General features: G+C 67.2%; 42 protein-coding genes and 1 pseudogene (2 of these 43 only partly in view). 20 read left to right on the top strand and 23 right to left on the bottom strand.

Going from position 1 to position 57,671, the window contains the following annotated elements:
• The 5 genes in view from RM530_RS03415 to RM530_RS03395 are tightly spaced (at most 22 nt apart) and all read left to right on the top strand, a layout consistent with a single transcriptional unit that may run on beyond the window.
• Positions 1-265, top strand: the final stretch of a protein-coding gene (locus RM530_RS03415; RefSeq protein ID WP_311363804.1) for an acyclic terpene utilization AtuA family protein. The gene continues 1,520 nt to the left of window position 1, outside the view; only the last 265 of its 1,785 coding nucleotides appear in the window; the start codon falls outside the window, past its left edge; it ends in the stop codon at positions 263-265.
• A complete protein-coding gene (locus RM530_RS03410; RefSeq protein WP_349256158.1) occupies positions 262-1,755 on the top strand; it encodes an acetyl-CoA carboxylase biotin carboxylase subunit in 1,494 nt (497 codons plus the stop codon). The genes RM530_RS03415 and RM530_RS03410 overlap by 4 nt, the downstream gene beginning before the upstream one ends.
• Before the next feature lie 22 nt (positions 1,756-1,777).
• Positions 1,778-2,281: an acyl-CoA carboxylase biotin carboxyl carrier protein subunit gene (locus RM530_RS03405; protein ID WP_311363802.1), complete on the top strand. Its 504-nt coding sequence runs from the start codon at positions 1,778-1,780 to the stop codon at positions 2,279-2,281.
• The gene (locus tag RM530_RS03400; RefSeq protein ID WP_349256166.1) at positions 2,281-3,876 is read left to right on the top strand and encodes an acyl-CoA carboxylase subunit beta; all 1,596 of its coding nucleotides are present in this window, start codon (positions 2,281-2,283) and stop codon (positions 3,874-3,876) included. Before RM530_RS03405 ends, RM530_RS03400 begins: the two co-directional genes overlap by 1 nt.
• Positions 3,877-3,885: 9 nt before the next feature.
• Positions 3,886-5,040 (top strand): acyl-CoA dehydrogenase family protein, encoded by a 1,155-nt coding sequence (locus RM530_RS03395; RefSeq protein WP_311363800.1) that lies wholly within the window; start codon positions 3,886-3,888, stop codon positions 5,038-5,040.
• 28 nt (positions 5,041-5,068) lie between these two features.
• On the opposite strand, the gene RM530_RS03390 is transcribed toward RM530_RS03395, so the two are convergent.
• From RM530_RS03390 to RM530_RS03375, 4 genes are all read right to left on the bottom strand, one after another.
• Complete coding sequence (locus RM530_RS03390; RefSeq protein WP_311363799.1) at positions 5,069-6,580, bottom strand: flavin-containing monooxygenase; 1,512 nt, start codon at positions 6,578-6,580, stop codon at positions 5,069-5,071.
• Between the two features lie 60 nt (positions 6,581-6,640).
• A complete protein-coding gene (locus RM530_RS18925; protein WP_432276074.1) occupies positions 6,641-7,003 on the bottom strand; it encodes a TetR family transcriptional regulator C-terminal domain-containing protein in 363 nt (120 codons plus the stop codon).
• Positions 7,004-7,348: 345 nt separating this feature from the next.
• Positions 7,349-8,968 carry an acyl-CoA carboxylase subunit beta gene (locus tag RM530_RS03380; RefSeq protein ID WP_311363797.1) on the bottom strand — a complete coding sequence of 540 codons (1,620 nt, stop codon included), beginning with the start codon at positions 8,966-8,968 and terminating at the stop codon, positions 7,349-7,351.
• 10 nt (positions 8,969-8,978) lie between these two features.
• Complete coding sequence (locus RM530_RS03375) at positions 8,979-10,166, bottom strand: acyl-CoA dehydrogenase family protein (protein WP_311363796.1); 1,188 nt, start codon at positions 10,164-10,166, stop codon at positions 8,979-8,981.
• Between the two features lie 143 nt (positions 10,167-10,309).
• Between RM530_RS03375 and RM530_RS03370 the strand changes: the two genes are divergently transcribed.
• Together RM530_RS03370 and RM530_RS03365 are read left to right on the top strand one after the other, a co-directional pair.
• A complete protein-coding gene (locus RM530_RS03370) occupies positions 10,310-11,473 on the top strand; it encodes an acyl-CoA dehydrogenase family protein (protein ID WP_311363795.1) in 1,164 nt (387 codons plus the stop codon).
• Between the two features lie 160 nt (positions 11,474-11,633).
• Complete coding sequence (locus RM530_RS03365; protein WP_311363794.1) at positions 11,634-13,790, top strand: PQQ-dependent dehydrogenase, methanol/ethanol family; 2,157 nt, start codon at positions 11,634-11,636, stop codon at positions 13,788-13,790.
• A gap of 16 nt (positions 13,791-13,806) precedes the next feature.
• Here RM530_RS03365 and RM530_RS03360 read toward each other — a convergent pair whose 3' ends face one another.
• From RM530_RS03360 to RM530_RS03345, 4 genes are all read right to left on the bottom strand, one after another.
• Positions 13,807-17,094, bottom strand: coding sequence for an efflux RND transporter permease subunit (locus RM530_RS03360; RefSeq protein ID WP_311363793.1), 3,288 nt, complete (start codon positions 17,092-17,094; stop codon positions 13,807-13,809).
• Position 17,095: 1 nt separating this feature from the next.
• Positions 17,096-18,115, bottom strand: a complete 1,020-nt coding sequence (locus tag RM530_RS03355) for an efflux RND transporter periplasmic adaptor subunit (protein ID WP_311363792.1) — start codon at positions 18,113-18,115, stop codon at positions 17,096-17,098.
• A gap of 416 nt (positions 18,116-18,531) precedes the next feature.
• Positions 18,532-19,668 carry an acyl-CoA dehydrogenase family protein gene (locus tag RM530_RS03350; RefSeq protein WP_311363791.1) on the bottom strand — a complete coding sequence of 379 codons (1,137 nt, stop codon included), beginning with the start codon at positions 19,666-19,668 and terminating at the stop codon, positions 18,532-18,534.
• A 39-nt stretch (positions 19,669-19,707) separates the two neighbouring features.
• A complete protein-coding gene (locus RM530_RS03345; RefSeq protein WP_311363790.1) occupies positions 19,708-20,574 on the bottom strand; it encodes an SDR family oxidoreductase in 867 nt (288 codons plus the stop codon).
• 48 nt (positions 20,575-20,622) lie between these two features.
• Here RM530_RS03345 and RM530_RS03340 point away from each other — a divergent pair, with 48 nt between their 5' ends.
• Positions 20,623-20,964 (top strand): DUF6122 family protein, encoded by a 342-nt coding sequence (locus RM530_RS03340; RefSeq protein ID WP_311363789.1) that lies wholly within the window; start codon positions 20,623-20,625, stop codon positions 20,962-20,964.
• A gap of 6 nt (positions 20,965-20,970) precedes the next feature.
• Here the strand turns inward: RM530_RS03340 and RM530_RS03335 are convergent, their stop codons facing one another.
• From RM530_RS03335 to RM530_RS03285, 11 genes are read right to left on the bottom strand one after another with little or no spacing between them, the layout of a single operon-like run.
• A complete protein-coding gene (locus RM530_RS03335) occupies positions 20,971-23,283 on the bottom strand; it encodes a molybdopterin-dependent oxidoreductase (protein WP_311363788.1) in 2,313 nt (770 codons plus the stop codon).
• Positions 23,284-23,294: 11 nt separating this feature from the next.
• Entirely contained in the window at positions 23,295-24,212 is a 918-nt protein-coding gene (locus RM530_RS03330) for an alpha/beta fold hydrolase (RefSeq protein WP_311363787.1), read from the bottom strand.
• Between the two features lie 28 nt (positions 24,213-24,240).
• Positions 24,241-25,839, bottom strand: coding sequence for an AMP-binding protein (locus tag RM530_RS03325; protein WP_311363786.1), 1,599 nt, complete (start codon positions 25,837-25,839; stop codon positions 24,241-24,243).
• Positions 25,839-27,659, bottom strand: coding sequence for an acyclic terpene utilization AtuA family protein (locus RM530_RS03320; protein ID WP_311363785.1), 1,821 nt, complete (start codon positions 27,657-27,659; stop codon positions 25,839-25,841). The genes RM530_RS03325 and RM530_RS03320 overlap by 1 nt, the downstream gene beginning before the upstream one ends.
• Positions 27,656-29,614 (bottom strand): acetyl/propionyl/methylcrotonyl-CoA carboxylase subunit alpha, encoded by a 1,959-nt coding sequence (locus RM530_RS03315; protein WP_311363784.1) that lies wholly within the window; start codon positions 29,612-29,614, stop codon positions 27,656-27,658. The genes RM530_RS03320 and RM530_RS03315 overlap by 4 nt, the downstream gene beginning before the upstream one ends.
• Positions 29,615-29,618: 4 nt before the next feature.
• Positions 29,619-30,437 carry an enoyl-CoA hydratase/isomerase family protein gene (locus RM530_RS03310; RefSeq protein ID WP_311363783.1) on the bottom strand — a complete coding sequence of 273 codons (819 nt, stop codon included), beginning with the start codon at positions 30,435-30,437 and terminating at the stop codon, positions 29,619-29,621.
• A 19-nt stretch (positions 30,438-30,456) separates the two neighbouring features.
• A complete protein-coding gene (locus RM530_RS03305; protein WP_311363782.1) occupies positions 30,457-32,418 on the bottom strand; it encodes an AMP-binding protein in 1,962 nt (653 codons plus the stop codon).
• A gap of 9 nt (positions 32,419-32,427) precedes the next feature.
• Positions 32,428-33,234, bottom strand: a complete 807-nt coding sequence (locus tag RM530_RS03300) for an enoyl-CoA hydratase-related protein (RefSeq protein WP_311363781.1) — start codon at positions 33,232-33,234, stop codon at positions 32,428-32,430.
• Between the two features lie 45 nt (positions 33,235-33,279).
• Complete coding sequence (locus tag RM530_RS03295; RefSeq protein WP_311363780.1) at positions 33,280-35,271, bottom strand: ATP-binding protein; 1,992 nt, start codon at positions 35,269-35,271, stop codon at positions 33,280-33,282.
• A 60-nt stretch (positions 35,272-35,331) separates the two neighbouring features.
• Complete coding sequence (locus RM530_RS03290) at positions 35,332-36,939, bottom strand: acyl-CoA carboxylase subunit beta (RefSeq protein WP_311363779.1); 1,608 nt, start codon at positions 36,937-36,939, stop codon at positions 35,332-35,334.
• A 10-nt stretch (positions 36,940-36,949) separates the two neighbouring features.
• The gene (locus RM530_RS03285; protein WP_311363778.1) at positions 36,950-38,557 is read right to left on the bottom strand and encodes an acyl-CoA carboxylase subunit beta; all 1,608 of its coding nucleotides are present in this window, start codon (positions 38,555-38,557) and stop codon (positions 36,950-36,952) included.
• Between the two features lie 277 nt (positions 38,558-38,834).
• Here RM530_RS03285 and RM530_RS03280 point away from each other — a divergent pair, with 277 nt between their 5' ends.
• From RM530_RS03280 to RM530_RS03230, 11 genes and pseudogenes are all read left to right on the top strand, one after another.
• Positions 38,835-40,481, top strand: coding sequence for an AMP-binding protein (locus RM530_RS03280; RefSeq protein WP_311363777.1), 1,647 nt, complete (start codon positions 38,835-38,837; stop codon positions 40,479-40,481).
• Positions 40,478-41,665, top strand: coding sequence for a CaiB/BaiF CoA transferase family protein (locus RM530_RS03275; protein WP_311363776.1), 1,188 nt, complete (start codon positions 40,478-40,480; stop codon positions 41,663-41,665). Before RM530_RS03280 ends, RM530_RS03275 begins: the two co-directional genes overlap by 4 nt.
• Positions 41,665-42,150 (top strand): FAS1-like dehydratase domain-containing protein, encoded by a 486-nt coding sequence (locus RM530_RS03270; RefSeq protein ID WP_311363775.1) that lies wholly within the window; start codon positions 41,665-41,667, stop codon positions 42,148-42,150. The genes RM530_RS03275 and RM530_RS03270 overlap by 1 nt, the downstream gene beginning before the upstream one ends.
• Complete coding sequence (locus RM530_RS03265) at positions 42,147-42,539, top strand: Rieske (2Fe-2S) protein (RefSeq protein WP_311363774.1); 393 nt, start codon at positions 42,147-42,149, stop codon at positions 42,537-42,539. Before RM530_RS03270 ends, RM530_RS03265 begins: the two co-directional genes overlap by 4 nt.
• An 82-nt stretch (positions 42,540-42,621) precedes the next feature.
• The gene (locus RM530_RS03260; RefSeq protein ID WP_311363773.1) at positions 42,622-43,779 is read left to right on the top strand and encodes an acyl-CoA dehydrogenase family protein; all 1,158 of its coding nucleotides are present in this window, start codon (positions 42,622-42,624) and stop codon (positions 43,777-43,779) included.
• Positions 43,779-44,978, top strand: coding sequence for a CaiB/BaiF CoA transferase family protein (locus tag RM530_RS03255; protein WP_311363772.1), 1,200 nt, complete (start codon positions 43,779-43,781; stop codon positions 44,976-44,978). Before RM530_RS03260 ends, RM530_RS03255 begins: the two co-directional genes overlap by 1 nt.
• A gap of 43 nt (positions 44,979-45,021) precedes the next feature.
• Entirely contained in the window at positions 45,022-46,386 is a 1,365-nt protein-coding gene (locus RM530_RS03250) for an MmgE/PrpD family protein (protein ID WP_349256157.1), read from the top strand.
• The gene (locus RM530_RS03245; protein ID WP_311363770.1) at positions 46,383-47,210 is read left to right on the top strand and encodes an HpcH/HpaI aldolase/citrate lyase family protein; all 828 of its coding nucleotides are present in this window, start codon (positions 46,383-46,385) and stop codon (positions 47,208-47,210) included. The genes RM530_RS03250 and RM530_RS03245 overlap by 4 nt, the downstream gene beginning before the upstream one ends.
• Positions 47,207-47,992: an enoyl-CoA hydratase/isomerase family protein gene (locus RM530_RS03240; RefSeq protein ID WP_311363769.1), complete on the top strand. Its 786-nt coding sequence runs from the start codon at positions 47,207-47,209 to the stop codon at positions 47,990-47,992. Before RM530_RS03245 ends, RM530_RS03240 begins: the two co-directional genes overlap by 4 nt.
• Positions 47,993-48,084: 92 nt before the next feature.
• Positions 48,085-49,239: an OmpA family protein gene (locus RM530_RS03235; protein WP_311363768.1), complete on the top strand. Its 1,155-nt coding sequence runs from the start codon at positions 48,085-48,087 to the stop codon at positions 49,237-49,239.
• A gap of 358 nt (positions 49,240-49,597) precedes the next feature.
• Positions 49,598-50,532: pseudogene (locus RM530_RS03230) on the top strand (IS110 family RNA-guided transposase).
• Between the two features lie 148 nt (positions 50,533-50,680).
• On the opposite strand, the gene RM530_RS03225 reads toward RM530_RS03230, so the two are convergent.
• From RM530_RS03225 to RM530_RS03215, 3 genes are all read right to left on the bottom strand, one after another.
• Positions 50,681-52,942 (bottom strand): polysaccharide biosynthesis tyrosine autokinase, encoded by a 2,262-nt coding sequence (locus tag RM530_RS03225; RefSeq protein ID WP_311363767.1) that lies wholly within the window; start codon positions 52,940-52,942, stop codon positions 50,681-50,683.
• Between the two features lie 122 nt (positions 52,943-53,064).
• Positions 53,065-54,192 carry a polysaccharide biosynthesis/export family protein gene (locus tag RM530_RS03220; protein ID WP_311363851.1) on the bottom strand — a complete coding sequence of 376 codons (1,128 nt, stop codon included), beginning with the start codon at positions 54,190-54,192 and terminating at the stop codon, positions 53,065-53,067.
• 343 nt (positions 54,193-54,535) lie between these two features.
• Positions 54,536-56,701 (bottom strand): YjbH domain-containing protein, encoded by a 2,166-nt coding sequence (locus RM530_RS03215; protein ID WP_311363766.1) that lies wholly within the window; start codon positions 56,699-56,701, stop codon positions 54,536-54,538.
• 279 nt (positions 56,702-56,980) lie between these two features.
• Between RM530_RS03215 and RM530_RS03210 the strand changes: the two genes are divergently transcribed.
• Complete coding sequence (locus RM530_RS03210; RefSeq protein ID WP_311363765.1) at positions 56,981-57,238, top strand: hypothetical protein; 258 nt, start codon at positions 56,981-56,983, stop codon at positions 57,236-57,238.
• Positions 57,239-57,328: 90 nt separating this feature from the next.
• Here the strand turns inward: RM530_RS03210 and RM530_RS03205 are convergent, their stop codons facing one another.
• Positions 57,329-57,671, bottom strand: the 3' portion of a protein-coding gene (locus RM530_RS03205; RefSeq protein ID WP_311363764.1) for a YjbF family lipoprotein. It continues 329 nt past the right edge of the window; 343 of the gene's 672 nt are visible here — the last part of the coding sequence; its start codon lies off the right edge, out of view — the gene reads right to left on this strand; its stop codon occupies positions 57,329-57,331.

Below are 57,671 nucleotides of genomic sequence, written 5' to 3'. Positions count from 1 at the left end.
TGTGCTCGCGCGCCGTCCTGAATACCTGCCCTACATCCGTGCCGCGCTCACGCCCGAGGCCGTGGCCGGCTGGTTCGCCCACCTCTGCGAAGGCCCGGTGCACCGCTGGGACATGCCCGGCGTGCACGGCCTGAACTTCCTGCTGGAGCGCGCGCTCGGCGGCGGCGGCATCGCCTCCATCCGCATCGACCCGCAGGGCAAGGCCTTTGCTCAGATGCTGCTCGACCATCCCGTCATGGTACCCGCTTCGCTGAGCTTCGAATGAGTACGACTTCTGCCTTGAAGCCCATCCGGCGCCTGCTCGTCGCCAACCGCGGCGAGATTGCAGCACGCATCCTGCGCACCGCGCGGGCCCGCGGCATCACCACTGCCATCGTCCGGCACCCGGCCGAGGAAGGCGGCACCGCGCCGCGTCTGGCCGACGACTGCCTGCCGATCGAGGGGCCAACGCCTGTCGTCGCCTATCTGAATGTCGCGGAGATCGTCCGTGCCGCACGCGAGTGGGGCGCGGACGCGGTGCATCCGGGCTACGGCTTTCTTTCCGAGAACGCCGCGCTGGCACGCGGGCTGGCCGAGGCCGGCATCCGCTTCGTCGGCCCCACGGCCGAGGCCATCGAACTGATGGGCGACAAGATCCGCGCGCGCAACTTCGTGGTCGAGCGCGGCTTTCCGGTCGCGCCCAGCGCAGTGGAGGCCGATGACCCGGCGACGTTTGCCAAGCGCGCGCTGGCGGTGGATCTGCCCATCCTGATCAAGCCCGCAGCGGGCGGCGGCGGCAAGGGTATGCGCATCGTGCGCGAGGCGGCGACGCTGGAGGCCGAGTTGGCCACGGCGCGGCGCGAGGGCGAGCGCTACTTCGGCGACGGGCGGCTGTTTGTGGAACGCTACGTCGAGCGGCCGCGCCACATCGAGGTGCAGGTGTTCGGCGACATTCACGGCAACGTCGTGCACTTCGGCGAACGCGAGTGCTCGGTGCAGCGCCGCTTCCAGAAGATCGTGGAGGAAACCCCCTCGCCGGTGCTGAACCCGGAGAAGCGCAAGAGCATCTGCGAAGCCGCCGTCGGTATCGCCAAGGCCGCCGGCTACGTCGGCGCGGGGACGGTCGAGTTCATCTACGGCGCCGACGGCGAGTTCTATTTCCTGGAGATGAACACGCGCCTGCAAGTCGAGCACCCGGTCACCGAGATGGTGACGGGCTTCGACCTGGTGGCCGAGCAGCTGCGCGTGGCCGAGGGCGCAGCCTTGGGCTACGCGCAGGCCGACATCGTCCACCGCGGCCATTCCATCGAGCTGCGCATCTGCGCCGAGGATCCGGCGGCGGGATTCGTGCCGGCCACCGGCCGCATCCACCTTCTGCGCGAGGCCACCGGCCCCGGCGTGCGCGTGGACAGCGGCGTGCACGAGGGCCAGACCGTGGGTACGGATTTCGACCCGCTGCTGTCCAAGCTGATCGTGCACGGCCGCGACCGTGCCGAGGCCATTGCCCGCGCGCGCCAGGCGCTGCGCGACACCGTGCTGCTGGGCCTGACCACCAACATCGCCTACCTCGACCGCATCCTCGCGCATCCGCGCTTTGCCTCGGGCGACTACACCACCGCGTTTCTGGAGCAGGAAGCCGCCGCGCTGTCGGGCAAGGACGAGACCGTGCCCACCGACATCCTGCTCGCCGCCGCCGCGCTGAGTGATCGCCAGATGTTGGACGCCGCCGCGTCCGTGCCGGCGATCTACGCCGCCATGGGCCCCTGGCGCAATTGAAGCAGGAGGAGATCCGAAGACCATGAAAAAGATCATCGCGCTAGAAGACCGCGAGCATCCCTGCGCACTGCTGCGCACTGCGGACGGCTACGAACTCCAGACTGGCGAGCGCCGCTTTGCCTGCGCCATTGAGGCACTCGGCGACGGCCGCCACCGCGTGCGTGCCGGCGAAGAACGCCGCGAGGTGCACATCGCGCAGCACGGCGACCACATCTGGATTCACGTTGACGGCCGCGCCTACGCCCTGCACCGCATCAACCCGCTCGACGCCCTGGCCGCGCGCGGCGCCGGCGGCGGCGACAGCACCCTCTCACCGATGCCTGGCACCATCCTCACCGTGCAGGTCCAGCCCGGAGACGCCGTCGAGGCCGGCCAGGTTCTGCTGACCATGGAAAGCATGAAACTCGAAGTCACTATCACCGCGCCGCACGACGGCGAGATCGCCGAGGTGCTGTGTGCGCCGGGGCAGACCGTTCCCGTCAAGGCCGCGCTGTTGCGCTTCGCCGACAAGGAGACGCAGGCATGATGCGGCGTCTCGAAACCCGTGTGTCGCCGGCCTCGCCGACATTTCGCGCCAACAGCGTCGCCATGCAGCGCATCTGCGGCGACTTCAAGGCCCTGCAGGACCGCGTGCGCCACGAGCGACCGGCGCGCGACATCGAGCGCCTGCGCAAGCAGAACAAGCTGCTGCTGCGCGAGCGCCTGGACCTGCTGCTCGATCCCGGCACGCCATTCCTGGAGCTGTCCAGCATCGCTGCCTACGATCAGTTCAACGGCGAGGCGCCGGGTGCCAACGTGGTTTCCGGCGTCGGTATCGTCAGCGGACGCGAGGTGATGATCCACGCCGACGATTCCAGTAACAAGGGCGGCGCCTGGTACCCGATGTCCGCGCCCAAGATCATCCGTGCGATGGAGATCGCCATCGAGAACCGCCTGCCGATGGTGCACCTGTGCGACAGTGCGGGCGGCTACCTGGAAGACCTCTCGGGCGTCTACGTCATGGGCGGCCGCGTGTTCCGCCAGCAGTGCATGCTGTCCAAGCTCGGCATCCCGCAGGTGGCGGTGGTGCTCGGCCACTGCACCGCGGGTGGCGCCTACGTGCCGGCGCTGTGCGAGCACACGATCATGGTGCGCGGCACCGGCGCGATCTTCCTCGGCGGCCCGCCGCTGGTGAAGGCGGCCACCGGCGAGGAAGTGACGGTGGACGCGCTCGGCGGCGCAGACATGCACACCTCCGTCTCCGGCACCGCCGACTACCCGGTGGACAGCGAGGAGGAAGGCATCGCGCTGGCCCGCGCCCTCGTCGCCAACTTCTCGCAGCCGACAAAGCACTTCGACTGGGTCGCGCCGGAAGCGCCTTACTACGACCCGCGCGAGCTGTACGGCATCGTGCCGGTGGACTACAAGACGCAGTTCGACATGCGCGAGGTGATCGCGCGCATGGTCGACGGCAGCCTGTTCCAGGAATACCAGCCGGCCTACGGCCCGACGCTGGTCTGCGGCTGGGCGCGGCTGTGGGGCTGCAAGGTCGGCATCCTCGGCAACAACGGCGTGCTGTTCTCCGACAGCTCGCTCAAGGCCGCGCACTTCATCCAGATCTGCAACCAAATCGGCACGCCGCTGATCTTCCTGCAGAACACCACCGGCTACATGATCGGCCGCCAGTACGAGGAGCGCGGCATCACCAAGGACGGCGCCAAGATGCTCATGGCCCAGGCCGGCTCGGAAGTGCCCAAATTCACCGTGATCACCAGCGGTGCCTTCGGTGCCGGCTACTACGGCATGTGCGGACGCTCCTGGGATCCGCGCATGATCTTCTCGTGGCCGCAGGCCAAGATGGGCGTGATGGGACCGGAGCAGGCCGGCAACACGCTGGCCGACGTCAAGCTGCGCCAGCTGCGCCGCGAGCGCCCGGACGCCGGCGACGAGGAAGTGGCCGAGCTGCGCCGCCGTACGCGCGAAAAGTGCGAACGCGAGACATCCACGCTGTGGTACTCCGCGCGCTGCCTGGACGACGGCGTGCTCGACCCCACCGACACCCGCAACGCGCTTGGCATCGCGCTGTCCTGCGCGGCCAACGTGGCGCCTGCTGAACAGCGCTACGGCATCTTCCGCATGTGAGGCCCGGATATGAATGCCTCGGAAGCACCCTATGAAGACGATGCTCTGATTACGGCTGTCGAGCGATTTCTCACCCGCGAGGTACGTCCGGTCGCCATCCGCCTTGAGCAGGCCGACGAGTACCCGGAAGCGATCGTCGAACAGATGCGCGAAATGGGCCTGTTCGGCGCCATCATCCCGGAGTCCTACGGTGGCCTCGGCCTCAAGGTGCGGACTTATGCGCGGCTGATCGAGGCCATTGCCGCCGAGTGGATGTCGCTGTCCGGCGTAATCAACTCGCATCTGATCATGGCCGCCGCCGTGCTGCGCTACGGCACCGACGCGCAGAGGGACGAGTTCCTGCCCCGCTTGGCCTGCGGCGAACTGCGTGGCGGCATCGCGCTCACCGAGCCGGATTGCGGCAGCGATCTGCAGGCCATCCGCACCGTGGCACGGCGCGATGGTGAGGATTACCTCGTCAACGGCGCCAAGACCTGGATCACCAACGGCCTGCACGGCAACTGCTTCGCGCTGCTGGTCAAGACCGATCCGCAGGCCGACCCGCGTCACCGCGGCATGAGCCTGTTCCTTGCTGAAAAAGGCCCGGGATTCTCGGTGCCGCGCAAGCTGCCCAAGCTCGGCTATCGCGGTGTCGACACGGTGGAGATGCGATTCGAGGACTACCGCATCCCCGCCTCCCGGCTCATCGGCGGCGTCGAGGGGCGCGGTCTGCAGCAGATCCTCGGCGGCCTCGAGCTGGGCCGCATCAACGTCGCCGCGCGCGGCGTGGGCGTGGCGCGGTCAGCACTCGAGGAGGCGCTCTCCTACGCCGGCCAGCGCAAGACCTTCGGCAAGCCCATCGGCGAGCACCAGGCGATCCAGATCAAGCTCGCCGACATGGCCACGCGCGTGGAGGCCGCGCGCCTGCTGGTGGAGTCCGCCGCCCGCGCCTATGACGAGGGCCGGCGCTGCGACCTGGAATCGGGCATGGCCAAGCTGTTCGCCACCGAAGCGGCCATGGAAAACTCTGCAGAGTGCCTGCGCATCCACGGGGCCTATGGCTATTCGCGCGAAGCGCGCATCGAACGCCTCTACCGTGACGCGCCGCTGCTGGCGATCGGCGAAGGCACCAACGAGCTACAGCGCATCATCATCGCGCGGCGCCTGTTCGAGGCGCGACCCTGAAAACCCGAGGGGCGCGCCAGCGAGCTAGCTAGGCTGCCAGCAGGCTCGTCACCCGCTGCACAGGCGACTGCGAGACCCGGCGACCGTCCCGGTAGAACCTGAGCACGCCATCGTCCAGACTGCCGAAGCGCAGGGCTGGCACGTCGAGCAGATAGTTCTGCAGGTTCTGCCACGGTTGCTTGGTGCCCTGTCGCGGCAAGCGGTCATTGGCGCGCTGGATGTAGCCCGAACGCAGGTTCAGGAAGTTCTCCTCGGAGGCGCAGCCTTCCTCGTCCTCCGGCACCACCGTGTCTGCGCCCAGCTGGCGCATCTGACGGATCACGCGGACAACAAAGGCATTGGCGATGTTCGCCTTCAGCGTCCACGACGCATTGGTATAACCGAACACCAAGGCGAAATTCGGTACGCCCTCCAGCAGGATGCCCTTGTACATCAGGGTCTCGTGCAGATCGAGCTTGCGCTCGTCGACGTAGTATTCGGCGCCGCCCAGCAGCTGCATATCCAGGCCGGTGGCGGTGACGATGATGTCGGCTTCGAGTTCGCGGCCCGACTTCAGCCGGATACCGGTCTGAGTGATGGACTCGATTCCGTCGGTTACCACCGAAGCCTTGCCGTCGCGCAGGGCCTTGAACAGATCGCCCTTGGGTACCGCGCACATCCTCTCGTCCCAGGGGTTGTAACGAGGCTCGAAATGGCTGAAGTCGACGTTCGGACCGAGCTGCTTGCGCACCGATGCCAGCAGCACCCGCCGCATGGTCTTGGGCGCACGCCGGCAGACGTCGAAGACCGCGCGCTGCAGCACCACGTTGCGCACGCGCGCCATGCGATACGTAAGCGAGTCGGGGAGGACTTTGCGAAGCTTCTCGGTGATCAGGTCGCGCTCCGGTACCGACACCACGTAGCTGGGGGACCGCTGCAGCATGGTGACGTGCGCAGCCTTGTCGGTCATCGACGGCACCAGCGTAACGGCCGTCGCACCGCTGCCGATGACGACGACGCGCTTGCCGCTGTAGTCATAGTTCTCCGGCCAGTGCTGGGGATGGATGACGTCGCCCTTGAACTGTTCGACTCCGGGAAATTCCGGTGTATAGCCCTTGTCGTACTTATAGTAGCCCGTGCAGCCGTACACGAAGCTGGCCGTGAACGAGGCTTCCTCGTCCTGAGAGTTTTCCTTGACTGCGGTCACTGTCCACAGCTTGTCGCTGCCAGACCAGCTGACCCGGGTAATCTTGTGCCCGAAACGAATGTCGCGGCGTATGCCGTATTCCTCGGCCGCATCTTCGATGTACTGCCGGATCGCAGGTCCATCGGCGAGCAGCTTGGTATCCGTCCACGGGCGGAAGTCATAGCCGAGAGTGAACATGTCCGAGTCGGAGCGGATGCCGGGATACTTGAACAGATCCCAGGTGCCGCCCATGCGCTCGCGGCGCTCCAGGATGGCCAGCCTGATGCCGGGAATCTTGGACTTCAGGTGGCAGGCAGCGCCGATTCCGGACAGTCCGGCACCGAGGATGATGACATCGAACTGGGCACGAGGCATTTACTGATCTCCATTTCCTATACAAACATACAAGCACCATTTGATCGAAAGGATCATATGTCATTCAGAGTGCGGAGTCCAACAACGCACTGATCTGGACTTTCGCCTGCTTGCGGGCGCGCTGCCTGCAGCGACCGGTCCGCTACGATGTTGAAGGCCGCACGAGAACTGGCAATCCGCTTCGTGCGACCGCGAACCTGCACTGCGGCGCAGCGGCCCGTTGAAGAACACGCCCAGCAGGCTCGCGGCCTGATCCCCCAGGGAATACGACGTCGGCGCACGCAGCCAGCTGCAATAGACGCCCAGCATGTAGGCATGCAGCGCCAGCGCCGCAGTCCCCGGTTGGAGGCTTTCGTCGAGTTTGCCTTTCGCGCGTGCGCGGTCGAAGAGCTGTTCCAGCTGGACCTCGGCCCGTTCCTGCACCTGATGCACATAAGCCTGCGCGTCCGGCAAGTTCGAGCCTTCTTCGAGGCGCAGCAGGTGATCTGGCAGATCAGGGCCAGGTGATCACCCAGGGCCTGCGGGGCGGCGAGCGGCCGGTGTTCGCGAGCGTGCTGTCGATCGTCATCACGTTCGCGGGTATGGGCCACCAAGCGCCACCCCGCAGAATGAGACTGCTGCGGCATGGCCGTTGCCCTCACCCACCGCTCGCAGTCGCGAGCGGTCCCCACTCCCGCAAGCGGACGAGGGTAGCTCGGCATCATGCGGCGCGTGATTCACGCTAAGTTTCCCGGCATCACACGCTGAAGTCCGCCGCCCGCCGGCTACTCAGGGGCGCGCCACCCCGAAGGTGTTGGGACATAGTCGCGTACCCTCGTTGCGCACGCAGATATCGACGAGTTCCACCAGCAGACTGCGGGTACGCCGCGGATCGATGATGCCCTCGTCCCAGACATTTGACGTGCACTGTAGCGCTCCGGACACCTCGTCGTAGAGTGCCCGCAGCTCAAGGCTCTGGCGTTCCAGCTTGTCGCGGTCCAGCGGCTGGCCGCGCGCGCGCTGCTTGTTCTCCTCAACGATATGCATCACAGTCGCCGCCTGCTCGCCACCCATCACCGCGAGGCGGGCATTGGGCCAGGCGAACAGGAAGCGCGGCTCGAAGGAGCGCCCGCACATCGCGTAGTTGCCGGCACCGTAGGACGCGCCGACGATGATCGTGATCTGCGGCACCGTGGCGTTGGACACGGCCTGGATGAGCTTGGCGCCGTTCTTGATCATCCCGCCGGCTTCGGGCTCCTTGCCGACGATGAATCCCGTCGTGTTTTGGAGGTAGATGATCGGCTTGCCGGCCTGGCAGCACAGCTGGATGAACTGCGCCGCCTTCTGCGCGCCGTGGTTGTCGATGGGACCGTTGTTGCCGATTAGCCCCACCGGCCAGCCGCCAATCTCCGCAAAGCAGCAGATCGTGTAGGGGTCATACAACGGCTTGAATTCGGTGAGGTCCGAGCCGTCCACCAGCCGCGCCATGATCTCGCGGCAGTCGAAGGCCTCGCGGTAGTCCGTGGGTACCAGGCCGCAGAGCTCGTCGATGTTCAGACTCGGCTGCGCGAACGCGCGGCCGTGATGCGGCGGCACGCGCTCGTTCCAGCGCAGCTGGCGCACCAGGTCGCGCGCGATTTCGATGGCCTGGGCGTCGTCGTCCGCCACGAATTCGGCCAGGCCCGATTGCATCGCGTGCATGTCGGCGCCGCCCAGCGTCTCCTCGTCGGCGATTTCGCCCGTGGCGGCCTTGAGCAGCGGCGGACCGGCAAGGAAGGCGCGCGCCCTTCCGCGCACCATCACCACGTAGTCCGACATGCCGGGAATATAGGCACCGCCGGCGGTCGAGTTGCCGTGCACCACGGTGATCTGCGGCACGCCCGCCGCCGACGAGCGCGCCTGGGTCATGAAGCGGTGGCCGGCACGGTTGAAGCCCAGATGCTGCTTGAACAGATTGCCGCCGCCGCTCTGCACCAGCGAGACAAAGGGCAGCCGCGCGCGCAGCGCGATCTCCTGCGCGCGCTTGAGCTTGTCGTAGGCCTGCGGCATGTTGGTGCCGCCCTTGATGGCCGCGTCGTTGACGTAGACCATGCAGCGCGTGCCGGCGATCAGGCCGATGCCGGTGATGATGCCGGCACCGTAGACCTCCTCCACGCCATCGTCGTCGTGCTGCCCCAGGCCCGCGAGCGTCGACAGCTCGATGAAGTTGGCCCCCGGATCGAGCAGGCGCGCGAGGCGTTCGCGCGGCAGGAGTTGCCCGCGCTGGTCGAACTGGGGACGCGCTCGCTCCGAACAGCGGTGAACCTGCTGCTCCAGCCGCTGCACCTGCCCGATCAGTTCCTGCATAGCCGCGCGGCGACGCGCGAAGACTTCCGACTGCGGCCGCACCTGCGATTCGAACACGCTCATGCCGGCGAACTCAGTGCTGCGACTTGGCGCGCGCGGCCTTGCGCGCGGCCGGATGAAAGCCCAGGTCCTTGGCGATGATCTGCAGCATCACCTCGTTGGCGCCGCCACCGATCGAGCACAGCCGCGTGTCGCGGAAGATGCGCGAGATCAGGTTGTCCCACATGAAGCCCTGGCCGCCCCAGAACTGCAGGCAGGCGGACGGCACCGCCTGGCCGAGTTGCCCGACCTTGAACTTGGCCATGGAGACGAGCATCGCCGCGTCCGCATCGCCGGCGATGTAATGCTCGGCAGCCTCGCGCAGCAGCGCGCGCGCCGCGCAGCACTCGGCTTTCAGTTCCGCGAGCTTGCAATGAATGATTTGCTGATCCAGCAGCGGCTTGCCGAACACCATGCGCGTGGCAGTGTACTCGGCGGTGATGTCGATGGCGTCCTCGATCTGGCTCAGGTACTTGCTGCCGGCGAACAGGCGCTCCTCCTGGAATTGCTGCATCTGGTAAATGAAGCCCTGCCCCTCCTCGCCGATCAGGAAGCGCCGGGGCACGCGCACCTCGTCGAGAAAGATCGGCGCGGTATCAGAGCTGCGCGCGCCGAGCTTGTTCAGCCGTTTGCCGCGGGTGACGCCCTGGGTGTCGGTGGGCACCACGATGAGGCTCTTGTTGTGGTGCGGCGCGTTGTCGGTACCGGTGTTGCACAGCAAGCACAGCCAGTCGGACTGCGTGCCGTTGGTGATCCACATCTTGGAGCCGTTGATGACATAGTCGCCGCCGTCGCGACGGGCGTGAGTGTTGATCGAGGCCACGTCCGAGCCCGCGCCGACCTCGCTCACGGCGATGCTGGCGACGCGCTCGCCGCAGATGGCGGGCACCAGGAATTCCTGCTTGAGCGCCTCCGAGCCGTAGCGCGCCAGGGCCGGCGTGGCCATGTCGGTCTGAACGCCGATGGCGGTGGACAGGCCCGAGCAGCGGATGCGGCCGATCTCCTCGGCGTAAACCAGCGAGAAGCTGTAATCCAGGCCCTGCCCGCCGTACTCCACCGGCTTGGTAATGCCCAGGATGCCGGCGCGTCCGAGCTTGGGAAACAGCTCGTGAGCCGGGAAGATGCCCGCTTCCTCCCAGGTATCGACATGGGGCGCGATTTCCGTTTCTATCAAACGCTTGATAGATTGTCGAAGCAGTTCGTGCTCTTGGGTGAATCGCATCGGACGGTTCTCCTGGGGCCGCATGAGTCTTGCGGCGCGGTTGCGGATGTGGGTAGCGGGCGTTTGGATCCGGCCCTGGATCATTCATGGCCTGAGCCGGCGGACGCAAGAGGCGACACACAATACGAGGAGGATAACACTCGATGAAAACCCAGTGGATGCTTGACGAGGAGCAGGACCTGATCCGCCAGACCGCAGAGCGTTTCGCTCGTGATCGGCTGCGCGAAGGCTACCAGGCGCGCGAATCCATCCCCGGCATCGACCGGGCTCTGGCGCGCGAGATGGGCGCGCTGGGGCTGATCGCGCCCAACGTGCCGGAGCGCTTCGGCGGCATCGGCGCGCCGAGCATGGTCAACGGGCTGGTCTGCGAGGCCATCGCCTACGGCGACTTCAACCTCAGCTACCTCAACATGATCACGCCGCTGATCTGCGAAGTGCTGCTGCACCACGCGACCCCGGAAGCACAGGAACGCTACGTCCCCTCGCTGGCGGGCGGCGAGTCCATCTGCGCCCTGGGCCTGACCGAGCCTCGAGGCGGGTCGGACGCCGCGCACCTGACGGTCTCGGCCACGCGCAAGGGCGATCACTACATCTTCAAGGGCGAGAAGACCTCGATCAGCTTCGCCGAGCAGTCCGACACCATGCTCACCTTCGCCCGCACCAATCCGGACGACCCCGGTCCGCGCGGTATCTCGGCGTTCATCGTCCCGCTTGACCTGCCCGGTGTGAGCTGCACCGCGTTCAAGGACATTGGCACCAAGCCCGTCGGCCGCGGCTCGGTGTTCTTCGACGATGTCGAGGTGCCGGCCAGCGCCATGATCGGGCGCGAGAACACCGGCTTCACGCAGGTGATGGAGGGCTTCGACCTCAGCCGCATCCTGATCGCCCTGCAATGCATTGGTGCGGCTCAGGCCTCGGTCGATGAAACCTGGCAGTACGTCACCGAGCGCGAGGCTTTCGGCTACCGGCTCTCCAAGTTCCAGGGCGTCAGCTTTCCACTGGCCGAGCACGAGAGCCAGCTCGAATCCTTCCGCCAGCTGTGCCTGCACGCGCTGCGCCTGCGCGACGCCGGCCATCGGCACACGCGCGAGGCGGCGATGGTGAAGTGGATGGCGCCCAAGTTCTGCACCGACATCATCCACAACTGCCTGCTGCTGCATGGCCACTACGGCTACACCACCGACCTGCCGCACCAGCAGCGCCTGCGCGATGTCATGGGCTTGCAGATTGGCGACGGGACCGCGCAGATCATGAAAACCATCATCGCCCGCGAATCGGTGGGCAGCGTGGCGGTGCACTACAAGTAGGCGCAAGGCGGCGCGGGCACCGGCCAGCACGCCGGCAGCCCGTGCTTCCGAACTTATCGCGCGTAGTAGGCATGCGCACACTGCAATGCCGAAGAGCGCCCCCGCTTCGGGGAAGATTCGGGGAAGATTCGGGGATCCAGGTACTCGCGGGAACAACTTCATGAACATCGTGCACAAGATTGCAGCCGCCGCTCGCCACGGCCTTTGGGGGTTCGCACTGGCACTTGCAACGGCCTCGTCCGCAGCAGCAGTGGAATCCCAGGAACTTCTGAAGCATGCGTCCGCGGGGCGCGACTGGCCGGCCGGCGGCGGCACCTTCAGCGAACAGCGGTTCAGCCCGCTGGAGCAGATCAACCAAGGCAACGTCGGCGAGCTGGGCCTGGCCTGGTCGCTGGAGCTGCCGGATGTGTGGAACGTCTCGTCCACGCCGGTGGCCGTGGATGGCGTGATTTACATGGCCGTGGGCTACACCGTGCTGTACGCGGTGGACGGGCACAGCGGCAGGATACTGTGGACCTACGACGCCGGAACCGACCCGCTGAAGATGCGCATGGGCTGGGGCATCCGCGGCATCGCTTATTGGGAGGGCCGCGTCTACGCCGGGGTGCAGGACGGCCGGCTCATCGCCCTGGATGCGGCCACGGGCGAGCTCGCCTGGGAAGTGATGACCACCGAGCCTGGCGACAATCGCTACATCACCGGCGCACCGCGCGTGTTCAACGGCAAGGTGCTGATCGGCCACGGCGGCGCGGACTACGGCCGTGTGCGCGGCTACGTCACGGCCTATGACGCCGCCACCGGCCAGCAGCTCTGGCGCTGGTGGACGGTGCCCGGCAACCCCGCCGACGGCTTCGAGAACCCTGCCATGGAAATGGCCGCAAAGACCTGGACCGGCGAATGGTGGAAGTCCGGCGGCGGCGGCACCGTCTGGCACGCCATGACCTACGACCCGGACTTCAATCGCGTCTATTTGGGAACCGGCAACGGCTCGCCCTGGAACCAGAAGCTGCGCAGCCCCGGCGGCGGCGACAATCTGTTCCTCAGCTCGGTGGTCGCGCTGGATGCCGACACCGGCGAGTACGTCTGGCACTACCAGACCAACCCGGGCGAGACCTGGGACTACAACTCGTCGATGGACATGGTGCTGGCGGATGTGCAACTCGACGGCACGGCGCGCAAGCTGCTGATGCACGCACCGAAGAACGGGTTCTTCTACGTGATCGACCGCCAGGACGGCAAGCTGCTGTCGGCCGGAAAGATTGCCAAGGTCACCTGGGCCTCGCATGTGGACCTGACCACCGGCCGGCCGGTAGAGCTGCCGGGTGTGCGCTATCCCGATGGCGAGTCGATCATCTATCCGGGCCCGGCGGGCGCACATAACTGGCAGCCGATGGCCTACAGCCCGGACACTGGGCTGATGTACATCCCCACGCGCGAGATGGCCGGCTACTACGACGACCGCGGCATCACGCAAGAGAACTGGTCACCGACAGGCTTGATGCCCGTTGGCGTCAAGCTGTTCTTCGACGACATTCCCCGCAGCGCCGCGACCACCTACTTGCAGGCCTGGAACCCGGTGACGCAGCGCCGCGCATGGAAGTTCGACACGCCGGGCGGCACCAATGGCGGCGTGCTGGTCACGCGCGGCGGCCTGGTGTTCCAGGGGCGTTCGGACGGCGATTTCTCCGCCATCGATGCCGACACCGGCGCGCTGCGCTGGCGCAGCCCGATGGGCGTAGGCACGCAGGCGGCACCGATCACCTACGAGGTCGACGGCGTGCAATACGTGTCAATTCTCGCCGGCTGGGCCGGCAGCCCGATGCTGATGGGCTCACTGAGCGCGCAGAGCGGCTGGGTGGGCCGTGCATACCCGCGGCGCCTGCTGACCTACCGCATCGGCGGCAAGGCCAGCCTGCCCCCCTCACCCGCCCCGCTGGCCACGGTGACGCCGCTGGCGGCACCGGATTTCCAGGTGGATGCCGAGGCGGCCGAGCGCGGCAAGCTGGTCTACGCCACCAAGTGCATGCTCTGCCACGGCGCTGCCGCCGTGGCCGGCGGCTACGCGCCAGACCTGCGGGCCTCGCCGCTGCCGCTGCAGGCGGCCGCGTTCGACGGCGTCGTTCGCGATGGCGCCATGTTGGCGCGCGGCATGCCACCGTTTCCGGAGTTCGGCGACGCCGAGCTGAACGATCTGCGCCATTACATCCGCCAGCGCGCGGAGTACGAACCCGGACTGATCGAACGTGGCCGCTTCTACGGGCACATGCTGTGGGTGATGTTCAAGATGAAGCTCATGGCCTGGGGCCTGCTCGGATAGCGCCCCCGTGGGGCGGTCACTCCGTCGTCTGCCCCGCGGCCGGCGGAGCCCACTCCGGGTGCTTCAGCGCCGCCCGGTAATACAGCGGCGGCAGCAGCAGCAGCGTCAGGACGGTCGAAGCCAGGGTGCCGAAGATCAACGAGGTCGCCAGGCCCGAGAACATCGGGTCGCGGTACAACACCAGGGTGCCCAGGATCACCGTCAGCGCGGTGAGCGCGATGGGCCGCAGGCGCACGGCCCCGGCCATGCGCACGGCTTCTTCCAGCGAACGGCCCTGGCGCTGGTAGTCGTTCACGAAATCGATGATGAGCAGCGAATTGCGGATCACCACGCCGGCCAGGGCAACCACGCCGATCATCGAGGCCATGCTGAACGGCAGGCCCACCAGCCAGTGTCCTGGAAAGATGCCGATGAGCCCGAACGGGATCGCCGTCATGCCCATCAGCGGCAGGCTGAAGGAGCGGTAGTTGGCCACCAGCAGCAGGTAGATGATCAGCAGCACCACGCCCAGGATGGCGCCCATTTCGCGCGCAGCGTCGAGCGTGAGGCGCATCTCGCCATCCCACAGCAGTTCGTAGCCGGCAATGGTGTCCGGGGTCTGGTTGTTGAGGGTCATGTTGCCGGTGCGCAGCGTGACGCCCGCCATCTGCTGGCCGTCGAGGTCGCGGTGCAGGTCCATGATGACATTGACGACGGCGGTGGCATTGCTGACGTTGCCGCCAACGTAGGTCACGCGCTCGTTGTCCTTGCGCTGGATCGGCCGATGGCTCGGGCGCCGTTCCACGCGCGTGAGTTCCGATAGCGGAACCGGATCGCCGGCGCGGTTCTTGACGAAGGTGTTGGCCAGGCGCAGCGGATCGATACGGGCTTCGCGCGGCACTTCGACGCGGATCGGCACCGGCCGCAGTTCGCCCGGAAGACGCGCTTCAGAAACCACCATGCCGCTCATCAGCACGCGCACGGTCTGTTCGATGTCCGCGGTGGTCACGCCCGACAGCAGGGCCTTGTCCTTGTCGACGACGATGTCGATCTGCTGCGTGTCCGCCGGCTCGGAATCGAACAGGTCGATCACGCCCCAGGTCTGGCCGAAACGCTGCTTCACCAGCGCCGACAACTGGTGCAGCGTTTCCGGGTCGCTGCCATGGATATTCGCCATCAGGGTGGCACGGGTCGGCGGACCGGGCGGCGATTCCTGGAAGCGCACGTCCATGTCGGGATACCGCGCGCGCAGCCCTGCGGTGGCCTCGCGCAGTTCTTCCACCACGCGCATCGACGTCGGCCCGCGCAGCGACTTGTCGACGAGGTTGACGCGGATCTCCGCCATGTTCGGCCCGAAGCGGTTGCTGCCGCCGCTCACCTGCGAGGAAAAATCCACCACGCCGGGCCGGCCGACGAAGCTCAGGTAGTGGCTCACCTGCGGATGCCGCGCGACGATCCGGCCGAACTCGCGCGCCACCCGGTCAGTGGTCTCGACCGGCACGTTCTCCGGCAGGTCGAGGGTGATGGCGAAGGTGTTGCGGTCGTCCTTGGGCATGATGGCGATGCCCACGCCGCCCCAGGAGAGCGGTCCCGCCGGGCCCTGTGGCCGCACGAACTGCCATACGGGCATGCTGAAGGAGCCGATCATCGCCAGCACCACCAGAATCCTCGCCACACGCAGCCGGCGCCGATCGCGGATCAGGGGCGAGATCAGGCGCTCGTAGTTGCGGTGCAGCCAAGCCGACTGCTGCTCTGCCGCTTCATGATGGGCAGCGGCGTGCGGCCTGAGCCAACGCGCGCAGGCCCAGGGCACCACGATGTAGGCGGCCACCAGAGAACAGGCGATGGCCACTGACACGTTGAAGGAGATGTCCTCGAAAAAGGCTCCGTTCATGCCGGTGAGAATCTGCAACGAGGCGAAGACCAGCACGATGGTGACCGTGGCCATAGTGGTGGGCTTGCCGATCTCGTTGGCGGCGATCACGGCCGTGCGCACCGGGTCGGACGTGCCGTGCTCGTAGTGGCGGTGAATGTTCTCGATCACCACGATGGCGTCGTCCACCAGCATGCCCAAAGCGAGAATCAGCGCGAACAGCGAGATGCGGTTGATCGTCACGCCCAGCAGGCCGTCCATCGCCACGGTCAGGCTCAGCACCAGCGGCACCGAGACGCAGACGATCAGCGCCTGTCGCAGGCCGAGGAAGGGGATCAGCACCAGCATCACCGCGCTCACGGCAACGGCAAGGTCGAACAACAGCTTGTCGACCGTGTGATCGGCCTCCAGCCCGTCGTTGCGGGTGGTGACCACCTCGACCCCGGCCGGCACGAATCGCGCCCGCATCTGCTCGATCATCGCCAGCACGGAGTCGGCCACCACCACCGAATTCACGTTCGGTTTCTTGGCCACCGCGATCGTCACCGCCGCCAGTTCGCCACGCGTGGCGGCGGCAGCGCCGCGCGCGTCGGCATAGCCGAAGCCCAGGCGGGTCAGGAAACCGGGATCGTCGGGCGGGCCGTCCACCACCTCGCCGATATCCTCCAGGTAGATCATCTGGCCGCCGACCTCACCCAGCGGCATCCGGCGGACGGCTTCGACCGAGGTGAAATGGCCCTTGAGGTACACGTCCTGGCGTTCGCCGCCGCTAACCGACTCTCCGACCCGCGCCGACAGATTGGAGGCGCGTACCATCGCGATGCCGTCGCCCAGCGTCAGACCATAGGCCTGCATCCGCGCCGGATCCAGGTTCAGCCGGATCTCGCGCTCGCGGCCGCCGTGGACCGAGGTGACCGACACATGCTCCAGCGTGCTCAGGCGCTCGGCCATGCGCTCGGCCACGCGGCGCAAGGCGTAGTCGTCGTAGATCGCCGAAGCCAGGGTGATGGTGACGATGGGCACGTCATCCACGTCCACCCGCTGCACCACCGGCTCCAGCGTGCCGGCCGGCAGCGTGTCCCGGTACGCCGCAACGCGCTCCAGCACGCGCTGGATGGCCACGTCCTCGTCCTCCCCCACGTAAAACTGCAGCTGCACGAACCCCACACCCTCGCCCGCCATGGCGTAGCTGTGCTCCACGCCATCGATCTCACGCAGATGCCCTTCCATGGGCGCGACGATCAGGCGCTCCATTTCCAGCGGCGTGCTGCCGGGCAGCACGAAGCGCACCACCGCGCCCGGCACCACGATCTGGGGATTTTCCTCGCGCGGTGTGGTGAGCGCGGCGTAGACGCCGAGCAACAACACCGCCAGCACCAGCACAGGCGTGAGCTTGGACTGCACGAAGGCGCCGGCCAGCCAACCGGCAATGTTCATTCGCTGCTCGCTCATGTCAGGCCTTCGCTGCGGCTGCCGGGGGCGCCGCGGGCGGGACAATCCGATCACCCTCGCGCAGCCCCGCAGGCGGGTCGAGCACGATGCGCTCCCCGGCTTCGAGCCCGGCCGGCGCCATCACCCCGCCCGGCACCGCGTGCTCGGTGCGCAGCCAGCGGAAATGTGCCAGGTCCTGCTCATCGACCACGAACACGCCGCGCAGCCCGCCGAGATCCACCATGGCCGGCGTCGGCACCACGATGGCGGACTGCTCGCCCACCGTGAACTGCGCGCGACCGAACATGCCCGGCAGCAAGCCTGCGCCTTCGGGCACTGAAATCTTGACTCGAAACCCGCGCGTGGCCGGATTGCCGGAGGGCACCACGCGCAGCACGCGGCCTTCGAGTACCCGGCCCAGCGCGTCAATCTGCAGTTTCACCGCGTCACCGGCGCTGATTGTCTGGATGCGCTGCTCGGAGACATAGGTCTCGAACAGCAGGGCGGTGTCGGATTCCACGGTGACCAGCGGCATGCCGGGCGAGGCCAGATCGCCCTCCCGGCGATGCCGCGCCACCACCACGCCCGCTACCGGGCTCACGATGCGCACGTACTGGCGCTCCGCCCCCGCCCGGTCCACCGCCGCTTCGGCGGCGGCCAGAGCCTCCGAGGCCGCCTCCCACAGCAGACGCGCCTTGCGCACCTGGACTTCGGCGACCGCCGCGCGGGCGAACAGGTTCTGGCTGACTTCCAGGTCGCGCGTGGCGTCGTGCAGCGCGGCGCGCGCGCGCGCGCGATCCGCTTCCGCTACCCGCAGAGCCGCGTCGACATCCTTGCTGTCGAGCGTCGCCACGAGGTCGTTGGGCGCCACGCGCTGGCCTTCGCGCACGTCCAGGCTGCGGACATAAGCCGCGACCCGCGAGCCGATCTCCACCCGCTCGTCGGACACGACTGTCCCGGTGACGCTGTAGAGCAAGGGCACCGGTCGCGGCGCGACCGTCACCGTCCGCGCCTGGACCTCGGCCACGGGAGGGGCATGCACCTGGGGTTGGCCCCCGCCGCAAGCGCCCACTGCCAGTCCGACCAGCACCGCGAAAACCGCCGCCGCGCCGCCCCCGCCCCCCCCATGACTCGTCTCAACCGCCATCGCCTGCCCGCCCTCTATTGTCGACAAGACCCCTGACTCGCACTGACGCCGATTCACCTTCGCCATGACGCATCGATCAGTGCATGGTGGCCGCTTCGGTCGGGATGCGTCAGTTTACCTAACAGCCGTTAGATTGTGAGCCGCGACCGCTGCCATGTTACCGCGCGTGTCGCCACCGAGCGCTTCGCCCCGCATTGGCGGAAGGCCGACCGGCGGGAGTGCACTTCAATGGCGGGCGCGTAGAGGTGGTCCCCGAGGCGAGCGCTGCGCTTGGGCCTTAATCGCCGCGCCTGCGCCAACGGCGCAGCGGCTCAAAGCGCCAGGCTGCGAGCGATGATGTTGCGCTGGATCTCACTGGTGCCCTCGCCGATCACGTAGACCAGCGCGTCGCGGTGGAAGCGGCCTACCGGGTAGTCGCGCATGATGCCGGCCCCGCCGTGGATGCGGATCGCCTGCTCGGTGACGCGCACGGCGGTTTCGCTGGCCACCAGTTTGACCTTGGCCGCAGTGGCGGCGTCGAGCGTGTTCTGGTCGATGCGCCAGGCGCCGTAGTACACCAGCCAGCGCGCGGCCTCGATGTCGGCCGCCATGTCGGCGAGCTTGTGGGCGATGGCCTGGTACTCGCCGATACGCTTTCCGCCCACCTTGCGGTCGCGCGCGTAGGCCACTGCGGCATCGAGCGCGCCCTGCGCCATGCCCACGCAGTTGGCCGCCACGCCGACGCGGTTCTCGGACAGCGATTCCAGGATCACCGGATAGGTGCCGAGGCGCTCGGCCAGCAGGTTCTGCTCGGGCACGAACAGGTTGTCGATGTGCAGCAGGCCGGTTTCGGAGGCGCGGATGCCTTCCTTGTCCAGCTTGTGGATGCCCACCGCGGGATCGGGCAGGTCGACGATGAACAGGCTCACCGACTCGGGCTTGAGTTCCGGCGCGGTACGCGCGGCCAGCAGCATGAAATCCGCGAAAGGCGAATTGGTGATGTAGGTTTTGGCGCCGCTGATGCGCCAACCGCCGTCGCAGCGCGTCGCCTTGGTGGTCAGTGCGCGAATGTTGGAGCCGCCGTCCGGCTCGCTCAGGCCGAAGGCCGAGACCTTCTCGCCGCGCAGCGTCGGGGCGAAGTATTTCTCCTTCTGCCGCGCGGTGCCGATCTTCCAGATCGGCCATATCCCCATGTGCGCGTTGACCGACCAGGTCGAGGAAAACGCCTGGCTGACGCGGCTCATCTCCTCGCGCACCAGGCACTCGCCCACCTTGTCGAAGCCCGAGCCGCCATCGGCCTCGGGATAGCGCACGCCGATCAGGCCCAGCTCACCCCACTTGCGAAAGATGTGCTTGGGGAAGTGCTCGGCATCGTCGCACTCGCGCACCAGCGGCGCGATCTCGGTCTGGCAGAAGCGGCGGACGGTATCGCGCAGCATTTCCTGTTGCGGGGTGAAGGAAAAATCCATGGGGCTCCTCCGGGCTCATTCGAGCCGGCTTGCGGGTGTTCAGGTGGGCTTGAGAAAATCGGGAAGCTCGCTGCGACCGAAGGGGTCGTAGGCGGGCTGGCTGGCGTGTTCCGGCACCGGCCAGAGGTGCTTGGCCAGGCGCAGTGCACCGTCCACCGGCAGCACCGCGCCGCTGATGTAGGCGGCGGACTCGCCGAGCAGGAAGCAGATGGCGGAGGACACCTCGGCCTCGGTGCCCATGCGCTGGTAGGGGATGTGCCGGCGCCGCGCCTTCAGGCGCTGCTGAAAGCCGGGGTCGTAGGTGGCCATCCCGCTGGTGGCGACGGACCCCGGCGCCACCGCATTCACGCGCACGCCGCGGTGTACCCATTCCAGCGCGGCGGTCTGCGTGAGGTTGATCATGCCGGCGCGCGCCGCGCCGGTGTGCCCCATGTTGGGCATGCCGAAATCCACGCAGGCCACCACGTTGACGATGGCTCCGCCGTGCGCCTCCATCCACTGCGTGTAGACCTCGCGCATCATGCGGAAGCCGCCGTTGAGGTTGTTGCGGATCACCGCGTCCCAGCCCTTGTCACTGCAATCACGCAGCGGGCCCGGAAACTGGCCGCCGGCGTTGTTGACCAGGCCGTCGATGCGGCCGTGTGCAGCGAGCACGGACGCGATGCCCTCACGCACCGCTTCGCCCTCGCGGATGTCGATCACGCGCGTGTCGGCGCGCCCGCCTTGCGCTTCGATCTCGGCGCGCACGCGCTCCAGCTTTTCCGCCTTGCGGCCGGCGAGCACCACGGTGGCGCCCAGCGCTGCCAGCTCGTGCGCGGTGCAGCGGCCGATGCCGGAGCCGCCGCCGGTGATCAGCATCACCTGGCCGTCGAACAGCCCGGGGCGCAGCGCGGAGCGATAACTCATCGCGCAAGCCCTTTACAGTGTCGGCCCGCCCCGCCCTGTCCCACGTTCATGTCGCTAGCCTCCCTCCTGCACATGGTGCTGCACGTGGCCGTTCCGGCCGTCGTTGCCCTGCTGTTCTTTCGCCGGCAGTGGCGTCGCGCCTTCCTGGTCATGATGGCGACCATGGCCGTGGACCTTGACCATCTGCTCGCCGACCCCAAGCGCTGCAGCATCGGCTTTCATCCACTGCACACCTGGCCGGCGATCCTGCTGTGGCTGGGCCTGGCCGCATGGCCGGCGACGCGGCTGGTCGGTCTGGGCCTGTCGCTGCACATGCTGCTCGACTTTTCCGACTGCACCGTGCAGCGCGGCCTGGCCGATGCGCTGTCACGTGTGCTGGCTTTGCCGTGACGGCGCTCATGGGCAGGCCGTCACCGTCACCGGCAGCGCGTTGACCGCCGCCACGCCGGTGAGCGGATCGACGCGGGCAGCGTCAGTGATGTCGTTGAGGCTGGCGCCGGCCGCCAAGCGGCTTGCGACCCTCAACCGCGTGCCCGGCCGGTCGTGGCCGAAACCGTGCGGCGCGCAGACCACGCCCGGCATCATCTCCGACGTGAGGCGCACCGGCAGCTCGATGCTGCCCACCGACGACGACACCCTCGCCGACTGGCCGTCAGTAACGCCCGCAGCGTGCGCATCGTCGGGATGCATCATCAGCGTGCAGCGCGACGGGCCTTTCACCAGCCGCGGCGCGTTGTGCATCCAGGAATTGTTGCTGCGCAGGTGACGCCGGCCGATCAGCACCAGTCCCGACGGCAGCGGACGGCGCAGCGCGACGGCGGCGCGCGGCAGGTCGGCGAGCAGCGGCGGCGGCGCCAGCGCAATGCGGCGCCCGGGCGTACACAGCTTGCCCGGCAGGGACGGTCGCAGCGGGCCCAAATCCAGACCGTGCGGGTGCTGGCGCAGGGTGTCCAGGTTCAGGCCGCGGCGCGTGCCGCTGAAGCCGGATTGCGCGCGCAGCAGCGGGGCCAGACCCGCGCCCCGGCGCAGCAGCGCAGCGCCGAGCCGGCCCTCGAACAGAAACCCGCGCAGCGCGTCCAGCGGCGCCGCGAGGCCGGCGGGCAAGCCACCGTAGGGTCCGGCGCGCAGCAGCAGGTCCAGCAGGCCCTCCACGCCCAAGCGTTCCACCAGCGCCTGCACACCGCGCCACAGCGCGCGATCCAGCCGCCCGCGCGAACCCAGGCGCACGGCGAGTTCGAGCAGGATCTGCCAGTCGTGGCGCGCGTCCGCGGCCTTGGGCAGCAGCGGCGGCGAGTACTTGGCGACGTTACGCACCGCCACCAGGTTGAGCGCCAGCGCGTAGTGCGGGCGCTCCAACGGCCCGGCGGGCGGCAGGATCAGATGCGCGTGGCGCGTGGTCTCGTTGAGGTAGGCGTCCACGCTGACCATGAAATCCAGGCCCGCCAGCGCCTGCTCCAGCCGGCGTCCATCCGGCGTGGACAGCACCGGGTTGCCGGAAAACGTGACCAGCGCGCGGATCCGGCCCGGCCCCGGCGTGAGCATCTCCTCGGCCAGCACCGCCACCGGCAGTTCGCCCATGAACTCGGGCAGGCCGCGCACGCGCGAGCGGTAGGTATCGAAGCTGCCGCGCGTGGCGGCGCTGGCCGCCGCCAGCCCGGCGAGGTCGATGGCCGGGTGGGTGAACATCACCCCGCCCTCGCGGTCGAGATTGCCGCTGAGCACGTTGAGCGCGTTGATCAGCCAGGCGGTGAGACCGCCGTAGTCCTGCAGACAGGTGCCGATGCGTCCGTAGCAACCCGCGCGCGGCGCAGAGGCGAACTCGTGCGCCAGCGCGCGAATGTCGGCGGCGGCGATGCCGGTGGGCACGGCCGCGGCTTCCGGCGTGAATTCGGCAAGCGCCGCGCGCAGGGCCTCCACGCCGTCGGTAAACGCGGCCAGACGGTCGAGACGGACCCGCCCTTCGGCGAACAGGGTGTGGATCATCGCGCCGAGCAGGAACACGTCGGCGCCCGGGCGGATGAACCGGTGCTCATCGACCTTGCCGGCGGTTTCGTTGCGACGCGGGTCCACCAGCACCACGCGGCCGCCGCGCGCACGCAGGGCGGCGAGCCGGCCCATGAAATCGCCGGCCGCGCAGATGCTGCCCTGCGACATGGCCGGGTTGGCGCCCAACATCAGCAGGAAGTCGCAGCGATCCAGGTCGGGGATCGGGAACAGCGCCGAATTGCCGAACATCCAGCGGTTGACCACCATGTTCGGCAACTGGTCGATGCTGCGCGCGCTGTAGCGGTTGCGCGTGCGCGCGGCGGCCAGGAACGGCGCCAGCAGCAGCAGCGCGCCGGTATTATGCGCCGTCGGGTTGCCGGTGTAGGTGGCCAGCGCATCGTCGCCATGCGCGCGGCGCACCCGCCGCAATTCGCGCTCGGCGATCTCGAAGGCCTCGTCCCAGCCGATCTCCACCCAGCGCTCGCCCTGGCGCCGCAGCGGCCGGCGCAGGCGGTCGGGGTCGTCCTGCAGGTCAGCCAGGGCCACGCCCTTGGGGCAGAGGTGGCCGCGGCTGAAGGGGTCTTCCGCGTCGCCGCGCACCGAGAGCACCCGGCCCGCGCCGTCGTGCGTGACGGCGAGGCCGCACAGCGCCTCGCACAGATGGCAGGTGCGGTAGTGCAGCTGCGCGGACTCCGCCTCGCCGCCTGCCGGACTCGCGCGCACGGGGTCGCGCCTCAGACCGCCGGCACGGCCGCGATCGCTTCCTGCACGGCCAGACGCTCGCGGAAGGCGAGGTAGTCCCGCGCCGACTCGGCCGGCGCTTCGAGCATGGGCATGTGGCCGATACCCGGCAGCACCGTGGACGAGCTGTTCGGCAGCAGTTCGCCGAACACGCGCACACAGTCCACGTCGATCAGCCGGTCCCGGTCCCCCCAGAGAATGTGGGTGGGCGCCGGCACGGCGGGCAGCAGCGGTTCCAGATGCGGGGAGTGTTCGAGGATGTCCTTGAACTGCTGATCGCGCAGGGCGATGCAGGCCATGGCGCGCCGGCACATCACGTCCAGCACGAAGCCCGGAATGTACGGCGGCTTGGACATGGCAAAGCTCAGCACCTCGCGGAACTGCGCGGGCGTCTGCGGCAGCAGCGGGTTAGGGCCATTGGACTGCACGGCGGCGAGCAGCTCGCTGGGCTTGGCGCCGAACACCCCGGCGGCGTCGATCAGCCACAGGCTCGCCACCTCGGCCGGGTGCTGCGCGGCATACAGGGCCACGGTGTAGCCGCCCATGGAATTGCCTCCGAGGTGCGGACGCTCGATACCGAGGTCGTGCAGGAAACCGCGCAGGCGCTCGACATGATCCTGCACGCGGTAGCGCGCGTTGACGGGCGACTCGCTTTCGCCGAAGCCGGGCAGGTCCGGGACGATGATGCGATAGCGCCCGCGCAAGCGCCGGCATATGAGCGTCCAGTTGGTCTTGTCGCCGCCAAAGCCGTGCACCAGCACCAGCGGCTCGCCGTTGCCACCGCTGTCCAGGTAGACCCACTCCAGGCCGCCGGAGCGCAGGCGTTTGAGCTTCACGCCGGCCAGCAGGCGGTCCAGCGCCAGCAGCAGATTGACGATGGCGTTCATCCGTGTCTGTAGCAGTGTTCTCATCGCGCTCTCCAATGAGGGCGAACGGCACTCAACCCGCGTAGAGGTCGTGGAAGCGCTCGCGCAGCGGCTGCTTCTGCACCTTGCCGGTGCTGGTCATGGGCAGCGCGTCCAGCACGCGGATCGCCTTGGGCACCTCGAAGCCGCCCAGGTGCGCCTTGCAGTGCGCGATCAGCGCCGCCTCGTCCGCGTTCGCGCCGGGCTTGAGTACCGCGAAGGCGGTCACCGCCTCGATCCAGCGCGCATGCGGCAGGCCCACCGCCGCCGCGTTGGCCACCGCCGGGTGCTGCAGCAGCACCGCCTCGACCTTGACCGAGGGCACGTTCTCGCCCCCGGTCTTGATCATATCCTTCTTGCGGTCCTTGAACAGCAGTTGCCCGTCGGCGTCCCACATGCCCAGATCGCCGGTGTGATGCCAGCCGAAGGCGCGCGCCTTTTCGGTGGCCTCCGGGTCCTTGTAGTAGCCCTGCATGACGTTGGGACCGCGATGCACGATTTCGCCCACTGCGCCACGCCCCAGGATGCGGCCTTCGTCGTCCATGACCGCGGTGTCGTTGAGGATGGAGCTGGCGCCCCAGTACGGGCCGAAGCGGCGCAACTGCTCCTCCGGCCGGAAGGCGACGGTGAGCGGGTACATCTCGGTCTGTCCGGAGGCCAGCATGAACTGCGGGCAGAAGCGCTCGATCAGCCGCCGCAGCAGGGTCTCGGCCATCGGCGCCATCGCGTACAGGCACAGCTTCAGGCTGGACAGGTCGCGCTGCGCGATCGTGGGGTGATCGAGCATGGCCTGGTACATCAGCGGCAGCGCGAACATCTTGCTGATGCGTTCGCGCTCGATCACCTCCAGCATGCGCGTGGGGTCGAAGCCGCGCAGCAGCACCACCCGCGCGCCGGCGGCCAGCAGCGAGCACAGCAGCGTGTGCTGCGCGCAGTGGAACAGCGGCAGCACGGCGTTGGCCACGTCCTCGCGGTTCATGCCCAGCTCCACCGCGTTGGCAAACGCCGCCATCACCACCGCCGTGTGGCACTGCATGACGCCCTTGGGCCGGCCAGTGGTGCCGCTGGTATACATGATCTGCGCCACGTCACGGTCGCCCGCCTCCACCGGCGTCTCGATCTCGTCCTGCGCCGCGCAGGCGGCAGCAAAGGCCGCGTAGCGGCCGCGCGCGGCGCCCTCGATCACGAAGCCTGTGGTCGGCCCGTGCTGCTCCAGCAGCGCGCGCAGCGGCTCGCCCTCCAGCAGCGCGCCGTCCACCAGCACGGCGCTGGCCTCGGCGTGTTCCAGGATGAAGCGCACGTCGTCCAGCCCCAGGCCGGTATTGATCGGCACCCACACCAGCCCGGCGCGGTGCACGCCGAAGAACGCCACCACGAACTCCGCCGAGTTGTTGCACAGGCTGGCCACCCGCGCGCCGGGGCGCAGGCCGGAGGCCAGCAGCGCATTGGCCGCCTGCGTGACGCGCCGGTTCAACTCGCCGTAGCTCAGCCGCATGTCGCCGTCGACGAGGGCAATGTTCTGCGGGTCGCTCTGCGCGGCGCGGCGCAGGAAATCGCCGATGTTGATGCGCGACAGCATGGCCGGCGGCGGGGCGATGCCAGCCATGACGGGAGTGGGGGCGGATGTGGGCATCACAGGTCTCCGTAATCGGACTTTAAGTTTTCCAAGAGCGCGCGCGGCACGCGCACCGGGTGGTGCAGCAACTGCTGCGCGTAGGTCTTGCCCTGCACGTCCAGGCGCAGCGACACTGCGCCGCCGCCGCCGAGGGCATCGTGCAGCAGGAAGTTGAGCGCGTTCAGGCCCGGCAGCAGGAAGCGTTCGACGCGCGGGGTGCCGGTGTGCGCCATCCACGCCTGCACCGCCTCGGCGCTCAGCGCAGCGGCGATCCACGGCAGGAATTCCGCGCGGCGGGCGATGACGCCGATGTTGGACTTGTCGCCCTTGTCGCCGCTGCGCGCGACCGCCAGCCGGCGCAGCGGCACGCTGACCAGTTCCTCCTGCGCGGACGACGCAGGAGCACAGGATTCGGCGAGGCGCGCCGCGGGCACCGGCGCGCCAGCGCGCACGTAGGCGGCCCAGTCGTAGGCCACGGACGCGCCGTCCACCGCCACGCGCACCGGCACCTCGGATTTCGGGAAGAGGAACGAAAAAGGCCGCACCACCGGCGTGGTCTTGGGCCGGCCGGTGGGGCCGGCGGCGCAGCGGCCGGTGGTCATGGACAGCGCTGCGCCGGCAGCCTCCTTGGAGAAGGCCTCGCAGCCGGAATGGCGCGCGTGCCAGACGTCCACGCGCAGCACCAGCTCGTGGGCCTCCGGCGGCGGGAAGTGCGCCGGGTTCCACAGCGTGTTGCAGCCGATCAGGTGGATCGCCGTGTCGAGGAAATCCGGCAGGCCGAGCTTCTCCAGGCGCCTGCGCGCCACGGCCAGGATCGCCTCACCGTTGGCGCGTGCTCGGCGCGGCGCCTCGAACCCGGTGATGGTCTGCAGGAAGCTGGCGCGAAAGCCGTCGTCGTGCGTCGCGCAGACCTTGTAGCTCGCAGTACGTGGTCGGCCGCGCACGCCGCTGACGTGCACACGGTCCGGCGCCTCCTGGACGAGCCGCGCGCCGGAAAAATCGCAGGTCACGTCCGGCACGAGGTAGGCCTGCGGATCGTCGATCTCGTAGACCAGCTGCTCGCCCACCGACAGCGGCGTGACGCAGCCGCCGGTGCCTTCGGGCTTGGTGATGACGAAGCTGCCGTCGGCCGCGCACTCGGCGATGGGAAAGCCCATGCGTGCCCAGTCGCCGGCCACGGATTCCCAGTCGGTGAAATTGCCGCCGGTGGCCTGGCAGCCGCATTCGATCAGGTGACCCGCGAGCGTGCCGGCGGCAAGCCGGTCCCAGTCTTCGGGCTTCCAGCCGAATTCGTGGATGAGCGCGCCCAGGGTCACGGCGCTGTCCACCACGCGGCCGGTGACGACGATGTCGGCGCCGGCGTCCAGCGACGCGGCGATCGGAAACGCGCCCAGGTAGGCGTTGCAGCTCGCCAGCTTTTCCGGCAGCGGGCGGCCGTCGAACATCTCGCGGGTGCCCACGGCGCGCAGCGCCTCGGCACGGTCGAGCAGGTCGTCGCCCTCCACGGTGCCGACCTTCAGATCCACGCCGGCCTCGGCCAGCGCGGCGCGGATCGCCTGCGCGCAGGCCGGCAGGTTCACGCCGCCGGCATTGGCGATCACGCGGATGCCGCGGCGCTTGATCTCGGCTGCGTGCGGGCGGATGACCTGGGTGACGAAGTCGGTGGCGTAGCCCGCTTGCGCGCCCTTGGCGCGCGCCTTGGCCAGGATCGCCATCGTGACCTCGGCCAGGTAGTCGAACACCAGGTATTGCACGTCGCCCTGCTGCACGAGCTGCTCGGGGCCGAAGGCGGTGTCGCCCCAGTAACCGGCCGCGCCGCCGATGCGCACGCGCTTCACGTCACCGGCTCCGCCGCTTCGAGCATCACCAGCTTCTGTCGCGGCGACACCTGTTCGCCCACGGCCACGACCAGTTCTGCGACGCGGCCGGCACGACCGGCACGGATCTCGTGAAACATTTTCATCGCCTCCAGGGTCAGCAGCAGCGCGCCCTTCTCGACCGCATCTCCGGCCGCGACAAAGATCTCGGCCACGCGGCCGCTCATCGGCGCCAGCGTGCTGTCTCCGCCCTGACCCGCCGACGCCGCCAGGGCGCGCGGCAGCTCGTACACGCCCAGGTGCGCGCCGCACTGCGCATACCACAGGCCCTCGGCCGACTGGGCAATGTGGAAGCGGTGGCGCAGGCCGTCGGTCTCGAACACGTAATTCGGCGCATCCAACGTGATCGGCCGCAGCCGGATGGTGCCCGCAGCGTCGCCGCTGCGCACCGTGAAGCCCTCCACGTCCTGACTCACGGTAAACGCGATGAGCTGCGCGGCGCCGGACACCTGCAGGCGCACCGGCCACGCCAGCACGCCGGTGCTGCGCCAGCCGCCGGCATTGGCGGCGCCGCTCGCGATCACCGCCACCGCCGCCGCGGTGAGGCACCCGATCCCACCCTCGCCCGCCGTGCCCGCACTGCGGGTATCGAGCCAGCGCGTGGTCACGGCGCCGTCGCGGAACACCGGGTCGGCGAGCAGGTCAATGAGTTGCGCACGGTTGGTCTTGAGGCCCAGCAGCACGGTCTGTTCGAGCGCAAGCAGCAGCTTGCGCCGCGCCTCCTCGCGCGTCGTGCCGTGGGCGATGAGCTTGGCCAGCATGGGGTCGTAGTCGGCGCCCACCACACGGCCCTCGCCGATGCCGGCATCGGTGCGCGCCAGCGCCGCATCGGGCGCGCGCCAGCACAGCACGCGGCCGGTCTGCGGCGCGTAGCCGGCGTCGGGGTCTTCGGCGTAGAGGCGCACCTCGATGGCATGGCCGGACAGCTGCACCTGCTCCTGCCGCAGCGGCAGCGGCTCGCCGGCCGCCACGCGCAGCTGCCATTCGACCAGATCCAGACCGGTGACCGCTTCGGTGACGGGGTGCTCCACCTGCAGTCGCGTGTTCATCTCCAGAAAGTAGAACGCGCCGTCCTGCCCCAGCAGCATCTCCACGGTGCCGGCACCGACGTAGCCCACCGCCCGCGCCGCCGCCACCGCCATTTCACCCATACGCGCCCGAAGCGCGCCGTCCACCGCCGGCGAGGGCGATTCCTCGATCACCTTCTGGTTGCGGCGCTGAGCCGAGCAGTCGCGCTCCCCCAGGTGGATGACATGGCCATGCGTGTCACCGAACACCTGCAACTCGACATGGCGCGCGCCTTCCACGGCGCGCTCCAGGATCAGCTCGCCGTTGCCGAAGGCCGACTGCGCCTCGCCGCGCGCCGAGGCCAGGGCCGCGGGCAGATCTTCTGCGCGCAGCACGCGGCGCATGCCGCGACCGCCGCCGCCCGCCGCTGCCTTGACCATCAGCGGGAAGCCGATGCGCATGCCCGCTTCGATCAGCACGGCGTCGTCCTGCGAACCCTCGTCGTGGCCCGGCACACAGGGCACGCCGGCCGCAGCCACGCGGCGGCGTGCCGCGCGCTTGTTGCCCATGGCCTCGATCGCCTCCGGCGTGGGGCCGATGAACACCAGGCCGGCTGCGGCGCAGGCGCGCGCGAAGGCCGCGTTCTCGGACAAAAACCCGTAGCCGGGATGGATGGCGTCGGCACCACTGCGCCGCGCGGCGTCGATCAGTGCTTCGATCTTGAGGTAACTGGCCACGGGCGCGGCCGCGCCGATGCACACCGCGAGATCGGCCGCTTCCACGTGCAGCGCGCCGCGGTCGGCCTCGCTGTACACCGCGACCGTGCGACAACCCAGGCGCCGCGCGCTGCGCGCGATGCGGCAGGCGATCTCTCCGCGGTTGGCGATCAGGACCGTGGAGAAGGCCATGGCCTCAGCCCGTGAGGCTCGGCCAGCGAGGCTTGCGCTTTTCCAGGAAGGCCTGCTGCCCCTCGATGCCCTCGGGGCCGCGGTTGAGCTCGCCGAAGCGGCGGCCGGCGTATTCGATCAGGGCATCCAGCGGGATCTCGCCGACGCGGTTCATGATCGCCTTGGTCGCGGCGCAGGCCTGCGGGCCACAGGCGTCGATGTCGTCGAGCAGGCGGGCGAGCTTCTGGTCCAGCTCCTCCGCGCTGCACGCCACGTCGTGCGCCACGCCCAGACGCACGGCCTCCTCGCCGTTGAGGCGGCGGCCGGTCAGGCCCAGGTAGCGCGCATTGGACAGGCCCACGCGGCGCACCACCTGCGGCGCGATCTGCGCCGGCGCGACGCCGATGCGCGTCTCGGCCATGCCGATCTGCACGTCGTGCATCACCAGGCAGATGTCGAAGGTGCAGGCAAAGCCGAAGCCGCCACCCAGCGCGTAGCCCTCGACGACGCACACGGTGGTCTGCGGCAGGTTGGCCAGGCGCAGGAACATGCGCCCGGCGCGGATGTTTCGCTCCATGGCGATGTCCACGCCGGGACGCGAGGCGGTGGTCTGCTGGCGGCGCTCGCGGATGTCGCCGCCGGCGCAGAAGTGCCCGCCGGCGCCGCGGAAGATCACCGCGCGCACGCTGGCGTCCTCCTCCAGCCGCGTGATGAGCTGCTCCAGCTCCAGCAGCATGACGTCGTTGAGCGCGTTGCGGCGCTCGGGGCGGTTGAAGGTAACGAACAGCCGGCCGCCTTCCTGGCGAAGCAGCAGGGTCGGGGCTTCGGTCTGGGGACTCGACATGTTGAGTGACTCCGGATGTTCAGGAAGCGAAACGGCGACGCAGATCGTCCACGGTGTGTGGGTTGACCAGCGCGGACAGATCGCCCGGATCGCCATTCTGGTACACCGCGCGCACCACGCGGCGCATCACCTTGAGGTTGCGCGTCTTGGGCAGTTCGTCGGCGAACACCACGGCCTTGGGCCGGTAGGACGTTCCCATGCCCTCGACCACTGCCTTCGACAGACGCTGGCGCAGCGCATCGTCGGCGTTCACGCCCGGCATCGGCACGCAGACGCAGACCAGGGCCGAGCCCTTGGATTCGTCGGGTACGCCGATCACCGCCACTTCCGACACCGTACCGGTGGCGGTGAGCAGGTTCTCGAGTTCCGTCGGCCCGGTGCGCTTGCCGGAAACCTTGATGGTGTCGTCGGAGCGGCCCAGGATGTAGTACATGCCGTCGGGGTCGCGGCGCACGAAGTCGCCATGCACCCACAGTCCGGGCATCTGGTTCCAGTAGCTGTCCAGGTAGCGCGCGTCGTCCTTCCACAGGCTCCTGGTCATGCCGATGTTGGCGCGGCGCAGCACCAGCTCACCCACCACGCCGCCCGGCACCGGCTGGCCGGATTCGTCGACGATGGCCAGGTTCACGCCCAGCGCCGGGCCGGCAAAGGAACTCGGCCGCTGCGGGTGGTGCAGCGTGGACACCAGGTTGCAGCCGCCCACCTCGGTGCCGCCGGCGATGTTGAGAATCGGCAGCCGGCCCTTGCCGACGTGCTCGAAGAACCAGCGCCAGGGCGCGGCGGTCCAGGCCTCCCCGCCCGAGCTCAGCAGGCGCAGGCTGGACAGGTCGTAACGCTCCACCTCCTCGTCGCCGTAGCGCATCAGGTTGCGGATCAGCGTGGGCGCGACGCCCAGGTAGGTGATCTTGTGGTTCTGCACCAGGCGCCAGAAGCGGCCGGTGTCGGGGTAGTCCGGTGTGCCCTCGGCCACCAGCAGGCTGCCGCCGAAGTAGCTGGGGATGCAGGCGCACATCGCGCCGACCATCCAGCCCATGTCGCTGAGGAAGAAGTAGCGGTCGCTGCCACGGAAGTCGCCGCAGATGTGCATGTCGCGCGTGACCATGGAGCCGAGGAAGCTCACGTGCGTCCACACGCAGCCTTTGGGCTTGCCGGTGGTGCCGCTGGTGTACAGCAGTACGGCGGCGTCGGAGGCGTCCATCGGCTCGGTGGCGAGCGTGGCGGGCTGGACGGGGACGCAGTCGTGCCACCAGCGGTCACGGCCGGCCTGCATCGGCGTGTCCAGCGTCTCGCCCATGCGGCGCACGACGATCACCGACTGCACGCTGGGCACCTCGCGCAGGGCATCGTCCAGCACCGTCTTCATCGCGCCGACCTGTCCGCGCCGCCAGGTGCCGTCGGCGGTGATCACCGCGCGCGCGCCGCCGTCGTTGAGTCGCGTGATGATCGGCTGTGGGCCGAAGCCCGAGAACAGCGGCATCACGATGGCGCCGATCTTGAGGATGGCGAAGAAGGCGACGAAGGTCTCCGGGAGGTTGGGCATGTAGATGCCCACCACGTCGCCCTTGGCGATGCCCTGCGCGCGCAGCGCGCCGGCGAGTCGGCAGACCTCGGCGTCGAACTCCGCGTAGGTCAGCGTGCGCTGTTCCTCGGGCTGCTCGCCTTCCCATAGCAGGAAGGGGCGGTCCCAGGCCGGCGTGCCGCGGTGCCGGTCGATGCAGTTGAGCACCATGTTTGTCGTGGCGCCCACGCACCAGCGCGCCCGCGGCTCGCCGCGCGAGGTGTCGAGCATCTGCGACGGCGGTGTATAGAAGCGGAAGTCGCAGAACGCGAACACCTGCTCCATCAGCCAGCCCGGATCGGCGTCGGCGCGCGCGCACAGCGACTCGTAGTCCGACTCGCCGACCTTTTGCAGGAAGGCGGTGAGCACGCTGCCGCGAATCAGCTCAGGCGTGGGGGTCCAGTCGAAAGGTTTGCTGTTCATGGTTCTGGCTCAGCCGCGCGGCTCGTGACGGCGGTGCCAGCTCGGCTTGCGCTTCTCGAAAAAACTCTGCATGCCTTCCTTGGCCTCGGCGGTTTCCCAGAAGTCGGCGAGGCGGTCCACGGTGTAGATCAGGTTGTCGGCCTCATCGTGGCGCAGCACGTAGTGCGTCAGGCGCTTGGTCATGGCCACCGCGCCTGGCGCGCAGGACAGCGCCAGGTCCAGTTCGGCGTCAATGGCGGCATCGAGCCGCGCGGCGCTCACCACCTCGTGCACCAGGCCCAGGCGCTGCGCCTCGGCGGCGCTCATCGGCCTGGCGTTGAGCATCACTCGGCGTACCTGGCTCGCGCCCAGCTTGGCGGCGACGTAGGGCGAAATCGTGGCCGGCACCAGGCCCAGGCGCACCTCGGTGAGCGCGAAGCGCGCGCTGTCCACCGCCACAGCCACGTCGCAGACCGAGATCATGCCCACGCCGCCGCCGTAGGCCGGGCCGTTGATGCGGCCGATGACCAGGCGCGGAAAGCTGTCGATGCGCGCGAGGATGTCCGCCAGCGGCCGGCCGTTGCGGATGCGCTCGCTGCGCGGCTGATCGCGCTGGCTCTGCTGCCAGCGGAAGTCGCCGCCGGCGCAGAAGCTCTCGCCCTCGCCGGAGAGCACGAGCACGCGCGCAGCCGGGTCGGCTTCCACGAGGTCCAGCGCGGCGGACAGCTCCGCGAACATCGTGGGATTGAGCGCGTTGTGTACGTCCGGGCGAGCGAGCGTGAGGCGCGCGACGCCCGCTTCGTCGAAGTCGAGCTTGATCGTTTCAAAGGTTTTCATGAGCGTCTCAGGCTTTCATGAGCGTCCCAGACTTTCATGAGCGTCTCAGGCCGCCTTGCCGATTCTGACCACCACCGCATTGCGCTCCACGGTCTGGCCTTCAGTGCAGTGCGTGGACTCTACCACGCCGTCGGCCTCGGCGCAGATGCGCATCTCCATCTTCATGGATTCGAGCACGGCCACCACGTCGCCGGCCTTCACCGCGTCGCCGGCCTTGACGTTGACCTTGAGGATCATGCCCATCATCGGCGCGCGCAGTTCGCCGCTGGCCTCGGTGCTGGCGCTGATGTAGCTGAGATACGGCAGGGCCTCGAAGCTGTGCGTGCCGGCCTCATCCTGCACGTGCACCGCGACACCGTCGGTCACCACGCGCACGTTGAAGCGCCGCGTGCCGAGGATGGCGAGGTAGCGGCCGTCGCCCAGCGCGCGCAGGTCCAGTTCCAGGGTCTGCTCGTCCACCGCCAGGCGCAGCGTGCCGTCGGCGGAGAGCGGCGCGAAGCGGATCGCCGCCGAACCCTGCGCGCCGTGCAGGTGCAGCGCGGGAATCGGCGCCAGGCCGACGCCGTCGTCAGCCATCTGCCAGCCGGTGAGGGCAGCGGAAGACCAGACGCCGGCCGGCGACGCGGCGCGCTGCTGCATCAGCCAGGCATAGGCGGCCACCGCCAGCGCGTCCTGGCGCTGCGTATCCATGCCCAGGTTCCAGCCGGCGATGCGCTCGTCGATCAGCCGTGTGTGGAAGCTGGCGTCGCGCGTCTCGTCCAGCGACAGCAGCTTCTTGAGGAAGTCTCGGTTGGTGACCACGCCGAAGACGCTCATCTCGTCCAGCGCCAGGGCCATGCGGTCCAGGGCCTGGCCCCGCGTGGGCGCGTGGGTGATGAGCTTGGCGATCATCGGATCGTACCAGGGCGTGACCTCGCTGCCGCTGTCGACGCCGGCCTCCACACGCACGCCATGCTCCGGGAAACGCACGTAGGCCAGCCGGCCGGTGGAGGGCAGGAAGTTGGCGGCGGCGTCCTCGGCGCAGATGCGCGTCTCCACCGCGTGGCCGCGCAGCTGCACCTGCGCCTGCTCCAGCGCCAGGCCCTCGCCGGCGGCGATGCGCAGCATCAGCTCCACCACGTCCAGGCCGGTGATTTCCTCGGTGACCGGATGCTCCACCTGCAGGCGCGGGTTCACTTCCAGGAAGTAGTAGCGCTCGCCCTGCACGATGAATTCCACCGTGCCGACGTTGCGGTACTGGAGCCGCTCGCCGAGGCGCACCGCGTCGGCCAGCAGGCGCTCGCGCACGCCCGGCGCCAGCGGCGCCGCGGGCGCTTCCTCGATCAGTTTTTGATGACGGCGCTGCAGGGTGCATTCGCGCTCGAACAGGTGCAGTACCTTGCCCTGCCCGTCGCCGACGATCTGTACCTCGATGTGGCGCGCGTGCTCGATCATCTGCTCGACGATCAGCGCGGGCGAGCCGAAGGAGTTCTTGGCCTCGCGCATCGCCGATTCGATCTCGGCCGCAAGGCCCTCGAGCGTGCGCAGCACGCGCATGCCCTTGCCTCCGCCGCCGGCCGCCGCCTTGAGCATCACCGGCAGGGCCAGGCCGCGCACGGTCTGCTCAATGCGCGCGGCATCCTCGCTGGCGCCCTCGCTGCCCGGGACCACCGGCACCCCGGCGGCGATCGCCTCGTGCTTGGCCAGGGCCTTGTCGCCGAGCCGGTCGATGACCTCGGGCGTGGGACCGATGAAGGCCAGACCCGCCGCCTCGACGGCGCGCGCGAACGCGGCGTTCTCGGCCAGGAACCCAAAGCCCGGATGGATCGCCTGCGCGCCCACACTCTTCGCCGCCTCGATCACGCGCTCGATGCGCAGGTAGCTCTCTGCGGCCGGCGCGCCGCCGATCTCGATGCTCTGGCCGATCTCGCGCACGTGCAGGCCGTCGCGGTCGGCGGTGGAATGCACGCCGGCCACCGCCACGCCCAGGCGACGGCAGGTCCGGGCGATGCGGCAGGCGATCTCGCCGCGGTTGGCAATCAGGATCTTCTTGAACATGCGGAACTCGCAGTGCGGACTCGGAATCGGTATTGGAGAACGGGGCGCGCGGCGCGCGCCTCACATGCGGAACACGCCCATGCGCGTGGGAATGGCCCGGGTGCGACCGGCCAGGTCCAGCAGCAGCGCCATCACCTCGCGCGTCTCGGCCGGCTCGATGACCATGTCGCACCACAGGTGGCGGGCGAAGTTGTAGGGGCTGGCGAACTCGGTGAAGTCCTTGCGCACCGGGGCCTGGAAGGCCTCGCGCTCGGCGTCGGTCCAGCTCGTGCCCTCGCGCTTGTGGATGGTCTCGCGCACCATGGTCAGCGTGGTGACCGCCTGCTCGGGGCCCATCAGCGCTGAATGCCCGGTGGGCCACATCATCATGCAGTGCGGGTCGAAGCCGCGGCCGCACATGGCCAGGTAGGCCGCGGCATAGGAACCGCCGGTGATCAGTGTGTACTTGGGCACGTTGGCCGAGGCCATCGCGGTCATGAACTTGGCGCCGTGCTTGGCGATGCCGCCGCGCTCGGCCGCGGTGCCGACCATGAAACCCGGCGTGTCGACGATGAACCACAGCGGGATGTCGCGCTTGCAGCACATCTCAATGAAATGCGCGCCCTTGACCGCGCTCTCGGAGAACATCACGCCGTTGCTCGCCAGGATGCCCACCGGGTAGCCGTGCACGTGCGCGAACCCGCAGATCAGCGTGTCGCCGAACAGCGGCTTGAACTCTTGCAGTTCGCTGCCGTCAGTGAGCCGCGCGAGGATCTCGCGCGTGTTGTTGGGAATGCGCCGGTCGGCGTTGAACAGGCCGTAGATCTCCTCGGCGCGATACTTCGGCGCGCGCGGCGCGACCAGCTCCCAGCGCAGCGCCGGGCGCGCCTCCAGGCGCGCCACGATGTCGCGCGTGATCGCCAGCGCATGGCCGTCGTCCTCCGCCATGTGGTCGGTCACACCGCTGACCGTGGTGTGCATCTGCGCGCCGCCCAAGCTCTCGACGTCGCTGACTTCCTTGGTCGCGGCGTACACCAGCTGCGGGCTGCCGAGAAACATGGCGCCCTGGTTGCGCACGATCACCACCTCGTCGCACAGCGCCGGGATGTACGCGCCGCCGGCGGTGGACGGCCCGTGGACGATGGCGATCTGCGCGATGCCCTCTGCCGACATGCGCACCTGGTTGTACATGATGGAGCCGGCATGACCCTCGTCGGGAAAAATGTTGGCGAGGTCGGGCAAAAAGCCGCCGCCGGACTGGACCATGGTGATGCAGGGCAGGCGGTGGCGCCACGCGAACTGCTGCGCACGGGTGTGCCGCTTGGTGGTCATGCCGAACATCGTGCCGCCCTTCACCGTCGCCTCGTTGACGATGATCATGCAGGCGCGGCCCTGCACCATGCCCACGCCGGTGATGATGGTCGCGCCCGGCGGCACGCCCTCGTACAGGTCGGCACCGGCGAGCTGGCCGAACTCCAGGAACGGCGAGCCGGGGTCGAGCAGCGCGGTGATGCGCTGGCGCGGCAGCATCTGCCCGCGGCTCTGGTGCAGCTTGCGCGCCTTTTCGCTGCCGCCGATCACCGCCTCGGCGCGGCGGCGGCGGAGGTCGTCGATGAGGGCGAGGTAGGCGACGCGGTTGCGTGCGAATTCCTCGGTCTGGGTCGAAACGCGTGAAGTGAAGATGCTCATGGTCGCCGGCTCACATGCGGAACACGCCGAACTCGGTCTCGCGCGCCGGGGTACGGCCGGCGAGTTCGAGCAGCATGGCCATCACCGGGCGCGTCTCCACTGGGTCGATGACCATGTCGCACCAAGTGTTGCGCGCAAAGTTGTAGGCGTTGGCGAAGTCCTCGAAGGTCTTGCGCGTCGGCGCCATGTAGGCCTCGCGCTCCTCGTTCGTCCAGCTCGTGCCCTCGCGCTTGTGGATGTCGTCCTTGACCATCGCCAGCGTGGTCGCGGCCTGGTCGGGGCCCATGATCGCGGCGCGACCGCTGGGCCACATCAGCATGGCATTGGGCTTGAACGCGCGGCCGCACATGGCGAGGTACCCGGCGCCGTAGGACGCGCCGATGATCAGTGTGTACTTGGGCACCTCCGCGCAGGCCATGGCGGTGATCATCTTGGCACCGTGCTTGGCGATGCCGGCTTCCTCGGCCTCGCGCCCAACCATGAAGCCGGTGACGTCGGCCATGAACAACAGCGGGATGTCGCGCTTGCAGCACAGGTCGATGAAGTGCGCCGCCTTCATCGCGGACTCGGCGAACAGCACGCCGTTGTTGCACAGGATGCCGATCTCGAAGCCCATGATGCGGCCCCAGCCGCAGATCAGGGTCTCGCCATAGAGCGGTTTGAACTCGCGAAACTCGCTGCCGTCCATGAGCCGGGCGATGACCTCGCGATTGTCGGTGGGCACGCGCGTGTCGCGGCTGACGATGCCGTAGATTTCGGCCGGGTCGAACTTCGGCGGGCGCGCCGGCAGCACCTCCCAGCGCTGCGCGGGCGGCGTACCCAGGTTGGACACCAGGTCGCGCACGATGGCGATGGCGTGGGCGTCGTTCTCGGCAAGGTAGTCGGTGACGCCGCTGACGCGTGAGTGCATCTCGCCGCCGCCGAGCGTCTCCTCGTCCACCACGTCCTTGGTCGCCGCGTACACCAGTTGCGGGCCGCCCAGGTACATGCGGCCCTGGTTGCGCACGATCACGTTCTCGTCGCACAGCGCCGGCATGTAGGCACCGCCGGCGGTGGACGAGCCGTGCACGGTGGCGATCTGCGGAATGCCCTCGCCGGACATGCGGATCTGGTTCCAGAAGATGGTGCCGAACTGGCCCCAGTCGGGAAATACATGGGGCTGGTCCGGCAGGTTGGCGCCGCCGGACTGCACCAGCGTGATGCAAGGCAGCCGGTGCTGCCAGGCAAAGCGCTGCGCGCGCACATGCTTCTTGCAGGTGATGCCGTAGTAGGTACCGCCCTTCACCGTGGCGTCGTTGGCGATGACCATGCACGGCCGCCCGGCGATCAGGCCGACGCCGGTGACGATGCCGCCGCCTGGCGGCACGTCATCGTACAGGCCCTCGCCCGCGAGATGACAGAACTCCAGGAACGGCGAGCCGGCGTCGAGCAGCGCGGTGATGCGCTCGCGCGGCAGCATCTGCTTGCGTTCCTTGTGCAGACGGCGCGCGCGCTCCGGTCCGCCTGCGCTGGCGACCGAGCGGCGCCGGTGCAGGTCGGCAACGCGCGCGAGGTAGGCCTCGCGGTTTAGCCGGTAGTCCGCTGCGGCCGTCGACACCCGCGAAGACATCGGATTCATGTCCACGCCACCGGGGCGACGGCAACTCCGCACGACCGAGGTCCGCTGTGCATTGATGCTCCTCCTGAGAAATTCCTGGCCGGATTCGAAGCCTCCAAGCCGTCTACCGGGCCAGCCGGACCGCTGCGCGGCTCGTGCGGTCGAAGCCTCTCCAGGCACTAGATGCTTGTAATTCTTACAAACGTTTGATAGGTTAGTCAACTAATTATGAAGCGGGCTGCCGAGCGGGTCATATCCATGGCACCGCCGTGCGAGGCCATTGCCGAGGAGACACACTATGACCGAGGATCTGGATCCGATCATCCGGCCGGCCCGCGCCCAGGCGCTCCGCGCCTCGGGCCTGTGGCGGGACACCCCGATGTTGCACTGGTTCGACGCGGCGGTCGCCGAAGACCCGCAGCGCACCGCGATCGTGGACGCCCGGGCCGGCGCCGACGAGCGCCGCGTCAGTTATGGCGATCTCGACCTGGCGAGTCGCCGAATCGCGGCCAACCTGGTGCGGATGGGCGTCCGGCGCGGCGATGTGGTCGCCTTCCAGCTACCGAACTGGTGGCAGTTCGCAGCGATGCATCTGGCCTGCCTGCGTTGCGGCGCCGCCAGCAATCCACTGATGCCGATCTTCCGTGAGCGCGAACTGGCCTACATGCTCGACGACGCGCGCGCCCGGGTCGCCGTCGTGCCCAAGGTGTTTCGCGGCTTCGACCATGCTGGCCTGCTGCGTTCGCTGCGGCCGCGGCTGCCGCATCTGCAGCATCTGGTCGTCATCGGCGAAGACGGTCCCGAAGGCTTCGAACAGGCGCTGCTGGCCGAATCTTCCGTGCCGGTTCCCGGGCAGGCGCCGGGGCCGGACGAGGTGGTTCAGGTGCTCTACACCTCGGGCACGACCGGCAGACCCAAGGGCGTGATGCACAGCTCCAACACGCTGATGGCCAACGTGCTGCCCTTCATCGAACGGCTCGGGCTGAGCGGCGCCGACCGCTTCTTCATGGGCTCGCCGCTGGCACACCAGACCGGCTTCCTCTACGGTCTGTGGGCGCCGATCGTGCTCAAGACCAGCGTCACCCTGCTCGACAGCTGGGACAAGAACCGGGCCTGGGCCGCAATCCAGAAGGATCGCACCACCTTCACCATGGGCGCCACGCCGTTTCTGGTCGATCTCACCGACGCCGAGAGCGCACCGCCACCCGCCGAGGTCGCGCTGCGCATGTTCGTTTGCGGCGGCGCGCCCATCCCGCGGGCCGTGGCCGAGCGCGGTGCCGAGCGCCTGCAGATCAAGATCGTCGCCGTCTACGGCATGACCGAGAACGGGGCCATGACGGTCACGCCTCCCGACGCCCCGGCCGAAAAAGTGTTCTCCTCCGACGGTCTGCCCCTGCCCGGCGCGCGCCTGCGCGTGGTCGACCCCGAAGACCGCGTGCTGCCCACGGGCGCCGAAGGTCGGCTCCAGATCCATTCGCCGTCCAACTTCCTGGGCTATCTGCGGCGACCCCAGGACTACGGCATGGACGACGATGACTGGTTCGACTCGGGCGATCTGGCCGTGCTCGATGCGGACGGCTACGTGCGGATCACCGGGCGCAGCAAGGACATCATCATTCGCGGCGGCGAGAACATTCCGGTCGCCGAAGTCGAGGAACTGCTGTACCGGCACCCCGCCGTCGCCGACGCGGCGGTCGTCGCCATGCCGCACCCGCGGCTCGGCGAAACCGGTTGCTGCTTCGTCACCCTCAGGCCCGGCGAGCATTTCGACCTGCCCGCACTGCGCGACTATCTGGAGGCGCGCGGCGTTGCACGCAACTACTGGCCGGAGCGCGTCGAATTCGCCGATGCTCTGCCGCGCACGGCCAGCGGCAAGATCCAGAAGTTCGTGCTCCGGGAGCGCGCCAGGAGCCTGGCCGAGCAGAACGGTTCGGCCGCGCAATGAGCGGCCCCCTCGACGGTGTGCGCGTTCTGGATCTAAGCACCGTCCTGATGGGGCCCTATTGCACACAGATCCTGGCCGAGTACGGCGCCGACGTCGTCAAGATCGAGCCACCGGGGGGTGACGGCACCCGCCATATCGGACCGATGCGCTCAGCCGGCATGGGCGCGATCTTCCTGCATGCCAACCGGGGCAAGCGCAGCGTGGTGCTGGATCTCAAGCAACCGCGTGCCCGGGCAGCGCTGCTGCGCCTGGCGGCGCGCGCCGATGTGATGGTCTATAACCAGCGCCCTCAAGCCATGGACCGGCTGGGGCTGGGCTACGATGCGGTGCGGGCCGCCAGCCCCGCGATCATCTATGCCGGCCTGTTCGGGTTCGGGCGCGGCGGCCCCTACGCGCGGCGGCCGGCCTACGATGACCTGATCCAGGGCGCAGTCGGCGTACCGGCCCTGTTCCAGCGCGCCGGCAACGCCGAGCCGCGCTACGTCCCCATCACGCTCTGCGACCGCACGGTGGCGCTGTCGGCGGTCGGCGCGATTCTCGCCGCGCTCTATCACCGACAACGCAGCGGCGAGGGGCAGGCGATCGACGTCCCGATGTTCGAAACCATGGCGGGCCTGGTCATGGGCGATCACCTGGGCGGCCGCAGCTTCGTACCGCCCCTGGGCGCCACCGGCTACGCGCGCCTGCTCGCGCATGCGCGCCGGCCCTATCAGACCGCCGACGGCTATCTCTGCGCCCTGATCTATTCCGACAAGCAGTGGCAGAGCTTCTGCGGCCTGATCGGCTGCCCCGAGCTGTTCACCCGCGATGAGCGGCTGCGCGACCTGGGCACGCGCAGCCGCCACATCGACGAACTGTATGGCTGGGTCGCGGACACGATGCACACGCGCACGAGCGGCGCATGGATGGAGCTGCTGGAGCAGGCCGACATCCCCTGCATGCCCATGCACACGCCCGAGAGCCTGCTGGAAGATCCTCACCTGCGGGCGATCGGCTTCTTCGGCGAGATCGAGCACCCCAGCGAAGGCCGGATCGTGTCGATGGCCATTCCCAGCCGCTGGTCGGCGACGACACCCGACGCGCCGCGCCCGGCGCCGCGGCTGGGCGAGCACACCCTGGCCGTGCTTGCGGAGGCGGGCATCTCGCCGGAATCCGGACCCGGCGCCGGAACGGGGCAGCCCTAATGAGGACCATCGGCATCGGCCTGCATTTCGAGGATCTACCCGTCGGCGAGCGCTTCCGGACCTGCGCACGGACCCTCACCGAGGCCGACCTCGTCGCCTTCATCGGTTTCAGCTGGCTGACCGAGGAGGTCTTCACCAATCTCGAACATCGCCAGGGGATGGCCCTGCCGCCGCGCGTAGTGCCCGGCGCGATGGTGTACGCGGTCGCCGAGGGCCTGCTGACGCCGGCCATGCAGGGGACAGGATTAGCCTTCCTGCACGCCGCGCTCGATGTGCGCGCCCCCGCCTGCGTCGGCGACACGCTGCACGTCGAAGCACAAGTCATCGAGTCGCGGCTCACGTCCAAGGGGGACCGCGGCCTGGTGCGCACCGAAAACCGCGTGCTCAATCAGCGTGGCGAAACGATACTGATCTACACCCCTCTGCGCCTGCTGCGCCGGCGCGGGACCGCCGTCCAACCCCAAGGCCAGGAGCCGCCCACATGAGCAAGATTTCGGTTGCTGCAGCCCATGAACTGGGCGAAGGCCAGACGCGAGCCTGCAAGGCCGCGGGACAGGCCCTGCTGCTCGCCCGCGTGGAGGACCGCGTCTACACCGTCGAGAACCGCTGCCCGCATCTGGGCATGCCGCTGACGCGCGGCCCGCTGGAAGGCAAGGCGATCAAATGTCCCTGGCACGGGTCGCGTCTCGATGTGTGCACGGGACAGAACCTCGGCTGGGTCGACTCCTTCGCCGGCGTGCCGATGCCGCGCTGGTCGCACACTCTGCTGTCGGCGGGACGCAAGCCGCGCGAGCTTGCGCACTTTCGTCGCCTCCGAAGGGGACGGACGGATTTACGTGGAACTGCCGGACCGGCAATGAGCAAGCGATTCTAACGTCCGTTAGACTATACTTGATAGTCTGGAGCCTGCGGGGAGCCCGCCGGCCCCGGCGGCCCACCACCATCGAACACCATTCATGCCGACCCGCGAAGATCACCTGGAGATCCGAGAAGCCCTGCGCGACCTGTGCAGCCGCTTTCCCGACGAGTATTTCCGCCGAATCGACGAAGAACGTGGCTACCCGGAGGCCTTCATCAAGGCTCTGACCGACGCCGGCTGGCTGTCCGTGATGATTCCGGAGGAGTACGGTGGCTCGGGCCTGGGCCTCGCGGAAGCGTCCGTGGTGATGGAGGAAATCAACCGCTGCGGCGGCAACGCCGGTGCCTGCCACGGCCAGATGTACAACATGGGCACGCTGCTGCGCCACGGCTCCGAGGCGCAGCAGCAGAAATACCTGCCGAAGATCGCCACGGGCGAATGGCGCCTGCAGTCGATGGCGGTGACCGAGCCCACCACGGGCACCGACACCACCAAGCTCAGGACCACCGCAGTCAAGAAGGGCGACCGCTACGTGGTCAACGGCCAGAAAGTGTGGATCTCGCGCCTGCGGCACACGGAGCTGATGATCCTGCTGGCGCGCACCACGCCGGCCGACCAGGTGCGGCGTAAGTCCGAGGGCATGTCGATCTTCATGGTTCACCTGGACCAGGCGCTGGGCAAGGGCATGGAGATCCGCGCCATCCCCAATATGGTCAATCACGAAACCAGCCAGGTGTTCTTCGACAACCTGGAGATTCCCGAGGAGAACCTGATCGGCGAGGAAGGCAGGGGCTTCAAGTACATCCTCGACGGACTCAACGCCGAGCGCACCCTGATCGCCGCCGAGTGCATCGGCGACGGCTACTGGTTTGTCGACCGCGCCAGCCGCTACGCCAATGACCGCGTGGTATTCGACCGTCCCATCGGCCAGAACCAGGGCGTGCAGTTCCCGATCGCCGAGTCCTACATCGAGGTGGAAGCGGCCAACCTGATGCGCTGGCGCGCCTGCGATTTGTTCGACGCGCGCCAACCCTGTGGCGCCGAGGCCAACATGGCCAAGCACTTGGCGGCCAAGGCCTCGTTCGAGGCGGCCAACGTCTGCCTGCAGACTCACGGCGGCTTCGGCTTTGCCGCCGAGTACGACGTCGAGCGCAAGTTCCGCGAGACGCGGCTGTACCAGGTGGCGCCGATCTCCACCAACCTGATCTTGTCGTACATCGCCGAACACGTGCTCGGCCTGCCGAGGTCGTTCTGATGCTGCCGCTGGAAGGTCTGCTGGTGGTCTCGCTGGAGCACGCAATCGCCGCGCCGCTGGCGACACGCCATCTTGCCGACCTGGGCGCGCGGGTGATCAAGATCGAGCGCCCCGAGGGCGGCGACTTCGCCCGCGCCTACGACCAGCGCGCGCGCGGCCTGGCTTCGCACTTCGCCTGGTGCAACCGCAGCAAGGAGAGCCTGACGCTTGACGTCAAGCATCCGTCGGCGCACGCCGCACTGATGAAGCTCGTGGCCAAGGCCGATGTGCTCGTGCAGAACCTCGCGCCGGGCGCCGCCGCGCGCCTGGGGCTGTCCTACGAAGTGCTGTCCGAACATCATCCGCGCATCATCGTTTGTGACATTTCCGGGTATGGCGACTCAGGCCCGTGCCTCGAAAAAAAGGCCTACGACCTACTGATCCAGGCCGAGTCGGGGTTCCTGTCGATCACCGGTCCTGCCGAGGCGCCGGCCAAGGCCGGCAACTCCATCGCCGATATCTCGGCCGGCATGTATGCCTACAGCAACATCCTGGCAGCGCTGCTGGAGCGCGCGCGGACCGGGCGCGGTCGACGCATCGACATCTCGCTGCTCGAATCGATGACCGAGTGGATGGGCTACCCGCTGTACTTCGGCATGGACGGCGCCAGCCCGCCGCCGCGCACCGGCGCCGCGCATGCCACGATCTACCCGTACGGGCCGTTCCGCACCGGCGACGGCAGCAGTGTACTGCTCGGCGTGCAGAACGACCGCGAGTGGAAAGTCTTTGCGCGCCAGGTGCTGCGGCGCCCGGAGCTGGCGGATGATCCGCGCTTTGCCGGCAATGCAAAGCGCGTCGCGCACCGAGCCGAGATCGACGCCGTGGCCGCCGAAGCCTTTGCCGGCATCGGCGGCGCCGAACTGATCCGCCGGCTCGACGAGGCCGGCATCGCCAACGGCCGCATCAACGACGTGCACGATGTCTGGGCCCATCCCCAGCTCGCCGCGCGCGGACGCTGGGCGAGCGTGGCGATACCCGGCGGCGATCTCCCCGCGCTGATTCCGCCGGGCCGCCGCGACACCGGCGACGTCCGCCTCGATCCGGTGCCGGCGCTGGGCGAGCACAGCCGCGCGATCCTTGCAGAGCTCGGCTATGGCGAGGCCGAAAGCGCAGCGCTGGCTGCGGCCCATGCCACATCCTTCGCAAGTCCCCAGTCCTGACGGCACCTTGCACCGACCACTTTCCCGACCGCGCCATAGTGACATGACCACAACCGCTTCCAACGATTTCGGCGCCGCACTGGCGAGCTTTGCAGCAACGCTAACGTGCGAGCACATTCCTGATCCCGTGCTGCGCCGCGCCGAGGACCTGTTCCTGGACTGGTTCGCCTGCACACTCGCTGGTCGCACGGGCGAGCCGATCCGCATCCTGGAGGGCTGGGTCGAGCGCCATGCCAGATCCGGCGATGCCGAGCTGCTGACCTCACGTCGGCGCGTTGATGCCCTGTTTGCGGCGATGCTGAACTCTGCTGCCTCGCACATGGTCGAGCAGGACGATGTCCACAATGGCTCGGTCTTTCACGCGGCGGCTGTGGTGTTCGGACCGGCGCTGGCACTGGCGCAAGCGCGCAATGCCAGCGGCGCGCAGCTGCTCGAAGCCATCGTCGCCGGCTACGAGGTCGGCGTGCGCGTCGGCGAGTACCTGGGGCGGGCGCATTACAAGCGCTTCCACACTACCGCCACCGCCGGCTGCCTGGCCGCGGCGGCCGCTACCGGCCGCCTGCTGAACCTCGATCCCGAACGCATGCTGTGGGCCTTTGGCAGCGCCGCGACGCAGGCCGGCGGCATCTGGGAATACCTGCGCGAAGGCGCGCATTCCAAGCAGCTGCACTGCGCGCACGCCGCGGCTGCCGGCATCACCGCCGCGGAACTGGCGGCCGACGGCTTCACCGGCGCGACCCGCGCGCTCGAGGGCGCGGGCGGCATGGGCGCGGCCATGTCCGAGCACGCCGATCCAGCCAGGCTCGTCGACGGTCTGGGCAGCCGCTGGACGCTGGCCGAGTCCTCTTTCAAATTCCATGCGTCCTGCCGCCACACCCATCCGGCCGGGGATGCCCTGCTGGCGCTGATGCAGCGCGAGCGGCTTACGCACGAAGACATCGCCGATGTCCTCTGCGGCGTGCACCAGAGTGCGCTGGATGTCCTCAGCCCGATCGTCGAACCGAAGTCCGTCCACCAGTCCAAGTTCTCCATGGGCACCGTGCTCGGCCTGCTGGCGGTGTACGGGCGCGCGCAATTGCCGGACTTCGAGCAGCATTACCTGGAGCCGCGGGTGGTCGCGTTGCGCAACAAGGTGCGCATGCAGCTCGATCCGGAGGTCGACGCAGCCTACCCGGCACGCTGGATCGGCAAGGTCTGGGTCAGGACCGTCGACGGCCGCAGCCTCGAGGCGCGCATGGACGAGCCCAAGGGCGACCCCGGCAACACGCTCAGCCGCGCCGAACTGGAAGACAAGGCGCAGCGGCTGGCTGTCTTTGCCGACGGCGCCAGTCCCGCGGAGATGCGCTCGGTGATCGCCCGGGCGTGGAATCTGCAGCACGAGACCACGGTTCGGGACTGGTTGTCATGAGCGCGCCGCGCAGCTACCTGTTCGTGCCGGGCAACCAGCCAGAGCGCATCGCCAAGGCCCTGGCCAGCGGTGCCGATGCCGTGATCGTGGATCTCGAGGATGCGGTGCCTCCCGGGGACAAGGACAGCGCGCGCGCCTGCGTGGCCGCTGCGCTGCCTGCCGCGCGGCCAGTGTTGTTGCGCATCAACGGCGCGCTGACCCCGTGGTTCGAAGCGGACCGTGCATTGTGCTCGGCACCCGGCATCGCAGGGATCGTGCTGCCCAAGGCTGAATCAGCGGCGACCATCCGCGAACTCCACGCCGACAACGGCCGTCCGGTGCTGCCGACTGTCGAAAGCGCGAAGGGGCTTGCCGAGGTGTACACCCTGGCAGGCACTCCCGGGACGCTGCGGCTAATCTTCGGCAGCCTGGATCTGCGCCTGGATCTGGGCATTCCCGGTGATGAGCCGGTGCTCGACCCCTACCGCCTGCAGCTGGTGCTCGCATCCAGGTTGGCCGGCCTGCCGCCGCCCGTGGACGGCGTGACCACTGACTTCGCCGATCCCGCAGTAGCGGAGGCCGACGCCCGCCGCTCAGCCGCGCTGGGCTTCACCGGCAAACTGTGTATCCATCCGCGGCAGATCGGGCCGGTGCACCGAGGCCTTGCCCCGTCGCCAGCCGAGATCACCTGGGCACAGCGAGTCACGGCCGCAGATGCCGCCGCCGCGGGACAGGCCGTCGCCCTCGGCGGCCAGATGGTCGACCGGCCCGTGGTCGACCGCGCCCATGCCATTCTGGCTCGCGCCGCTTCCCGGCCCGACGAAGAAGCCCGGAGACCCACATGAACCCGCCGCTGCTCTTTGTCGTCGCCGATGGCGTCGGCGAAATCGTGCTCAACCGGCCGGAAGCCGGTAACGCCTTTACCGTGGCGATGCTCGACGCCTGGGTACAGGCACTGGAGCGCTGCATCGCGGAGGACGCCGTGCGCGCGGTCCTGCTGCGCGGGAACGGCCGCCACTTCTGCGCCGGTGGCGACCTGCAGGACATGAAACGCGAGCTGGACGGCGCGCCGTCGATCCACAAGGACAAACTCTGGTCCGGCGTCCACCGGATCCCGCGGCTCATGCAGCGTCTTGACAAGCCGGTGGTCGCAGCAATGCAGGGCGCGGCCACCGGCGCCGGTCTGGACATGGCGCTGCAGTGCGACCTGCGGATCGGCGCCGAAGACGCGCGCGTGGCCGCCAGCTATATCCGCATCGGCCTGGTGCCCGGAGACGGCGGCGCTTGGCTGCTTCCGCGCCTGATCGGTCTGCCTCGAGCCCTGGAGATGCTGCTGACCGGCGATTTCGTGGACGCTCAGCGCGCGCTGGCCATGGGCTTGTTCAACCGCATCGTGCCGGCTGCCGCGCTGGAGGATGAGGCACGGGCGCTGGCGCGGCGGCTGGCCGCGGGCCCGGCCACAGCGATGCGGCTGACCAAGCGCGCGGCCTACCAAGGGCAAGGCATGGATTTTCTGAGCCATCTGGACCAGATTTCCTCGCATTTCGTGCTCGCAGCCAAGAGTCCCGAGCACCGCGAGGGGATCACCGCCATTCTCGAGAAGCGCTCGCCGCGCTTCGTGCCGTGAACCGCACGCACCAAGAGCCAGAGCGCCATAGCCGACAGTCAGAGAGCAATTGGGTTGTTGTCGACATGCATGGCCAAACAAGGAGGAGACTCATGAATCGCAAGAGGCAGTTGATCGCATGGATGGCGGGACTGATGGGCGGAGCGCTGCTCGGCCCGTCGGCGGTGGTGCAGGCCGGCGACGAAACCGCAGCGGAGGCCATCCACAACCGTTTCTACATATCACCGATGGCGTCCTATGTACTCGCCGACCAAGATCGCGGTACTGACGATGCCGTGGGAGGTACGCTGGTCGTCGGCAAGATGTTCCGCTCCCAGTTCGGCATCGAGCTGGAAGCCAACTATGCCGGCTACGACTCGGAGTCCGGCGGCGACGACGCCACGGTGGTCGGCGGCGGCCTGCGCGGCATCCTGTTTCCCACCTCGGGCAGCGTCTACGGTCTGCTGGGTCTGGGCTACGGACGCTTCGAGGATCATCCTGGTGCCGACCCGGAATACGACTCGGCGCTCCTGACCCTGGGCCTGGGCTACCTGCTGGGGCCTTTTGATTTTGTCGCCAGCGGCATCTCCGTGCGCGCGGAGGCCGCCTTGCGCACCGATATCCATGGCCGCGACCAGACAGCAGACAGCATCAACAACGCCCTCAACGAGGGCTTGTTCAACCTGGGCCTGCTCATTCCGCTGGGCGCGGGCCCGCAGCCGCCGAAGCCCGAACCCGAACCAGTGGTTGTCGTGCCGCCGGTAGCGGTCGCCGATTCCGACGGCGATGGCGTCAACGATCCGTCCGACCAGTGCCCCGGCACCCCGGCAGGAACAGAGGTCGACCCCCAAGGTTGCCCGCTGCCCCCGCCCGCGTGCACGCCCTACGGTGAGGGTTCCGAGATGGAGCTGGCCGGCTGCCTGCCTGGCGACACCATCGTGCTGCAAGGCGTCACGTTCGAGTTCGACAGCGCGATCCTGACCCCCAATGCAAGGACCATCCTCAACCGCGTCGTCGGCGCCCTGACGGATGCTCCGCAGATTCGGGTCGAGGTTGCCGGTCATACCGATGCCCGCGGCGCAGACGCCTACAACCTCGAGCTTTCCGACCAACGTGCACAAAGCGTCGTCGACTACCTGACCGGAAAGGGCGTCGCCGCGGACCGGCTCGAAGCCCGGGGTTACGGAGAATCGAATTCCGTGGCCGACAACCAGACCGAGGAAGGCCGCGAGCTCAACCGCCGCGTCGAACTCAAAATCATCGACTAAGCTAGTGTCCGTCCGGAAGCGCCGATTTCAGCTGCATTCCTGCGGTCACCTGCAGCGACTTGATGAGTTTTACCGGACTCGGGGCGACCGGTAGGCGCGGGGCTTGACGATGGGCCGATTTCGCCTGCTACCTCCGCGTGGGCACGCTGCGCTTTGCCCACCCTTGAGTATTCTGTTGTTGAAGTTGAGGTAGCGGTACAGCTGGAGAGCCCGTCCCACCCTAGGCCCCTGAGGCCGTGTCGTAGCACAAGGAGCCTCCAGCTGCTTTTTTCCGAAAACCCGTATGGTTGGTAGGACCTCATGAAAGTCCGAACGTTTTTCAAGGAGGGGTCATGGAAAATTTGAATGCTACAACACCGTGATCGGGATTGATGTCAGCGCCCGACGATTGGACTGGCATCGTCTGCCGCAGGGTCTCCACGGCTCGCATCCGAATACCGCTCAAGGCATTGCAGCCTTGATTGGGGAGCTGACGCGCGATCCCATGGATATCGTCGTGGTTGAGGCCACGGGCGGCCTGCAGCGCGCTGTGGTCACGGCCTTGGCCGCCGTCAGGATTCCCGTGGTGGTGATCAATCCGCGGCAAGTGCGGGATTTCGCACGGGCTTCGGGCCAATTGGCCAAGACCGATCGTCTCGATGCGGCCGTGCTGGCGCAGTTCGGTCTGCGCATGCAACCGCAGCTTCGCAAATTGCCTGATGAGGCGGCGCAGGAATTGGCCGACCAGCTGGCTCGGCGTGACCAACTCATCGAGATGCGCGTGGCCGAAAAGAATCGCCGACACCGCGCCAGCGCTGCGATGAAACGCTCGCTCGATCGCCATCTGGCCTTTCTCGATCAAGCCATCAAATCGTTGGATCAAGACCTCGACGATACGCTGCGCGGATCGCCGATGTGGGCCGAAAAGGTGGAGCTGCTTCAAGGCGTTCAGGGCGTCGGTCCGCAAACGGTACGGCGCCTGCTGATCGAACTGCCCGAACTGGGAGCCCTGGATCGTCATGGCATTGCCAAATTGGTGGGTCTGGCGCCCTTGAATCGCGATTCGGGCACCCTGCGCGGCAAGCGGGCCATCTGGGGTGGACGCCAAAACGTCCGAAATACCCTGTATAGGCGGCTCCGTCCGCTAGCCGCTTCAATCCACCTCTCAAAGCCTGCTTCGACGGCTTGGTCCAGCGCGGCAAACCTTTCAAGGTCGCCTTGGTCGCAGTCGCCCGAAAACTGCTCGTCATCCTCAACGCCATGCTCCGCGATCGCAGCACTTGGAACCCCAATATCGCGCAAACTCGCTCTTGACAGAACATGGTTGCTACGGTTCGCTGGCTACGATTCACTGGCCGATACCATCGGAAAACGCGGGCATGCGACGATTGCAGGCTGCGTAAAGGCCGCAGGCCGTGCCCACCCACCGCCGATCGCTGGCCTCGGCACGCCGCACCAGGCTTCACGTCTTGGTCGAGTAATACTCGTAGTAGGCATAGCCGCCGTAGCCGTATCCGTACCCGTACTTGCCGCCGCTGCGGCCCACCTGATTGAACAAGGTGCCCTTGAGCGCGACGCCGCTGTTCTGCAGGCGCCGCACACACTCTTCGATCATGCGCATCGGGTGCTCGCCGGCCTTGAGCACCAGCAATGAGCAGCCGGAAAGCCGTCCGATCACTGCCGCATCGGTCACCGCCAGCACCGGCGGTGTGTCGATCAGCACATGATCGTAGTCGGCGGAAAGCTGCTTCAACAGTTCGGAGAACTGCTCGCTCAATAACAACTCCGCCGGGTTCGGCGGCGTGGTTCCGGTGGAAATGAATTTGAGATTCTCCACCACGGTGTCGCGTGTGATGTCCGCCAGGGTCGAATCGCCCACGATAAAATCGGACAACCCCGGACTGCGCCCGGAAGCAACGTATTCGTGGAGGTGCCCTCGGCGCATGTCCGCGTCCACCACCATCACGCGCTGCCCGGCAGCGGCCAATACCGCCCCCAGGTTGATGGAAACGAAGGATTTGCCCAGGCCCGGCGACGGGCCGGTGAGCATGATGACGTTGTTGTCCGCTTCCATCAGGGCAAAGTGCAAGGCCGTGCGCAGGCTGCGCAAGGCCTCGATGGCCACGTCGTTCGGCTGCACATGCGCCAGGATCTGGCCTTGCGCCTTGCCCTTGCTCACCAGGCGCTGGATCCGCATCTGCTGTTCGGCAAAAGGAATGGAGGCATAGGTCGGCAGCGCCAGCGCCTGCTCCACCTCCGCGGGATCTTCCACGCCCGAATGCAGCGCCCGCCGGATGAAGATCAACACCACGCCGAGGAAGCCACCCAGCACAATGGACACTGCAAGGATCAAGGCCTTCTTCGGCTTGGACGGGTCGCTGGCGGGCTCCGCATAATCAATGATGCGAACATTGCCAACCGTACCGGCCTTGGCCAGCTGCAACTCCTGCGAGTTATTCAGCAAGGCAGTGTACAGCGTGGTGTTCACATCCACGTCCCGCTTCAAGCGCAGCAGCGCCTGCTGGGTTTCCGGCAGTTGCTTGATGCGGCCTTCCAATGCCTTCTGTTCGCTGCGAATCTGCGCAAGCTGTCCATCGATCGCCTGAACGGCCGGATGCTGCGGTGTGAATCGCTGCAGCGCCTGCTCACGCTGCTGTTCAAGCCCAACGCGTGTAGTCTCCAACTCTACCACCTGCTGCAGCACCAACTCCGTTTCCTTGGTCAAATCCGCGGACCCTTCCTCCAATCGGTATTGATTCAACGCGGACTCGGAGGCATCCAACTGCTTGCGCAGCCGCGGCAGTTCGGTTTCAAGAAAGGCGAGAGTCTGGGCGGCTTCCGCGGACTTGCGCTCCACATTCTGGCGCTGGTACACGGTGATCAGCGCATTCACCGTATCGGTAATGCGCTCGCGATGGGCGCCTTCCAGCTGAACCAACAGAATCCCGCTGTCCTTGCCCTTCTCGGTCACGCTCAAACGCTCCGACAGAGCGTTTACAATATCCAGCCGCCGGTATTTCGTGATTTCGAACCGCGTATGCGGCCGCGCAACGATATCGGTCACGAATATCCGCACATCGTCGCCCGCGGTGGAAGGTGCGCCGGCGGACAATGTCCCCAGCTGACCGGCAAGCAGTCGTTCTCCGTCGTCGTCGAACAGTTCGTAACGCCCCTCACCGAGATAGCTCAGCACCAGCGTCCGGTCGAGCAAATCGCTGGGCACATGAATCGAACCAATTTCGATGCTTTCCCCGCCCCAAGCGAAGCCCTCGATTCCCAGGAATGGATCGGCTAGCGGCCTGTCCTCATCCGGCTCGAAACGGCGTGCCAAGGCATTCCCGATCAAGGGGAAATACTTCGGCTCCGCGCGGATGTCCAGCGCCAGCTGATCCACGACCTTGCCGACCACCATCCGGCTTTTCACGATTTCAATTTCGGCCGTCACCGGCGTAGCCGATGACAGCATTTCCGCCATGTCACCCAGCGCGGAATCCAGGCTGTTCTCTTCCAGTTCCACCTGAACCAGAGCGTCTGCGTCATAGATTGGGGTGGCCACAAAGCAATAGGCCAGTGCCAGTACAAAGGCGATCAATACCGATGTGATCAGCGTCAAACGTCCGGCCAGAAGAACGCCTACAAGTTCGCGCAGGTCGATCTCGTCATCGGCATCGAAGCTGCCCACCGGGGCTGGCGCGCTTCCGGCAGGCGTAGCGTGATTGGACATCAAAAAAGATCCTTATGAGGTTCGTTAACCGCGGAACCGGCGGGTTTGCTCAATCTATGAAACCGGGGAAGGAAGAGTTCTACAGCGGGCGTACGCATTTGCCTGTTTTTCATCGGACTAAGCTAATTTGTCAGCTGGTCGAGCTGATAGATCGTGGTAATCGTCGGCAATATCTGACTGATCACGCCATTGTACTTCGCGAAGTCTGTCGCCTTCACATACACAACATCCCGTGTCTGGAGTTCAAACTCACCGGCCAGCAGTAGTCCAAGTGGGTTAGACATGTCCAGTGTGAAAACCGTCGGCAACTCCCCCGCGCTGGCCGGGCGGCGGAAGACCAGTACGCCCCCGTCATTGGACCGCAACTTGTCGAGCCCGCCTGCGCTGGTCAAGGCTTCCGTGAGACTCATCGACTGCTGGGACAAGTACACCGGCTGCTGCTGCGAAACCTCGCCCAGCACGAAAACCTGATCCGCATTCCGATCCGGAACGTGCAGGATATCGCCCGCCATCAGAACCGGATTGGCAACCGGATGCTCTCCGGACGTCAGGCCAGCCAGGTTCACGGAATAGGAACGACCATCGCGAATCAGCGTCACACGACGGCGACTTGCCTCCGGAGCCAGGCCGCCACGCTCGCCGATTGCCTCCAGCACTCCTTTAGGCGTGTCGTCGAGCGTGACCAAGCCCGGCTCGTTGACTTCGCCCGTCACCTGCACGCGCTTGGCACGGAAGCTGAGAACACGTACATCCACTTGCGGTGAAGCGATCACACGCGAGAGATTCTGGGTAATGTACTCGCGCAGTTGCTCGGTGGTCTTTCCGGCCGCGACGAACTCCCCAACGTATGGATAAAAAATTCTGCCGTCCGATGACACAAGTCGACCGGACAAATCAGGTTGCGAATTAAGCTGTCCAGCGGGTGTCGTCAGCTCCGGATGATCCCAGACCGTGACGTAGAGAATATCCCCTGGCCCCACTTGATACTCCGGCGGCACCGCCGCCGGCGTCACGCTGTCGAGCTCCGTCACCAACGGTTTCGAACGTTCGGTGGCGCTCAGAGCCTTCAGAGTCTCCGGCGTAATCGCCACCACACGATAGCCAGCCGCTTCGTCCGCCCGCATCACGCGATAGGTGTCCGCCTGGTCTCCCGGCACCACCTCATACTCGCTGGAAAGGCCCCAAGACTTTTCAGAGATGTTCAGTCCCGGCAAGACGGAACAGCCGGACAGCAAAGCTGCGGCCAGCACCAATATGGCTGACTGTCGCGCACATATGATCATCGAATAAACCCCGTTAAACGCGCCTGCATTGTTTCACCACTCCATGACTCGCACAGACATGCACCGATCGATGGCAGCGGGCTGATTGACGGCAAGAATAAGAGCCACGGCCGCCCGCTTGGTTCGAATGAGGAATTGACGCGAATTCGCGCCACATACCGCGGACACACTCCCCCCGTTGCCCGCCAATGGCGATCGACACCGCCCGAAAAACGACAAAAGGATATCCGATGTTCGCGCGCCTCAACGAATGCACCGTCAACCTTGCCTACCCCTTTCAGAAAGCATCCGCAAAGCACCGGCGCCACGATCATTTCATGACCTGTGGCCAACCATCCGCGAAATCGTAAAAACTATTATCACCGGTTTCGCCGTACAAACTGCGACCATCGTCCACCTTTTGACCACCATCGCGTGTCAGCGGCCGGAAGAAGAAGGTCGTCGTGCGCTTGACCGACCGTGGGAAAAACATGTCCAGAGGCATGGTGATGTAGAAGCCCTTGTCGAAGCTGCCTTCGCCGAATTCCTCGGCAGACACATCGGTTTTGGTTGCGAAGACGCCAACGCGCGCGCCCGACGAAAACTCCCTGGATACATCCAGCGTCGCCCCGTAATCGCCCGCCAGATAACGCCCGACGCTGGTGATCACCCGCATCTTCATAGGCCGGTATTGATAATACAATGTGGCATGTCCGGTAGTGACCTCGTAGTCCCGGAACGCAAGCCGCTGGTCGTAATCGCGCTGCCGCACCCGGTTGATGTTCACGCCCGCCGCCCAGGGCTGCCCGAACGGGCGATAAAGAACCTCTGCCGCCACACCGCCATACATTTCCTCGAAGATGCCGGCAGAGACGCGGCCATACCACTGCGCCGCGATCGGCCAGATGTAGTTGGCCTCCAAGCGCACCAGATTGTTCTTGCCTTCCTGCAGATAGTCCTTGACGTCACTGCGAACGTGCGGCAGCTCGCTGTCGGATACGCGTTCCAGATCGTCAAAATTATTGAAGATATTGAAGCCGACCCCGCCATTGATTGACAAGCGATCCGTCAGCTCCCATTCGCCCGTCACGCTCCACCACAGCTGACCGTAGTAGAACCCATTCGGATCACCCACGTTCTGACGCACCTTGGGCCCCATTCCCCAATCGAAGTTCGGGTACGGAACAAAGTCGTCATAGTCGGCATTGCGCGGTGATACAGACGGCGGCTCAAGGTGGCTGGCATCCGAAAGCTCATTCACGCCGATCTCGGCATTCGCCGCCGCCCGTATCGCGGCGCGCTCCATGGTGATTCGATATTCCTCTATCGAATCATTCGAAGCGACCAGGGTGAATGACTGATAACCCTGCGGCGCCAAGCTCGCGGCAGAACGCGCAACGCGCCCTGCCGCCTGCGCAGGATTGCGGAACCGCCCCTGCCGAAACCAGATCGTCGCCTGGCCCCGCGTCCGCTGAAAGTCGACGGCCACCAATGTGAACGCCTGCCGCGCCAAAGCCTGACGCAGGTCTTCAACGAACTGCGCCTCCGCTTCGGCTGCGCCTGTTTCACCTGCTCCATCCGTTTGCGTCACATAACGCTGGGGGCTCACCGGCGTGGGTGGCGGATCGAACACCTTGTCCGGTCCATGCTCCTGTTCCAGATTGGTCGCCAAAGCCCAATGGAAGGTCACCTGGTCGCCGCGCTCATACGAAAGGCCCAGGTCCATCGAAGCCAGGCGATAGCTCACACCCAGGTTGACCGGAAAGTGAACCTCCAAATCGTTGCCGAACGGTTCGCTCTTGTAGTCATTACCTTCCCGCTCAATCGTAATGGCATACGGAGCACCTTCCGGCTGCCAGCGAACGCCACCGAACAAGGCAGTATCTCGACCAGTAAACAGTCTCGACAACGAAAACGATCCGGGCGTGCCCGGCTCGTCAGTGGGTCGCGGCTCCTTGAAGCGGCTCAACACCTCACCCAGTGGATTGCCAAACTTACCTCGAGATCCGAGCCGCCCCCACCCTAATCCCAACGAGAAATCGAAGTCGCCCCAGCGCTTGGAGGCAACCAGATACTCGCCCGAAAGCAAACCGGTTCCGCCGATGTCCTGAAACCCCAGAGCCACCTCCGGCATCAACCCGTCTTCCCGACTCAAGCGGAACTTGAAGTCGAAGCTTTTATCCAGATAGTCCTCATCGGGATTGCTCCCATAAGGTTGGTTGTTGAACTCCGAATAACGAAACGTGGCCTCCATCCAGTCATACGGCTGTGCAGACATGAAAATGAAGTCGTACGGCAGAGCACGTGAATAGCCCATGCGCAGCTCGCCTTCCCCAGCCAACCTGGCCGTGGGCGTTTGCATCAGACCGATGTTGCCAAAGTCATTCGTAAACTGCGGGGGCTGCGGCCAAACAACCGTGGCGGGCCACAGGACAAGCACGGCTGCGCCAGCCCATGCCCTGGGACCACTGAAAGCCAGCCTGATCACGTTGACCACGAAGATTATGGACGCGCCCGAGAAAGACCCCCGAACCCGATGCCTCTGGGGGAGGTCTTGAATTTGAGGAAAGAGCGGCAGCCCGCCGCTCCCGGTCTGCCACCTTGAATACCGGAAGGGAAGATACCGAAATCAATCAAACAATTACAACTGTGACGCGGAGCTCACCGCTTGTCCAAGCCCACTGGACAAAGCCGCCGCAGGTCCATTATGCTACGCCTAGATTTGTCAACAATGCTGGTGTCCGCGCCGGCTCTTTATTAGAAACGGAGTCTTCCAATGAAAAAGCTGATCGCTCTCGCCGTAACTGCCCTCGGCTTCATGTCCGCAGGCTCCGCCTTCGCGCAAGGCACTGGGGATGGCGGCACCGTTGCTACCGGCGGTGGCGCAGCCGGTTCAACCTCGACAGCGATCACAACCACAGTTGGCGTCGTGACCGCTGGCATCATTGGTGTCACCGTCGAATCCGCAACGAATGACGACGAGGCAACTCCGGGCACCGGCGGCACTGGCTCCGGCAGCACTGGCTCGAACTAAGCTTCAGATCATAAAAAGGGGCCGCTTTTGCGGCCCCTTTTTATGATCCACTCAATTTCGAGGAACCCGCTCAACGACTCCCGGCCACCGTCATCCCGGCCGCTTCAGGACATCGAACTGTATCGAAGGAAGGCCGGGGGCCACTTCCTGCCGGCTGCGCCACACATAAGGCCGCTTCGTTGAAATCCAGTATTCATTTCGGACGGTGGATTGCCCATCCGAACACACTTCAGTGAAGGGCCGCGCACTTAGCGTCAAATCAACGATCTCAATCTCAGTTGCCCCACCCACCTCAGTCAGATTGCAACTAAGTGCGTAGGTTTGGGGCGGCTCGACGCCAGCAATGGTGACGGTGACAGGGTAAGAAGAGCCCGACTGCGGCATTTTCCCCGCTTCAAGAGCACGGGAAAGGGGCGTCGATGAACGAGTGGCC

It is taken from the genome of Banduia mediterranea, assembly GCF_031846245.1.
Taxonomy (GTDB): Bacteria; Pseudomonadota; Gammaproteobacteria; order Nevskiales; family Nevskiaceae; genus Banduia; species Banduia mediterranea.
This window is presented reverse-complemented; position numbering and strand designations above follow the sequence as displayed.

Excerpts from the sequence above, each read along its gene's own strand:
- RM530_RS03235 (WP_311363768.1), top strand. The coding sequence starts at position 48,085 with ATGAATCGCAAGAGGCAGTTGATCGCATGGATGGCGGGACTGATGGGC.
- RM530_RS03310 (WP_311363783.1), bottom strand. The coding sequence starts at position 30,437 with ATGTCGAGTCCCCAGACCGAAGCCCCGACCCTGCTGCTTCGCCAGGAA.
- RM530_RS03270 (WP_311363775.1), top strand. The coding sequence starts at position 41,665 with ATGAGGACCATCGGCATCGGCCTGCATTTCGAGGATCTACCCGTCGGC.
- RM530_RS03285 (WP_311363778.1), bottom strand. The coding sequence starts at position 38,557 with ATGAATCCGATGTCTTCGCGGGTGTCGACGGCCGCAGCGGACTACCGG.
- RM530_RS03210 (WP_311363765.1), top strand. The coding sequence starts at position 56,981 with ATGAAAAAGCTGATCGCTCTCGCCGTAACTGCCCTCGGCTTCATGTCC.
- RM530_RS03395 (WP_311363800.1), top strand. The coding sequence starts at position 3,886 with ATGAATGCCTCGGAAGCACCCTATGAAGACGATGCTCTGATTACGGCT.
- RM530_RS03315 (WP_311363784.1), bottom strand. The coding sequence starts at position 29,614 with ATGGCCTTCTCCACGGTCCTGATCGCCAACCGCGGAGAGATCGCCTGC.
- RM530_RS03250 (WP_349256157.1), top strand. The coding sequence starts at position 45,022 with ATGACCACAACCGCTTCCAACGATTTCGGCGCCGCACTGGCGAGCTTT.
- RM530_RS03365 (WP_311363794.1), top strand. The coding sequence starts at position 11,634 with ATGAACATCGTGCACAAGATTGCAGCCGCCGCTCGCCACGGCCTTTGG.
- RM530_RS03265 (WP_311363774.1), top strand. The coding sequence starts at position 42,147 with ATGAGCAAGATTTCGGTTGCTGCAGCCCATGAACTGGGCGAAGGCCAG.
- RM530_RS03410 (WP_349256158.1), top strand. The coding sequence starts at position 262 with ATGAGTACGACTTCTGCCTTGAAGCCCATCCGGCGCCTGCTCGTCGCC.
- RM530_RS03375 (WP_311363796.1), bottom strand. The coding sequence starts at position 10,166 with ATGCGATTCACCCAAGAGCACGAACTGCTTCGACAATCTATCAAGCGT.
- RM530_RS03390 (WP_311363799.1), bottom strand. The coding sequence starts at position 6,580 with ATGCCTCGTGCCCAGTTCGATGTCATCATCCTCGGTGCCGGACTGTCC.
- RM530_RS03360 (WP_311363793.1), bottom strand. The coding sequence starts at position 17,094 with ATGAGCGAGCAGCGAATGAACATTGCCGGTTGGCTGGCCGGCGCCTTC.
- RM530_RS03340 (WP_311363789.1), top strand. The coding sequence starts at position 20,623 with ATGTCGCTAGCCTCCCTCCTGCACATGGTGCTGCACGTGGCCGTTCCG.
- RM530_RS03400 (WP_349256166.1), top strand. The coding sequence starts at position 2,281 with ATGCGGCGTCTCGAAACCCGTGTGTCGCCGGCCTCGCCGACATTTCGC.
- RM530_RS03240 (WP_311363769.1), top strand. The coding sequence starts at position 47,207 with ATGAACCCGCCGCTGCTCTTTGTCGTCGCCGATGGCGTCGGCGAAATC.
- RM530_RS03255 (WP_311363772.1), top strand. The coding sequence starts at position 43,779 with ATGCTGCCGCTGGAAGGTCTGCTGGTGGTCTCGCTGGAGCACGCAATC.
- RM530_RS03345 (WP_311363790.1), bottom strand. The coding sequence starts at position 20,574 with ATGAGTTATCGCTCCGCGCTGCGCCCCGGGCTGTTCGACGGCCAGGTG.
- RM530_RS03350 (WP_311363791.1), bottom strand. The coding sequence starts at position 19,668 with ATGGATTTTTCCTTCACCCCGCAACAGGAAATGCTGCGCGATACCGTC.
- RM530_RS03305 (WP_311363782.1), bottom strand. The coding sequence starts at position 32,418 with ATGAACAGCAAACCTTTCGACTGGACCCCCACGCCTGAGCTGATTCGC.
- RM530_RS03260 (WP_311363773.1), top strand. The coding sequence starts at position 42,622 with ATGCCGACCCGCGAAGATCACCTGGAGATCCGAGAAGCCCTGCGCGAC.
- RM530_RS03280 (WP_311363777.1), top strand. The coding sequence starts at position 38,835 with ATGACCGAGGATCTGGATCCGATCATCCGGCCGGCCCGCGCCCAGGCG.
- RM530_RS03330 (WP_311363787.1), bottom strand. The coding sequence starts at position 24,212 with ATGAGAACACTGCTACAGACACGGATGAACGCCATCGTCAATCTGCTG.
- RM530_RS03290 (WP_311363779.1), bottom strand. The coding sequence starts at position 36,939 with ATGAGCATCTTCACTTCACGCGTTTCGACCCAGACCGAGGAATTCGCA.
- RM530_RS03405 (WP_311363802.1), top strand. The coding sequence starts at position 1,778 with ATGAAAAAGATCATCGCGCTAGAAGACCGCGAGCATCCCTGCGCACTG.
- RM530_RS03370 (WP_311363795.1), top strand. The coding sequence starts at position 10,310 with ATGAAAACCCAGTGGATGCTTGACGAGGAGCAGGACCTGATCCGCCAG.
- RM530_RS03325 (WP_311363786.1), bottom strand. The coding sequence starts at position 25,839 with ATGCCCACATCCGCCCCCACTCCCGTCATGGCTGGCATCGCCCCGCCG.
- RM530_RS03295 (WP_311363780.1), bottom strand. The coding sequence starts at position 35,271 with ATGTTCAAGAAGATCCTGATTGCCAACCGCGGCGAGATCGCCTGCCGC.
- RM530_RS03225 (WP_311363767.1), bottom strand. The coding sequence starts at position 52,942 with ATGTCCAATCACGCTACGCCTGCCGGAAGCGCGCCAGCCCCGGTGGGC.
- RM530_RS03275 (WP_311363776.1), top strand. The coding sequence starts at position 40,478 with ATGAGCGGCCCCCTCGACGGTGTGCGCGTTCTGGATCTAAGCACCGTC.
- RM530_RS03300 (WP_311363781.1), bottom strand. The coding sequence starts at position 33,234 with ATGAAAACCTTTGAAACGATCAAGCTCGACTTCGACGAAGCGGGCGTC.
- RM530_RS03245 (WP_311363770.1), top strand. The coding sequence starts at position 46,383 with ATGAGCGCGCCGCGCAGCTACCTGTTCGTGCCGGGCAACCAGCCAGAG.
- RM530_RS03380 (WP_311363797.1), bottom strand. The coding sequence starts at position 8,968 with ATGAGCGTGTTCGAATCGCAGGTGCGGCCGCAGTCGGAAGTCTTCGCG.